Origin of the sequence: Dactylosporangium salmoneum (genome assembly GCF_039532525.1) — a bacterium.
Taxonomy (GTDB): domain Bacteria; phylum Actinomycetota; class Actinomycetes; order Mycobacteriales; family Micromonosporaceae; genus Dactylosporangium; species Dactylosporangium salmoneum.
Genome location: NZ_BAAARV010000023.1, coordinates 153,150 through 210,313, shown reverse-complemented (window position 1 = coordinate 210,313; position 57,164 = coordinate 153,150). Strand labels below are relative to the sequence as shown.

Below are 57,164 nucleotides of genomic sequence, written 5' to 3'. Positions count from 1 at the left end.
CGGCCGCCGCGGTGCTGCTGCTGGCCGGGTGCACCAGCACCGAGCCGATGGCGGCGCGGCCGGTCCGGCCGGTGCCGAGCTTCGAGGACCGCAGCAACCACGACGGCACGTCGACGCCGGTCGCCGACCCGATCTATCCGGGCTACGGCAACCCCGCCCTCGACGTGCTGCACTACGGCCTGACGCTGAGCTGGGACCCGCAGTCGCGGGCGCTCACCGGCAAGGCGGCCATCCGGCTGCGGGCCGTGGTCGCGGTGCCGTCGATCCGGCTCGACTTCTCCCCGGCGTACACCTTGGGCGGCGCGACCGTCGATGACACGCCGGCGGCCGCGCGGCTGGACGGCGGAGACCTTGTCGTCGACCGGGCGCTGCCGGCTGGGGCGGTGGCCACGCTCGTCGTCGGGTACGCGGGGACGCCCGCCCCGGTGCCGATGCCGTCGCACCGCGGGGACATCGAGCCGCTCGGGCTTACCGTCACGGACGGCGGGGAGCTGTGGACGATGCAGGAGCCCTACGGGGCGTCGACCTGGTATCCGGCCAACGACCAGCCGTCGGACAAGGCGCTGTACGACATCGCGGTGACGGTGCCGGAGGGCTGGGCGGGCATCGCGAGCGGCACGCCGGCCGGGGTGCAGGGGAACACCTTCCGGTACACGGCGACCACGCCGGTGGCCAGCTACCTGACCACCCTCGCGGCCGGGCGGTACACGAAGACCGAGCTCACCGGGCCGCACGGGCTGCCGGTGCAGCTGTGGACCCGCACCGGCGTCGACGACAGCGGGCGGCTCGCGGCGCTGCGGCGCGTCCCGGAGTACCTCCAATGGCTCGAGGATCGCTTCGGGCGCTATCCGTTCCCGAGCGCCGGGGTGGTGGTCGTGCCGTCGCGGTCGGCGATGGAGACCCAGCAGATGGTGACGGTGGGCGGGGACGTGCTGCGCGACGCCGTGGTCGCGTCGAGCGTGCTGGTGCACGAGCTGGCCCACCAGTGGTTCGGCGACGCGGTCGGGCCCGCGACCTGGCAGGACGTGTGGCTCAACGAGGGCTGGGCCAGTTACATCGAGCAGCTGTACAACGGCAAGGGCGACCCCGGCGCCATGGAGCGCTGGGAGCGCGGGGCCCGGGCCCAGGACGCGGACCTGCGGGCCAAGCTCGGGCCGCCGGGGCACCCGCGGGCCGACAGCTTCGCGGAGAACAACGTCTACGTCTGCCCGGCGCTGCTGCTGCACGAGCTGCACAAGGCGCTCGGCGACGCCGGCTTCTTCGCGCTCGGGCGGGCCTGGGCGGCGGCGAACGCCGGCACGGCCCGGGACCGGGCGGCGTTCACCGCGTTCGTGAACCGGCAGACCGGGCGGGACTTCACCGCCCTGATCGACGCCTGGCTGGACTCGCCGACGACCCCGTCCTGAGGCCCGGTTCGCGCAGGGAACCGGCCTATTCGTGCAGGCCGCCGGCCACGACGTGGATGAACGCGGCCTGGACGTCGTCGGCGCTCATGGCGTTGTCGACGTACGCCCCCACGGGCTTGGCCAGCGCGTCCTTGAGCCTGTCGGCGGCGTCCTGCCTGTTCAGCACCACGATGCTGATGGTGACCGGCCGCTCCGGGTCCTTGAGCCCGCTGAGCTTCTGCACCATGTCGGCGACCGCGGCGGCGTTGGCGCTGTCCCTGCCGGCGTCGTCGGTGAGGATGAGGACCTGGTTGAACATGTCGTCGTGCCAGTCGTCGCGGACCGACTGGTAGCCGGCGACGATCGTGTCGAGCAGGCCCTGGCCGGCCCGGTGCGTTGTGAGCGCGTTGACCGAGCGGGTGAAGGCGGCCCGGGAGGTCTCGTCGAGCCGGTCGGTGGGCAGCAGCTTGCGGTACCCGCCGGTCTGGCCGGGACTGATCTCCCACAGGCCGAGCCGGGAGCCGACCGGCATGAGGTCCCCGACGACCCGGCAGCCGGCCTTGAGCACGTCGATCGGCTGCTGCTTGTTGCCCGGGGGAGGGCTGGAGGTCGACCCGGTGTTCGACCCGGAGACGTCGACGATGATGAGCAGGTTGCTGCGCCGGTCCTCGGGGTCCCAGGTGGCGAAGACGTGCTGCAGGTGGTGCGGTGCGAGGACCGGGAACGGCTCGGCGGTGGGCTCGGGCAGCACGGAGGCCCCGTCGAAGGGCGGCCGGGTCTGGCCGGGGCCGCGCAGGCCGGCGGCGTTGATCGCCTGACGGCCGTCGGTGGTGGTGAAGGCGGCGAAGAGCCGCCCGAGCGCCGCGCTCCGCTTCGGGTCGCGGGCGGCGGCGGCCGAGGGGAACCAGCTGTACCGCAGCAGCGCCGTGTGGTCGGCCCCGGCGAGGTAGACGCGGCCGGCCGGGGCGAGGTCCATGGTCGGCAGCAGCGCGTACTCGGGCACCAACCCGACCTCGCCGGCGGTCTCCGGGGTGGCGGCCAGGTTGTGGTTGACGGTGCGGGTCACCGCGAGGGTGGTGTTGAGCGCGAGCGAGGAGGCGTCCATACCGCGCTTGAGCCAGACGGCCTCGCCGACGGCGCCGGCCGCGACCAGTCCGTCGCCGGAAAGCGAGGGGTCGCGGACCACGAGGCGCACCCCGGTGTTCTTGTTGTCGAGCAGGTCGGACAGGGCGAGCCAGCCGTTGCCCTGCACCTTGATCTTCTCGGCGGTGGGCTGGTCGGTGACCATGAGGATCGGGCTGGTGGCCAGGGTGGCGCCGGCGGAGGTGTCGCGCTTCTCCAGGCTGTCCTTGTCGGTCGGCACCAGGGAGCCGGGCGCGGCGAGTGCGGCCCACGAGGCGTCGTCGGGGATCCACACGTCGGCGTTGAGCTGGCTGAGCTGGCCGGCCGCCGGGCGCCCGTCGGCGGTGGTGGTGTCGACCAGGATGCAGTCGGGGCCGGAGCGCAGGGTGCGGGCGGCGGCGGAGACGACGGTGGAGAACGAGGACGCGGTGATGACGCGCAGGGTGGTGGGGCAGTCGGTGCCGGCCTCGGCGCTGCCGCCGCGGTCGCGCCACACGTACCAGCCGGCGCCGGCCACGAGGGCGATGGCGAGCAGGAGTACGAGCCCGCGCAAGGCCGCCCCGGCGGTTCCCGCCTGCTGATGCTTGCCCATGTGCTGCACCATCCGCGCGCTGAGGTGGGGTGATGTGCGATGACCGCGGGCAAGTATGCCATCGATTGCGACGGATTCTGGCGATCGTCCACCTGTCGGCGGCGCTCATCGGCCGTTCAGATGGTGCATTCCACCCAGTTCAGGCGATCTTGGGAGCAGACGGTGACGCCGCCGACACGCATGGGTCGGCGGCGTCGGAAATCCGGCAGGCTAGCTGCGGGCCACGACCGTGTTGAGCACGCCGGTCGCGGGGGACCAGTCGGCGGAGACGACGGTGGCGCTGTGCGCGGCCAGGAGCTGGATGCGGGCCTGGGCCTGGGCGGTGGTCGGGTTGGTGGCGTCGATGGCCGGCGAGACGGACGACGCGTCGGTCATCACGAGCAGATAGTGGTTCGCGTTGTACCACTGCGTGTCGATCGAGCCGTTCATGTACGTCGACGCCGAGCCGTCGAAGACGACGAACCACGGCCGGATGTCGGTCTCGCTGTAGCGGGTCCGGGGGTCGCCCGCGGCCGCGTCGAGGACCGCCGGGAACGCCTGCGCGCTGCCGATGCGCCCGGCGGCCTTGAGGTCGCGCAGGTAGCGGCCGTACTCGACGTCGGTGGCGAGGTTGTCGAACGGGTTGCCGCGCTCGAACGTGCCCGGGATGATCTCGATCATGACCTTGCCGGCCAGGGCGGCCCGGGCCGGCCAGTTGTCGGCGCGGGCCGCGGCGTCGAGGGTGGCGGCGGAGCCGAGCAGGTCGGCCGGCTTGAACACCTTCGCGCCGAGCTTGCTCGCGACGAGGACGTCGAAGTCGGCCGGGCCGAGGCCGTAGCGGCTGTCGAAGCCGGCCTTCATCTCGATCTTGAGGTGCAGCGGGGCGTGGCCCGGGTGGGCGTCGCTCCAGATGCGGATGTCGTCGAGGCAGGCGCCGAACTGCTGGTCGCGGGCGCCGGTGCGCAGCTGGGCGGCGGTGGTCGCGGCGGTGCAGTTGTTGCTGGTGCCGAAGAGCTCGTGGTTCACCCGCCAGCGCTTGGTGAGGGTGTCCACCCAGATGTCGAACTCCAGCAGTGACACCCCGGTGTCGAGGGCGTCCGCCAGGTAGGCGAACTTCGCCTTGTCGTACGTGTTGTGCACGCCGACGGCGGTGGTGTGCGAGAGCTTGAGGTCGGTGGGGGCGGCGGCATGGGCCGGGGTCGCCGCGGCGATGGTGACGGCGGTGACGAGCGTCGCTACAGCGACGTCGATCGATGACTGCGGGCGCATGGCCAGGACCGTATCGACATTCTTCGACATGATGGAAGCCCATGGGTGAACGCCGATGAAACGATCATCCACTGTGGACGAAGTAAACACCCGGTGAACTGCGGGTTGAATGCCGATGGTTGCGGGCGAGGGGCAGAATCGGGGCGTGAAGCGGACCGGTCCTCTGATCGTCTTGGTGCTCGTCCTGGTGGTCATCGGCGCCGTCGCCGGCCATCTGCTGGGCCGCCGCTCGGAGGGCGGCGGGGGCGGCGGCACCGAGGTCAGCGCGCTCATCGGCTCCGAGAAGGAGCGGTACTTCGCCGACCCCGAGGTCAAGAAGGCCCTGGCCAAGCACGGCTGGAAGGTGCGGGCCGACCCGGCCGGCTCCCGGCAGATGCCGACCCGGCTGCCCGGCTACGACTTCGCCTTCCCGGCCAGCGCCTCGGCCGCCGAGGAGATCCGCCGGCACGGCACGCCGGCCGGCGACAACGTGGCGGTCTTCTCCTCGCCGCTGGCCGTGGCCACCTTCACCCCGATCGTCGACCTGCTGCAGAGCGCCAAGCTGGCCTCGCGCGACGCCGCCGGGGTGTGGCGGCTGGACCTCAAGGCCCTCGCCGACGCCAACCGGCGCAACCTCAAGTGGACCGACATCCCGGGCAACACGACCCGGCCCGTGGCGCAGAACGTCCTCGTCGCCACCACCCGCCCGGCCGACTCGAACTCGGCCGCGATGTTCGCCGTGCTGCTCAACCAGGCCACCGGCGGCGACCTCGGCGCCGTCGCCAAGCTCTTCACCGACCAGGGCGCGGTGGACACCACCAGCGAGGAGCCGTTCGAGGCCTACCTGCGCAGCGGGGGCAACTCGGCGCCGATGGTGCTCGTCTACGAGGCCCAGTTCGTCGACCACGCGGTCAACGACGGGCTCGGCAAAGGGGAGTCGCTGGTGTACCCCGCGCCGACCCTCGTGTGCCAGCACACCATCGTGCCGCTGACCCAGCACGGGGTGGAGGTCGCCAAGCTGCTGGCCACGGACCCCGAGCTGCAGAAGCTCGCCGCCAAGCACGGCTTCCGCACCGCCGACACCGGCCTGACCGCCCCGATCTTCCAGGGCGTCCGCCCTGGCGACGCGCCGCTGCCGACCACGTTCGCCGGCGCGGTCGCCGACCCCGGCTACGACACCGAGCACGCGCTGCTCGCCAGGCTGCACGAGAGGATGTCATGAAGAGGTTTGGCGCCGCGCTGGTCGTGGCCGCTTTGCTGCTCGGTGCGTGCACCAGCGGTAAAGGGGGCGGGAAGGACGCCAAGCCCGCGGAGAGCGAGGGGCCGTTCCTCAAGGGCTCCGGCACCCTGCGGGTCCTCGCCAGCAGCGAGCTGGCCGACCTGCAGCCGGTGCTGGGCGACCTGCGCCAGGCCACCGGCGTCGAGGTGAAGCTGCAGGCCACGGGCACCCTCGACGGCGTCGAGAACGTGGTGTCGGGCAACGCCGCCAAGTCCTACGACGCGATCTGGTTCGCCTCCAACCGGTATCTCCAGCTGCACCCGGACGCCGGGGACAAGATCGGCACCGCGACCAAGGTGGCCACCTCCCCGGTCGTGCTCGGCATCCGCCAGTCGGTCGCGGCCAAGCTGGGCTGGACCGATCACCGCCCGACCTGGAGCGAGATCGCCGTCGCGGCCGGCGACCACAAGTTCACCTACGGCATGACCAACCCGGCCAGCTCCAACTCCGGCTTCTCCGCGCTCGTCGGCGTCGCCGCGGCCCTGGCCGGCACCGGCGCGGCGCTCACCGCCGAGCAGATCGCCCCGCTGACCCCGCGGCTGCGGGCCTTCTTCGCCGGGCAGAACCTCACGTCCGGCTCGTCGGGCTGGCTCGCCGACTCCTTCACCAAGAACGCCGTCGAGAAGAACGACCACGCCGTGGACGGCCTGGTCAACTACGAGTCGGTGATCCTGTCGCTCAACGCCTCCGGCAAGCTGCCCGAGCCGCTGACCGTGATCTACCCGTCCGACGGCGTGATCACCGCCGACTACCCGCTCACCCTGCTCGCCGGCGTCTCCGAGCAGACCAAGAACAACTACGCCGCGGTGGTGGACTACCTGCGCCGCCCCAGCGTCCAGCGCAAGATCATGTCGACGACCTGGCGCCGCCCCGCGGTCCCGGAGGTGCAGCTGGCCGCCCAGTTCGGCCCGAAGGACGGCAACCTGCCCGAGCTGCCGTTCCCCGGCAAGCTCGACGCCGCCAACGCGCTCATCGGTGCGTTCGGCGACGACCTGCGCAAGCCCGCCCGCACCATCTACGTGCTCGACCTGTCCGGCTCGATGAAGGGCGAGCGCCTGCAGGGCCTGAAGAACGCCCTGGTCGGCCTGACCGGCGCCGACACCACCCTGTCCGGCCAGTTCACCCGCTTCAACGGCCGTGAGCAGGTGGTCATGGTGCCGTTCAGCACCAAGCCCGGCCAGGTCCGCCGCTTCGATCTGCCCGACGGCAACATCCAGCCCACGCTCGACCAGATCCGGGGGTACGCCAACGGCCTCGCGGCCGCCGGCGACACCGCCATCTACGACGCCCTGTTCGTCGCCTACGACCAGGCGGCCGCCCTGGCCAAGGAGGACCCGGACCGGTTCACGTCGATCGTCCTGCTGACCGACGGCGAGCTGACCGCCGGCGCCAACCTGGCCGCGTTCCAGGCCCGGCTGCCGCAGCTGCCCAAGGTGCCGGTCTTCACCATCCTGTTCGGCGAGGGCAACGTCCAGGAGATGCAGCAGGTCGCCGACCTGACCGGCGGCAAGTCCTTCGACGCCCGTACCGGCGCCCTGCCCGCGGCGTTCAAGGAGATCCGCGGCTATCAGTAGGCCCGTGATCGTTTTATCCGAACTGTTCAGGCGTCGGCGGTAGAGAAGTGCGGGTCGTTGGGGTACACCAGCGGTATGACCGAACTCTCGCTCGACGACTACCTGGTCGAGGACGACGATGACGACGACCCGGTGCTGCTGCGCAAGGACGGGCAGCCGGTCGACACGTGGCGGGAGGACTATCCGTACGACGAGAGGATGACCCGGGCCGAGTACGACCGCGTCAAGCGGCTGCTGCAGATCGAGCTGCTCAAGCTGCAGAACACGATCAAGGCCCGGGGCGAGCGGCTCGTCGTGCTGTTCGAGGGGCGCGACGCGGCCGGCAAGGGCGGGACCATCAAGCGGTTCATGGAGCACCTGAACCCGCGCGGCGCCCGGGTTGTCGCCCTGGAGAAGCCCAGCGAGCGGGAGTCGACGCAGTGGTACTTCCAGCGCTACGTCCAGTACTTCCCGGCCGCCGGCGAGATCGTCCTGTTCGACCGGTCCTGGTATAACCGGGCCGGCGTCGAGCGGGTCATGGGCTTCTGCAGCCGCGCCGAGTACCTCGAGTTCATGCGCCAGGCCCCGGAGCTCGAGCGGATGCTCGTGCGCTCCGGCATCCGGCTGGTCAAGTTCTGGTTCTCGGTGTCGCGCAACGAGCAGCACACCCGCTTCCTGATCCGGCAGGTCGACCCGGTACGGCAGTGGAAGCTCTCCCCGATGGACCTCGCCTCGCTGGACAAATGGGACGACTACACCGAGGCCAAGGAGGCGATGTTCTTCTACACGGACACCGCCGACGCCCCGTGGACCGTGGTCAAGAGCAACGACAAGAAGCGCGCCCGGCTGGAGGCCATGCGGCACGTGCTGAGCCGGTTCGACTACGAGGGCAAGGACTTCGGCGTGGTCGGCATCCCGGACCCGCTGATCATCGGCCCCGCCGCGCTGGCCGACGACTCCGTCGACGACGCCCCGAGGCTCTAACCGATATCCGGGCATTCTCCCGCGAAACTGAACATTCCGCCTGTAAGGGTATAAGTCCGACCCGGGTCGAGGTTAGGTAACGACACGCCGAAGGGTTGAGTAATGCGGGCGTGTATCCAGTCGTGAGCGGTACGTATGCACGCCGTAGGGTGGACCCCGTGCCGGAGGCTGGTGCGGAGTGCGATGTCGGGTCGGCGTTGTTCGGCAAGCACGTCAGCCTCGTCTACGACGCCGACGAGGAGTTCCGCGACCTGCTGACCGGCCTCGCCGCGCGGGCCGTTGCCGCAGGTCACCGCGTTGTCATCCTCCTCGACGAGGACTCCGCCGACCTCGGCCGGACGCTCGCCGCATCCCTGCCGGACGCCGCGCCCGGGCAGTTCACCGCCCTTCGCTACAGCCCGCGCACCGGTCAAACCGGTGCGGCAACCTTCGGGGAGGGGCTCTTCGGCGTACAGGAGCTGCTGGCCGCGTTCACGCGGCTGCGGGACGAGGCGTTCGCCGCCGGGTACTCGGGGTTCTCCCTCGCCGTGCAGATGCGCTGGACGCAGCGGGCCGGGTTCACGACGACAGACCTGCTCGCGTACGAGACCCGGGCGAACCGCTTCTTCGGCGACCCGCGGGTCACCGGCCTGTGCCTGTACGACCGCCGCCACTTCGCCAAGGAGCTGCTCGCCCGCATCGGCGCCGTGCACCCGGGCCCGCTGCTGCGCTTCACGCTCGGCGGCTGGGGCGCCCACCTGCGCCTCACCGGCCAGCTCGACGCCTCCAACGTCGGCTCGCTGCCCTCGATCCTCGACCTGGTCGCCGAGTCCGACTCGGTCGTCCTGCTCGACGCCAGCGAGCTGGAGTTCGTCGACGCCGCCGGGGCCGGCACCATCGTGCGGTTCGCCGCCTCCCGCCCCCACCGCCACACGGTCGTGCGCTGCGCCCGCGGGGTCCGCCAGGCGCTGCAGCTGGTCGGCGCCGAGGCCGTGCCCAGCCTGGTGCTTCGCGACCGCGTCGCCGGGGTATGACGGCCCCGTGCAGCCAGCCGACCCCAGCCTTGTGCAGGCCGCCGCCATCCGCGGCGTCGCGACGTCCTACGAAACCGCCGGTCACCGCCGCGTCGACATCGACCCGGACGTGGTCCGCGACGTGATGGCCCTGCTCGAGCCGGACGCCCTGCCGCCGGTGCCGCGCACGTGGGGGTGGATGCTGCAGCTGTACGGCGTCCGCTCCGCCGCCTCCTGGGGCGTCGGGGACTTCGCCGACCTCGCCGCGTTCACGAGGTGGGCGGCCTCCACCGGCGCCGGGGCCGTCCTGGTCAACCCGCTGCACGCGGTGGCGCCGGTCGACCCGATGCCGGCCTCGCCGTACTCCCCGTCGTCGCGCCGCTTCGTCAACCCGCTCTACCTGCGCGTGGAGGACCTGCCCGAGTACGCCGCGGCCCCGGCCGAGCTCAAGGCCCGGGTCGACGCGCTGCGCCCAGGCCCGGGCGCCCCGGCGGACCTCGTCGACTACAACTCGGTCTGGCGGGCCAAGCGCGCCGCGCTGGAGCTGCTGTTCATCCCGGACCTGGCCGACGTCGAGCCGGCGCTGCGGGACTTCGCCACCTACACCGCGCTCGCCGAGGCGCACGGCGTCGACTGGCGGCAGTGGCCGGAGGAGCTCAGGCGGCCGGGGGCCGCCGCGTACGAGGCGGCCGACGCGACCCGGGTCGCCTTCCACGTGTGGCTGCAGCGGCACTGCGCCCAGCAGCTCGCCGCGGCCAACGCCGCCGCGGCCGGGATGAGCGTCGGGATCGTGCACGACCTGGCCGTGGGCATCGACCCCGGCGGGGCCGACGCCTGGACGCTGCAGGACGTCATCGCGCAGGGGGCCCGGGTCGGCGCCCCGCCCGACGCGTTCAACCAGCAGGGGCAGGACTGGGGCCTGGCCACCTGGCGGCCCGACCGGCTCGCCGCCACCGGGTACACCGCCTACCGCGACCTGCTGCGCGGCATCCTCGCCCACGCGGGCGGGCTGCGGGTCGACCACGTCGCCGGGCTCTGGCGGCTGTGGTGGATCCCGCCCGGCCGGGGCGCCGCCGGGGGCGCGTACGTGCACTACGACGCGGCCGCCATGCTCGGCGTGCTGGTCGAGGAGGCCCGGCGGGCCGGCGCCGTGGTCGTCGGCGAGGACCTCGGCACCGTCGAGCCGGTCGTCACCCGCACCCTGCAGGAGCGCAACATCCTCGGCTCGGCCGTGCTGTGGTTCACCCGCGACGACGACGGCGCCTTCGTCCCGCCCGAGCAGTGGCCGGCAAACGCCATGGCCTCCGTCTCCACCCACGACCTGCCCACCGCCGCCGGCTTCCTCACCGGCGAGCACGTCCGGGCCCGGGACGCCGCCGGCCTGCTGACCCGGCCGGTCGCCGAGGAGCAGGAGGCCGCCGACGCCGACCGGGCCGCCCTCCTGAAGCTCCTGCCGCAGGACGAGGACCCGATCGTCGCCATGCACCGGCTGCTGGCCCGCAGTCCCTGCCGGATCCTGCTCGCCTCGCCCTACGACGTGCTCGGCGAGGTCCGCCAGCCCAACCTGCCCGGGACGTCCGAGCAGTACCCGAACTGGCGGATCCCGCTGCCGCTGCCCCTCGAGAAGCTCACCGAGGACCCGCGGATGCTCGCGATCGCGGAGATCTTCAACTCGGCGGGCTGACGTCCCCGCCCGCCGCCCTCACGAGGCGACCCCGACGATCTGGTGGACCGTCTCCGGGCGGCCCACCAGGCCGAGCATGTGGTGGGCCACGTCGGCGCGTGGGATGGAGAAGCCGCCGCGGATGTTGCGCCCGAACGCCTCCTGGTAGCGGCCCGTGCCCGGCTTGTCGGTGAACATCGGCGGCCGGGAGATCGACCAGTCCAGGTCGCTGCCGCGCACCACGTCCTCCATGCGGGCCAGGTCGGCGTAGTGGGCGCGGAACCTCGTGCGGGCGAAGGGCGCCCCGAGGTGGCGCATGAAGAACCCGTCGCCGGGGTCGTGCCGGGGCGGGGCGGGGCGCTGCGGCGAGGGCACGGTGCCGATCGGGGCGGCGCTGAGCACCACCAGGCGGCGCGCCCCGGCGGTCCGCATCGCGGCCACGACCGCGCGGGTGCCGCGCTCGGCCACGCCCTCCTCGCCGGCGCTGGTGGCGCCGAGCGCGGACAGCACGGCGCCGGCGCCGGCTACGGCCTCGCGCAGCGCACCGGCGTCCGGTCGGGCCAGGTCCACGGCGACGATCCGCACCCGGTCCCCGAGCCCGTCGAGCTTGCGCGGGTTGCGCACGACCGCGGTGACGTCGTGCCCGGCCGCGAGGGCCTGGTCGAGGATGTGCCGCCCGGTTCCCCCGGAGGCGGCGACGACGGTGAGCTCCACGGCTGACTCCTCTGCTACCGATAACCTATGTTCCTCCGATAATACGAATCTCATATTAGATTGCCAAACGAAAGCGCCGCCCCCGGCCGGGGACGGCGCCTTCGGTGCGGTCAGACCGCCTGGTACTGCAGGGCGCGCAGCAGGTTGTCCGCGCCCTCCTTGTCCAGCGCCGGGAAGGACAGCCGCAGGCCCTCCCCGCTCGTGCCGAGGGCGAGGATCACCGTGGCGGTGACGCCCCGCTTGGCCTCGGCGACCCGGATCACGTGCCGCGGGATGTCGGCCACGGCGCTGGCCGTCGGGCGGCCGGTGAACCAGTGGGCCTCGAGGATCAGCAGCCGCTCGTTGGTGAGCAGCATGTAGAACGCCTTCTTCTGCTGGTACATCATCATGCTGCCGCCGGACAGGATCGCCGTCGCGGCCACCATGGCCACGTTGCGTCCCACATTGGCCTTGCCGACCCGGCACCGCCCGGTCGCCAGGGCCCGCTCACCCGGACCCATCAGCGGCGCTGCGTTGGCGATGGTCAAATCGTGAAGCTTCTGCCGCACGTGCTCTCCCCGTGAGGGACCCGCGCGCATCGCGGGTGATGAATGATGGCACGCGCACGCTACGGTCGAGAATCGGCGCGGGAAATGGCCGATCAGCCGAGTGGGTCATCGTCCGGGCGGCCGGAGTTCGGCGGGATCTCCTGCAGCAGCCAGGTGTTGCCGTCCGGGTCGGCGAAGGGCACGTAGAGGATGCCGCCCATGTCCTGCACCTCGCCCGCGTCGACGCCGCTGTCCAGCAGCGCCTCCCGGGCCCGGCGCACGTCGCCGACGACCAGGTGCAGGCCGCGCAGTGTGCCCGGCGGCAGGTCCAGCCCCGGCAGGTCCTTGTAGAGCAGGATCGAGCAGGCCGAGCCCGGCGGGGTCAGCTGCGTGACCCGCGGGCCGCCGCCGGGCTGCACGTCGTGGTCGACGTGGAAGCCGAGCTTGCCGGCGTAGAAGGCGAGGGCGGCGTCGACGTCCTTGACCGGCACCGGGACCAGCTCCAGCCGCATGGTGAAGTACTGCCCGGCCAGGTAGGCGTCCAGCTGGGCGTAGCCGGCGTCCATGCCCTCCCGCATCCCGCTGGCCAGGGCGGCCTCGCGGGCGGCCGGCGAGGCGTAGGCGATGTGCGTGGTGATCCGGGTCCGGCCGCCGAGGTCGTCGAAGGTCACCGTGTTGCGGGTGGCCGGCCAGTCGCCGCTCCACGCCTCGGTGCTGACCACCCGCTCGGGCCGGACGACCTCCTCGAACGTCCCGCCGATGCTCAGCTCGCCGCCGTCGGCGTCGCGCCACACGTAGCGGAACGCGCCGCCGGGCCGCAGGTCGATCTCGCAGACCGGCATGGCCCACCCGGGCGGCCCGACCATCCAGTTGGGCAGGTGCTTCGGGCTGGTGTGCACGTCGAACACCAGCCCCCGGGGCGCGGCCACGACCCGGGTGATGCGCACCCCGGCCTCACCGTCCAGCTCGAACCCGGTCACGCCCAGCTCGTCACTCATCACGCGGCTCCTCGATGTCGTCCTGTACGAACTGCAGGTAGGCGTCGAGGCGGGCGTAGCTCTCGTCCCAGAAGCGGCGGTACCGCTCGGCGAACGCGGCGACGTCCCGCAGCGGCCCGGGCTCCAGCCGGCAGGGCCGCCACTGCGCCTCCCGCCCACGCGAGATGAGCCCGGCCTGTTCCAGCACGCGCAGGTGCTTGGAGATCGCCGGCCCGCTCATCGCGAAGGGCGCCGACAGCTCCTTGACCGTCGCCTCCCCCTCGCTGAGCCGGGCGAGTATCGCCCGCCGCGTGGGGTCCGCCAGCGCCGCGAAGGTGACGCTGAGCCTGTCCTCGTCCATGGCCTACCTAACCAAGTGGTTATCTAACCTCCTGGTTACTTAAGCAGCACCGGCCCGGCGCGTCAAGCGGCGGCTACAGGATCGCGGCGGACTCCGCGGGCAGCGTGACCAGGCCGGACTGCAGCAGGACGGCGTCGTCGGTGGCGAAGATGACGCGCTCGGCCCGCAGGGGAACCGTGCGCGGCTCCTTCGCCAGGTTGGCCACCACCGTCCGCTCGCCGCGCCGGATGACCAGGACGCCGTCGTCGTCGTCCACGTGCACCCGGTCCAGCCGCGGGTCGGACAGGCCCGGCACGGTCTTGCGCAGCGCGATCAGCCGCCGGTAGAAGGCCAGCATGTCCTGGTCCATCGCCGCCCAGTCCAGGTGCGAGCGGGCGAAGGTCTCCGGGTCCTGCGGGTCCGGCACGTCGCCCGGCGGCCAGCCGTGGGCGGCGAACTCCTCGCGGCGGCCCTTGCCCACCGCGGCGGCCAGGGCCGGCTCCGGGTGGCTGGTGAAGAACTGCCACGGGGTGCGGGCCGCGAACTCCTCGCCCATGAAGAGCATCGGCGTGAACGGGGAGGTCAGCAGCAGCGTGGCGCCGACCCGCAGCAGGCCGGGGGAGAGGGTCGCGGTCAGCCGGTCGCCGGTGGCGCGGTTGCCGACCTGGTCGTGGTTCTGCAGGCAGACCACGAAGCGGTGCCCCGGGATGCGGGCCCGGTCGATCGGGCGGCCGTGCACCCGCCGGCGGAACGAGGACCAGGTGCCGGCGTGGAAGAACGCCTCCTGCCACACCTTGCGGAAGCACTCCGGGGAGCCGAAGTCGCCGTAGTACCCCTGCCGCTCCCCGGTCAGCATGGTGTGCAGCGCGTGGTGGACGTCGTCGTCCCACTGGGCCTGCAGGCCGTAGCCGCCGGCCTCGCGGGCGGTGATCAGCTTGGCGTCGTTGAGGTCGGACTCGGCGATGAGCGACAGCGGGCGGCCGAGCGTCGTGGACAGCGCGTCGACCTCGGCGGCGAGCTCCTCCAGCAGGTGGGTCGCGCCGCGGTCGACCAGGGCGTGCACGGCGTCCAGCCGCAGCCCGTCGGCGTGGTAGTCGCGCAGCCACTGCAGGGCGCTGTCGATGATGAACCGGCGCACCTCGCCGCTGTCGGCCTCGTCCAGGTTGAGCGAGCGGCCCCACGTGTTCGCGCCGGTCGAGAGGTACGGGCCGAACTGCGGTGCGTAGGCGCCCGAAGGGCCGAAGTGGTTGTAGACGGCGTCGATGACGACCCCGAGGCCCTCGCGGTGGGCGGCGTCGACGAAGCGCTTCAGCCCGTCGGGGCCGCCGTAGCTCTCCTGCACGGCGTGCCAGCCGACGCCGTCGTAGCCCCAGTTGTACTCGCCGTTGAAGGTGTTCACCGGCAGCAGCTCGACGAGGTCGACGCCCAGCTCGCGCAGGTACGGCAGCCGCTCGACCGCCCCGTCGAACGTCCCCGACGGCGTGAACGTGCCGACGTGCAGCTCGTAGAGCACGCTGCCGGCCAGCTGCCGCCCGGTCCAGCCGGCGTCGCCCCACGCGAACCGGTCGTGCTCGTAGACCTGGCTGCGCCCGTGCACCCCGCCCGGCTGCCGGCGTGAGCGCGGGTCGGGCAGCACCCGCTCGTCGTCGTCCAGCGCGAACCCGTAGTCGGTGCCGTGGCCGGCGCCGGGATCCTCGGCCGTCCACCACTGCCCGTCGGCGGTCATGGGGATGGCTTCGGTACCGCTGTGCAGCACCACCCGCCGCGCCGCCGGCGCCCACACCCGGAACTCCATGTCAGCCCTTCACCAATAGCGCGACGGGATACGTGGCGAGCAGGTCGCCGACCGCGGGGGAGGAGGCCGGCCGCCCGGTCAGCGCGTCGACCCAGTCCCCGCCCGGCAGCTTCAGCTCGGTGTCGCCCCACCCCCCGCGCTCGGCCAGGCCGACCGGCAGGCGGGTGGCGATGGTCAGCGCGCCGCCGCGGTCGAAGGCGACCACGTGCCGCTCGGCAGACCCGGCCGCCTGCACCGGGCGGTAGCCGGTGAACAGCTCCGGGCGGTCCCGCCGCAGCCGCAGCGCCCGGCTCACCACCAGCAGCTTGGCCGCGGCGGAGGAGTCGACCGGGGGCAGCGTGAGCCGGGCCGCGACGGCGGCGTCGAGCGCCGCGAGCAGGTCGCGGCGCTCCGCGAAGTCGACCGGGCGGCGGTTGTCCGGGTCGACGAGGGAGTTCTCCCACAGCTCGGTGCCCTGGTACACGTCCGGCACGCCCGGCATGGTCAGCTGGACCAGCTTCTGGCCCAGCGCGTTGCTCCAGCCGAACGGGGTGATCCGGGTCGCGAGGTCCCGCACCTCGGCCCGCAGGCCGTCGTCGGCGAAGACCCGGGCCAGCGCGGCCCGCACGGCGGACTCGAAGGCCTCGTCGGGCGCGTCCCACGACGTCGAGCGGTTCGCCTCGCGGGCGGCCTTCTCGAAGTACCGCCGCAGCCGCTCTTCCTCGATGGGCCAGGCGCCCACGATCGTCTGCCAGAAGAGGTCCTCGAAGGAGGGGTCGGGCAGCGGGGCGATCTCCCGCCAGCCCTGCTGGATGGCGGCCCACTCGGCGGGGACCTCGCTCAGCACGGCCAGGCGCGCCCGCACGTCCTCGCCGCGCTTGGTGTCGTGGGTGGACAGCGTCGTCATGCCGGCCGGCCAGTCGCGCTGGCGGGCCGCGGCGGCCGCGTGGAACTCCTCGATGTCGACGCCGTGGCGGGACGGGTCGCCGCCGACCTCGTTGAGGGCGATGAAGTGGTTCCAGCGGTACATCGCCGTGTCCTCGACGCCCTTGGCCATCACGGCGCCGGTGAGCTGCTGGAACCTCGCGCAGACCTCGTCGCCGGGGTCGGTGAGCCGCGGCAGCAGCCGCTCCAGGTCCTCGGCGAGATCGGGCCGCTGCTCGCGGGTCTTGGCGACCGCTTCGTCGAGGTCCTCGCCGCCGTAGGGAAGATACGTCCGATACACGCGGAAGTTCGCCGCGAGCACCGACAGGACGGGCAGATCGGACGCTCGCCCCGTGATGCGGGTCAGGCGGTGGAGCTCGGCGCGGAAGAGGCGGTTGGTGACGTCCAGCTTCTGGGCGTGGGCTTCCTCCTGCCACGAGGAGTCGGACGGCTCGGGTTGGATGAACAGCCCGCACACCTCGGCCAGCGCGTCGTAGCCCGTGGTCCCGTCGACCGGCCACTGCGGGGGCAGCGGTTCGCCGCACTCCAGGATCTTCTCGACCACCAGCCAGGCATCGGGGGCGTGCGAGCGCAGCCGGGCCAGGTACTCGCCGGGGTCGCGCAGGCCGTCGGGGTGGTCGACCCGGATGCCGTCGGCGAGGCCCTCGCGCACCCAGCGCAGGATCTCGGCGTGCGTGTCCTCGAAGACGGCCGGGTCCTCGACGCGCACCCCGGCCAGCTCGGTGACGGCGAAGAAGCGCCGGTAGTTGAGCCGCTCGTTGCCCTCCCGCCAGTACACCAGGCGGTAGTGCTGCCGCTCGTGCACCTCCTGCGGGCTGCCCGCCCCGGTGCCCTCGGCGATGGGGAAGCGGTGCTCGTAGTACCGCAGCTCGCCGTCCTCGATCCGCAGCTCGTCCAGCGACGCGGAGCCGAGGACGGGCACCACGAGCGGCCCGGCCTCCCAGTCGATGTCGAACCAGTCGGCGTACCGGCTGGAGCGGCCCTTGGCCAGGACGTCCCACCACATCGGGTTCGCGGCCGGCTGGAACAGCCCCATGTGGTTGGGCACGATGTCGACGACCAGCCCCAGGCCGTGCGCGCGCAGCGCCGCCACCAGCCGGTCCAGCCCCGCCGCCCCGCCCAGCTGGGGGTTCACCGCGCGCGGGTCGACCACGTCGTAGCCGTGCGGCGAGCCGGGCGTCGCGGTCAGCAGCGGCGCCGAGTAGAGGTGGCTCGCGCCGAGGTCGTGCACGTACTCCGCCAGCCCGGCCGTCGCGTCGAGGTCGAAGTCCGGGCGCACCTGCACCCGGTAGGTGCCGCTCGGGATCGTCATGCCGTGCGGTCCAGCACGACGAGGGAGCGGTCCGGGACCGTGATCGTGCCGCCGGCGGCGTAGCCGACGCCGTCGCGGGCCGGGCCCGTCGCGGTGGCGATCACCAGCTCCCACTCCTTGCCGTACTCCTGCGGCGGCACCACGAACTCCAGCGGTTCGTGGTGGGCGTTGAAGCACAGCAGGAACGAGTCGTCGACGTGGCGCTCGCCGTGCGAGCCCCGCTCGGTGATGGACTCGCCGTTGACGAAGAGCATCAGCGCGCGGCCGAAGTGGTTGTCCCAGTCCTCCTCGGTCATCAGCCGCCCGTCGGTGGCGAACCACGCCACGTCCGTCAGCGACGTGCTCTCGGCCCGGGCCACCGGCCGGCCGGTGAAGAACCGCCGGCGGCGGAAGACCCGGTGCCGCTCGCGGAAGAGGGCCAGCCCGCGGGCGAAGGCGAGCAGCTGGTCGTCGACGTTCTCCCAGTCGATCCAGCTGATCTCGTTGTCCTGGCAGTAGGCGTTGTTGTTGCCCCGCTGCGTGCGGCCCAGCTCGTCGCCGGCGCAGATCATCGGCGTGCCCTGCGACAGCATCAGCGTGGTGAGGAAGTTGCGCCGCTGCTTGGCCCGCAGCGAGTTGATCGCCGGGTCGTCGGTCGGCCCCTCCGTCCCGCAGTTCCAGGACCGGTTGTAGCTCTCCCCGTCCCGGTTGTCCTCGGTGTTGGCCTCGTTGTGCTTGTCGTTATAGGAGACCAGGTCGTTGAGCGTGAAGCCGTCGTGGCAGGTGACGAAGTTGATGCTGGCGAAGGGGCGGCGCCCGTCGTCCTGGTAGAGGTCGGCCGAGCCGCAGATGCGCGAGGCGAACTCGCCCAGGGTGGCCGGCTCGCCGCGCCAGAAGTCGCGGACCGTGTCGCGGAAGCGGCCGTTCCACTCCGTCCATAGCGGCGGGAAGTTGCCCACCTGGTAGCCGCCGGGGCCGACGTCCCACGGCTCGGCGATGAGCTTCACCTGGTTGACGACCGGGTCCTGCTGGACGACCTCGAAGAACGTGGACAGGCGGTCCACCTCGTAGAACTCGCGGGCGAGCGTGGAGGCGAGGTCGAAGCGGAAGCCGTCGACGCGCATCTGCGTGACCCAGTAGCGCAGGGAGTCCATCACCAGCTGCAGCGAGTGCGGGTTGCGCACGTTGAGGCTGTTGCCCGTGCCGGTGTAGTCCGTGTAGTACCGGTTGTCGTCGTCGTCGAGCTTGTAGTAGTGGCCGTTGTCGATGCCACGGAAGCTCAGCGTCGGGCCCAGGTGGTTGCCCTCGGCGGTGTGGTTGTAGACCACGTCGAGGATGACCTCGATGCCGGCCGCGTGCAGCGCCTTGACCATCCCGCGGAACTCCTGCACCTGCTGGCCGCGGTGCCGGCGGGCGTAACCGTGGTAGGGGGCGAAGAACCCGATGGTGTTGTAGCCCCAGTAGTTCGACAGGCCCAGCTCCACCAGGCGCTGGTCGTGCACGAAGTGGTGCACCGGCAGCAGTTCCAGCGCCGTGATGCCGAGGCGCTTGAGGTGCTCGATGATGGCGGGGTGGGCGATGCCGGCGTACGTGCCGCGCAGCTCGTCCGGGATGTCGGGGTGGCGCATGGTCAGGCCGCGCACGTGGGCCTCGTAGACGACCGTGTGGTGGTAGGGCACCCGCGGGGCGGCGTCGTTGCCCCAGTCGAAATACGGGTTCACCACCACGGCCTTGGGCATGAACTGCGCCGAGTCGGCCGTCGACATCTGTTCCGGGTCGTTGAAGTCGTAGCCGTACACGGCCGGATCCCAGCTGATGTCGCCGTCAATGGCCTTGGCGTAGGGATCCAGCAGCAGCTTGTGCGGGTTGCACCGCAGCCCCCGGCCGGGGTCGTAGGGGCCGTGTACCCGGAAGCCGTAGCGCTGCCCGGGCTCGATCCCGGGAAGATACGCGTGCCACACGAACGCGTCGACCTCGACGAGCTTGATGCGCTCCTCGTGGTCCTCGTCGTCGAACAGGCACAGCTCCACCGAATCGGCCACCTCGCTGAAGATGGCGAAGTTGGTCCCCTGCCCGTCGTAGGTCGCCCCCAGCGGGTACCGGTTGCCCGGCCAGACCTGCATGCTCGCTCCTGCCCTTGGCGTCCATTGCTCGCTCGGCACCGGTTTCCAACGGCGCACCCGTTGCCACAGTGTTACGTGCGTCGAAAGTTCACACGCGGGTACGCGTGAAGCTGGCTGCCTTTTGCCCTTCGGGACCAATAATGAATCGTGCCGCCCAGCCGGTCGGGATTCCGACAGGTTCCCAGGATGAATCTCACGCGAATTCAGCCGTGGCGCACGTTTGAAACGAGGGGGTACGGATCATAGTTGGGCACATGCCCCCGGGATCGGTGATGACCTTCGGCCCGCATGCCTGCGCGACGCCGACCGGATTCGAGTCCGAGTGGTTGGTCACCGACGGCCTCGGGGGGTACGCGACCGGCACGATCGCGGGCCTGCGAACGCGCCGCTACCACGCTCTTCTCGTAACGCCGGACCGGCAGGTCGCACTGGCCGCCCTCGACCCGGTGCTGAGCATCCCCGGCCGGCCCGACGCCCGCCTCGCCATCCACGAGTGGGGCTCGGGCGCGCTCGACCCGGCCGGGCATCAGTTGCTCGAATCCTTCGAGATCGTGGATTCGGTACCGCGGTGGCGCTGGCGCGTCGGCGAGTACGTGCTCGAGCGCGAGGTCGCCATGACCCGCGGGCGCAACGCCGTGGCCGTCGTGCACCGGCTCGTGGCCGCCCCGCCCGGCGCCGAGGTGACCCTGACCCTGACCGCGCTGTGCACCTGGCGGGACGCGGACTCGGAGCGGTACCGCACCGGCGAGCCCCTGGCGGTCGAGGAGCACTACCGGCTCGACGGGCCGGGCTGGAAGCCGGTCGGGGAGTGGTACCTCGACGCGTACCACCGCGAGGAGGCCGCCCGCGGCCTCAACCCGATCGAGGACCTCTACGCCGCCGGCACCTTCGCCGCGACCCTGCGCGTGGGCGAGACCCTGACCGTCACCGCCTGCTCGGGCGAGGACCGCGACGAGCCGCTGCCGGCCGGCCCGGCCGTCGTCGAGGAGGCCCGGCGCCGGGCCCGCAAGCTCGTCCGGCAGGCCGGCGCCCGCGCCGCCGCCGACAAGCTGCTGGTGCTCGCGGCCGACCAGTTCATCGTCGAGGACGGCGGCGTCCCCGCCGTCGTGGCCGGCTACCCCTGGTTCGGCCGCTACCTGCGCGACACCATGACCGCCTACGAGGGCCTGTTCCTGCACACCGGCCGGCACGCCGAGGGGCGCCGGCTGCTGCAGGCTCACGCCGGGCTGGGCGAGCGGATGCGCCGGGAGCCGCTGCGCGACGCCGACGGGCCGCTGTGGTACGTCCACGCCGTCGAGCGGCACATCGCCCGCACCGGCGACCAGGAGCTGTGCGCCGAGCTGCTGCCGGCGGTGGAGGCCGTCGTCGCCGCCTACACCAAGGGCACCCGCGACGGCGTGACGGTCGACCCGCTCGACGGCCTGCTGGCCCTCGACGCCGAGCACGCGGGCCTCACCTGGATGAACGCGAGCCTGCCGCGCGGCCCGGTGACCCCGCGGGACGGCAAGCCGGTCGAGATGAACGCCCTGTGGGCCAACGCGCTCGGCGTGATCAGCGTCATGCGCGAGCGCTGCGGGCGGGACGCCTCGGTCGTGCACGGCCGCCGGGACGCGGTGCGGGCCCAGTTCGTCAAGCGGTTCCGGGCCCCCGGCGGATGGCTCTACGACCTCGTCGACGCCGGCCCGGCGCCCTACCCCAAGGGCGGCAGCGGCGTGCACGACGACTCGGTGCTGCGCCCCAACCAGCTGCTCGCCTTCAGCCTGCCGTACGGCTTCGGCACGGACGAGCCGCACCTGCGCGACGCCGTGCTGCGGGCCATCGGGGGCGAACTGGTGACGCCGCTCGGGCTGCGGACGCATGCCCCCAGCGAGTACGGGTACGAGGGTGCCCACCGGGGCGGCGTGGTCGCCCGGGACACCGCGTACCACCAGGGAGCGGTGTGGCCGTGGTGGCTCGGGCCGTACACCGACGCGCTGTGTGCGGCCGGCCGACCGGTCGACGCGGTGCTGGGCGCCGTCGAGGGACATTTGGGCGAGTGCGGTCTCGGGTCGGTGAGCGAGATAGCGGAGGGTGACGCCCCATACCGCGCGACCGGAGCCCCGTTCTCCGCCCGCTCGGTCGCGGCGGTCCTCCACGCACGCGCGGTCATCAGGCAAAACTGCAACTTGCAGGGATCGGAAAAAACGAAATTGTCCCGCGAAGCCCGCCCCCGAACCCGGCGGAACGCGCTACGGTGACAGTCGGCGACGAGAGGTATCCGCTATGCGCGTATTGATGATCGCCTGGGAATTTCCGTCGAGTGAAGCAATAGCCGCGCGCCAGGGCCGCATCTCTGCCCTGTCCGCGGCGCTGGTCGCGGCGGGCCACGACGTCACCGTGGTCAGCCGGCACCGGCCCGGTTCTCCCGCCAACGAGACGTTCGGCGGGGTGCGGGTCGTGCGCGCCTCCGCCCTGCCTCCCTCCGACGACTCCGACCTCAGTCACACAATGGCGGTGAACCGCCTGCTGGCCGAGGCCGCGATCCGCACCGCGCCGGCCACCGGCTACGAGGTGATCCACGCCCACGACTGGCTGGTCACCCACGCCGCGGTGACCCTCAAGGAGCACTTCGGCATCCCGTTCGTGGCCACCCTCCAGACCACCGAGGCGGGGCGCCACCAGGGGTACCTCCCGGGCGAGACCAGCCGCTCGGTGCACTCCGTCGAGTGGTGGCTGGGCTCCGAGGCCTGCCGGGTGATCGTGCCGACCGAGTACCTGCGCTGGGAGGTCCAGCACCTCTTCGACGTCCCGGCCGAGCGGGTCGACGTCGTGCCCAACGGCATCGACCCGGACATCTGGACCGCCGAGCCCCGCGCCGTGCTCTCGGCCCGCCTGCGCTTCGCCGGCGAGGGCCCCCTGATCGTCTACGCCGGCCGGCTCATCGCCGAGAAGGGCGTCCAGGACCTGCTGGCCGCCATGCCCGCCATCCGCGAGCGCCACCCCGGCACCCGCGCGGTCGTGGTCGGCGACGGCGACTACCGCGGCACCCTCATCGAGGAGTCCCGGCGGCTCAAGCTGCACCGCGCGGTCTCCTTCCCGGGCACGCTCGACCAGCCCACGCTGGCCGCGGTGCTGGCCGCCGCCGACGCCTTCGTGATGCCCAGTCGCTACGAGCCCACCGGCACCGTGGCCCTGGAGGCCGCCGCCTCGGGCGCCGCGCTCGTCGTGGCCTCCACCGGCGGCCTGGCCTCGATCGTGGAGCACGGCGTGACCGGCATCCGGTTCCCGGTCGGCGAGCCCGACGGCCTCGTGGACGCGGTCGACGCGCTCCTGCAGGACCCGATGCTCGCGCAGACGCTGGCCAGGCGGGCCCGCGAGATGGTCCGCGAACGGCACTCGTGGCACGCCATCGCCGCCCGCACCGCCGCGATCTACGGCGCCGCGGTCGACGAGGCCCCGGCCTTCGAGGCCCGGCGCGAGGCCGCGGTGGTCGACAGCGGCCTGCCGGTCGTCGACGTCCCGCCGGGCAACCTGCTGTCCGACCCGCCGCAGGTCCCGGTCGGCGAGCGCCCGTCCAGCATGGTCAGGGCCGCGTCCTCGGCGGAGGCGGCGTGGCAGGCGGGCGTCGACGCGGCCCGCGCGGCGATGGCCGCCGAGGCGCCGCAGTGGAACACCCCGGTGACCGACCGCTTCGACGTGGTGATGGCCGCGGTCGAGCGCCGCTGAAGTCTTTGGATGAGCGACTACTGGCTCGGCGCGTGGGCGTCGAGCCAGTCCTGTGTGATGGGCGGCTACCGGTTCGGTTTGATGGGCGGCTACTGGCTCGGGGCGTGGGCGTCGAGCCAGTCCTGTAGCGGGCGGCAGCCGCGCAGGAACTGCTCGACGTGGGTGCGCGCCTTCGCGGTGCCCAGCCAGGGCTTCAGCGGGAACTGGTGCCACGCGATCAGGCCCTTGTGGCGCAGCAGGCGGGCGCGCGGGTGCTCCTTGTCGAAGCCGCGCGGGACCGACTTGAGCTGCTCGCGGGACGTCACCGACCAGCCGCGGGCCTCCAGGTCGGCGACGATGCCGGCCAGCTGCCCGCCGGAGACGTCGTCGGCCACGGCCTGGCGGTAGCGGGCCAGGCGGGGCGGGTCCATCATGTACGCCCCGGCGCCCGCGGCCAGGCCGCCGGCGGTCAGCTGGACGTAGCCACCCTGCTCGAAGGAGGCAGCGCAGGACGTCTTGTAGGGGGACTTGTCGGTGCTGAAGCGGACGTCGCGGTACGGCCGGAAGATCTTGGCCGGGCCGAACTCGGGCTCGAGCTCGGCCAGCAGCTCCGTCATCGGGCCGCGCACCTGCTCCTCATAGGTCGCCTTGTGCGCGGTCCAGAACGTCTTCGAGTTGTCCGCCTCCAGGCCGTCGTAGAACTCGAGGGCCTCGACCGGCCAGCCGCTGAACGCCACGAATAGGAAGCTTACGACTCCACCACGAGGCTTCGGTTGCTGCGCAGGAAGTCAGTCACCTCTTCCGGTGCCGTGTCGGGGCTGCCGGCGTCGAAGGGGGGCCGGGGGTCGTACTCGATGGCGAGCTGGATCGTCTGCGCGATCCGCTCTCCGGCTATCCGCGCGGCCAGGGTGAGGGCCAGGTCGATGCCCGCGGAGACGCCGGCGGCCGTGCCGTACTTGCCGTCGATGACCACCCGGCCGGGGGCCGGCTCGGCGCCGAAGTCCCCGAGGCGGTCCTTGACCAGCCAGTGGGTGGTGGCCCTCCGGCGCTCGAGCAGTCCGGCGGCGGCCAGGATCAGGGAGCCGGTGCAGACCGAGGTCGTCCACGTCGTGGTCCTGTCGATCTCGCGCAGCCACTCGTGGAGCCTGGTGTCCTGCGTCTGGGCCCGCACGTCGGGGCCGCCGGGGACGACGACGAGGTCGGTGCGCGAGATCTCGGCGAAGTCCGCCGTGGCCGGAAGGTTCAGCAGGCCGGTGTCCGTCGGGATCGGGCCGGGCGCGGCGGCGGCGAAGGTGATCTCGGCACCGGGCAGCCGGGACAGCACCTCGTAGGGGCCCACGATGTCGAGGGCGGTCATCCTGCGGTACAGGACCATGGTGATCTGCATTCAGAAACGCTCCCGATAGTCGGCCGGGGCGATACCCAGCTCGCGGACGAACGCGCGGCGCATGGCCTCCGGGGTTCCGTAGCCACATTCGCGGGCGACCTCTTCGATGTTGGTGGGGCCTTCTTCGAGCAGCCGCCTGGCGGCCTCGAGCCGGACCTGGTCGACGTAGCGGCCCGGTGGGGTGCCGACCTCGGCGGCGAAGGCGCGGCTGAACTGGCGGGCCGACAGGTTGGCCCGCCTGGCCAGCGCCTCGACGGACAGGTCGGCGGCGGGGTGCTCGGCGGCGTACCGCTGGATCTCCCGCAGCGGGTCCCGCGCCGCCACCTGGGCCTGGAGCTGGGCGCTGAACTGACGCTGGCCGCCCGGGCGGCGCAGGAACATGACCAGGTGGCGGGCGATGGTGAGGGCCACGTCGCGGCCGCAGTCCTCTTCGACCAGGGCGAGGGCCAGGTCGATGCCGGCCGTGACGCCGGCCGAGGTGGCGACGTTGCCGTCGCGGACGTAGATGGGGTCGGGCTCGACGGTGACGGCGGGGTAGCGGTGGGCTAGGTTCCGGCAGTGGTTCCAGTGGGTGGTGGCGCGGCGGCCGTCCAGGAGGCCGGCCTCGGCGAGCAGGAACGCGCCCGTGCACACCGACATGAGCCGCTCGGCCTTGGGGCCGTGCGTTCGCAGCCAGCCGACCAGGCGGTGGTCGGTGGTCTTGGTGCCGGCTCCGCCGGGGACGATGACGAGGTCTTCAGTATCCGATTTTTCGGATAATTCGACGTCTGGGGCGATTCGCAGGCCGCTGGATGTGCGGATCGGGCGGCCTTCGATGCTGCCGGTCCGGACGTCGTATCGGCCGGCGCCGGTGAAGACCTCGAGGGGGCCCGTGATGTCGAGGCTCTGCGCCCCGTCGAAGACCACGATCAGCACCCGTTTCATGGGTTTGATCGTGGCGGGCCCGGTGGGGTGTCAGCAACGACGTGCTTCCCACCTTTTCGGCCATGCCGCTGTTTTTGTCGTACCCCTGTTCTAAGTTAACGGCATGGGTCTCTTCGCTCGGTGGTGGCGGCGCCGGTGTTCAGCCGGTCCGGCTTCAGCTGGCCCGGCTTCAGCTGGCCCGGCTTCAGCTGGCCCGGCTTCAGCTGGCCCGGCTTCAGCTGGCCCGGCTTCAGCTGGCCCGGCTTCAGCTGGCCCGGCTTCAGCTGGCCCGGCTTCAGCCGGCCCGGCGGCGCGCGCGGCGCATGGCCAGCTCGTCGCCGCCGGCGAAGGCGTCGTCCGAGCCGCTGGTGCCGGTGGCCGGCGGTGCGGGCACTTCCTCGCCCGTGGTCGCCGCCTCGGCGGGCAGGTGCGACAGCGTGCCCTCGATCTCCTTGAAGGCCCCGGAGATCGCAATGCCGAAGACGCCCTGGCCGCCCTGCAGCAGGTCGACGACCTCCTCGGGGGACCGGCACTCGTAGACGGTGGTCCCGTCGGAGATGAGCGTGATCCCGGCCAGGTCCCCGACCCCGCGCGACCGCAGGGTGTCGATCGCCTTGCGGATGTTCTGCAACGAGACCCCGGCGTCGAGCAGCCGCTTGACGACCTTGAGCACGACGATGTCGCGGAAGGAGTAGAGCCGCTGGCTACCCGACCCGGTGGCGTCCCGGACGGACGGCACGACGAGCCCGGTGCGGGCCCAGTAGTCGAGCTGCCGGTAGCTGATCCCGGCGGCGTGGCAGGCGGTAGGCCCGCGGTATCCGACGTCGTCCGCCCCGGCGAGCGCGGCGCTGAGGAACGTCCCCGCGCTCGGCGCACCGGCGTGCGGGTCGGTCGCGTGCTTCGCATCGGCGGAGTCGCCCGCGCCCCACCCCGCGCCGCCATCGGCGACCGCGGCGTCCGGGTACGCGCCACGGTTCGAGGACATCACCTGGGCGTGCTCAGGGGTATGACCGGGCTTCCCGGGATCGGGCGGCTGTTGCATTGCGACCCACCTCCAGCGTCAACACCAGCAACCCTATAGCGCACCTTGAGGGTCGGCGTGGAGGTAACGCCGCGACACGCCGCGCGTCAGTGCGCGAATGCTGCGCGCGCCGATCCGCGGCGGAAGTTCACCGTCGCCGGCGACGCCTGACGGTGCGGATGACCTACACCCTGACGCTACCCGGACCTGCGCCCGGACGTGCGCATTCGTGCCACGGCCACCGTGTGAACCCGCCCCGCCCAAGCGGGTGATCCCTCCGCAACCCCGCCGTCACCCACCCTGTGCGCCCCCGCGCCCCGGCGGTGCGTCCCGGCGCCGCTGCGTCCCTGCGTTCCCGAGGGTCCTGCGTTCCCGAGGGTCCTGCGTCCCTGCGGCCTGGGGAGTGCGCGTTGCTACGTCCCGGGGGCGGTGCTGCGTCCCGGGGGCGCTGCGTGCTCCTGCTAGTCGGTGAGCTCGCGGCGGCTGTGGCCCCTGGGGTCCCTGTGTCTCGCGGAGCGCGTTGCGTCCGAGCGCCGTCCATCCACACCTGCAGCTCGCGCTGTGCCCGCCGCCCACTTCCGGCGCGCGTCGTGCCTGCGGGCCGATCGTGTCGCGCCCGAATCCTCCAGATGGCCATTCGGCGCACCCTGGGATCGCGTTGCGCCCCGAATCCCTCGAAAGGGTGACCACGCGGCACACGGCCATACGGCCATCTGGGGTTGGGGAGTTCCCTCAGCGTCGGCGAGTCGTGGCCGTCAGGGCCGACCGCCGGGCCCGTGGTGTGGGTCCGGCGGGGGAGCCGGGGTTGGTCAGCCGGCGAAGTCCTCCGGGCGAACCTGCTCCAGGAACTCGCGGAACTTCTCGACCTCGTCCTCCTGCTCGTCCGGGATGACGATGGCAGCCTCGGTCAGGACCTGGTCGGCGCAGCGGATGGGGGCGCCCACGCGCAGAGCCAGGGCGATCGAGTCGCTCGGGCGGGCCGAGACTCGGACGTTGTCGCCGATGACCAGTTCGGCGTAGAAGATGTTGTCGCGCATCTCCACGATCTCCACGGCGTGCAGGGGGGCCTTGAGGGCCGCCAGCATGTCGCGCATCAGGTCGTGGGTCAGGGGTCGGGCCGGCTTGACGCCCTGCTGCTCGTAGGCGATCGCGGTGGCCTCTACCGCGCCGATCCAGATCGGCAGGTAGCGGTCGCCGTCGACCTCCTTGAGCAACACGATGGGCTGATTGGTTGGCAGCTCCACGCGAACACCGACCACATTCAGCTCTCGCACTGCCGCCTCCGTGTCGACTTGCCTCTCCCTGCACGTTACACGGACTCCCATGGAGTCGTGCCACTCGCGACGCCGCTGTCGTGTGGGCAGTGGCGAAGATCGCCCGGAAAAAGGGCGGCGAAAAGCCCGAGCGGGCGGCTATTTACCCAGGATCTCCCGCAGGCCGGCGCGGACGAGGGCGGCGTGGACGCGCTGGGTCAGGGCGGCCAGCTCGTGGACCGTGTCGGCGGCCCGGGCGCGTCCGGCGGGGCCGGGCTGCCTGGTCAGCGGGGTGACGAGCTGGCTGAAGAGGCCGATGTCCCGGTCGGCGGAGGCCCGGTACGCGCGCAGGTGCCTCGGCTCGACGCCGAACTCGGCCAGGCGGGCGGCGGCGGTGGCGACCTCCAGCGCGTCGGCGTCGTAGCCGGCCCCGGGGCGGGGCTTGAGCAGGCCGTGGTCCTCCAGCGCCGCCAGGGCCTTCTCCGTGAGCCCCGTCTTGTTCAACAACTCGTCGCGGGTGAGGCGGACCTCGGACGGGGCTTCCTGCGGTACGACGTCGGAAACCTCGGTCAGCGGCTCACGCATGGTGGCCAGGTGCTCGCGGATGACGCGCAGCGGCAGGTACTGGTCGCGCTGTGCGGTCAGGACGTACCGCAGGCGGGCGACGTCGGTCCAGGTGTACTTCCGGTAGCCGGCCGGGGTGCGGCGCGGCTCGACCAGCCCTTCGGTCTCCAGGAAGCGCAGCTTGGAGATGGTGACATCGGGGAACTCGCCGCGCAGGTGCGCGAGCACCTCGCCAATGCTCATGAGACGCTCGCCCCGGGTGAGCTCGTCACCCGGGGTGGCAGAATTCCAGGCGGCCGCCGACGCCGTCATGGCCTCAGCTCTCGTCGGGGCGCGGTCCTGCCACGAAGACGAGGCGGAACTTGCCGATCTGGACCTCGTCGCCGTTGCTCAGGGTAGCCGCCTCGACACGCTCGCGGTTGACGTACGTGCCGTTGAGGCTGCCGACATCGCGGACGGTGAACGTGCCGCCCTCCCGGTGGAACTCGGCATGGCGGCGGGAGACCGTCACGTCGTCCAGGAAGATGTCGCTGTCGGGGTGCCGTCCGCTCGTGGTCACGTCGTGGTCGAGCAGGAACCTGGCGCCGGCGTTCGGGCCGCGGCGCACCGCGAGCAGGGCCGTGCCCGGCGGCAGGGAACCCGACATGCGCGTGGGCACCATGTCGGTGTTGTCCGGCCCCTCGATGGCATCCTCAATGGCGCCGAGGTTCAGCGTGGACGTGACGTCGAGTGGGGGAAACTCGTCGTCTGGGCGCGTCATCGAACCACCTCACGGTCGTGTGTCGGTGTCGCCCGGATGCGTCGGAGTGCCCGGCGCGCATACGGTTGACTGAGGGAGCCTAGTCACGCGCGAAATATCGGGTCAACCGGACGCGCGGCAAGGGAACGGGCAGATATGCGAATCGCTCAGCCGGCGGTCAGTTCGCCGTAGGCTTTCGCGTCGAGCAGGGCATCGACCGCGGCCGGATCGGCGGCCTTGAGTTCGACCAGCCAGCCCTCGCCGTACGGGTCCGAGTTGATCAGCTCGGGCGCGCCCTCGAGGGCCGGGTTGACCGCGACCACCTCGCCGGCGACCGGCGCGTAGATCTCCGAGACGCTCTTGGTCGACTCGACCTCGCCGAGCGCGTCGCCGGCCTGGAAGGTGGCGCCCGCCTCCGGCAGCTGCACGAAGACGATGTCGCCCAGGGAGTCCTGCGCGAAGTGCGTGATGCCGACCCGGAAGCTGTCCGCCCCGGATGGGGCCAGCCACTCGTGTTCGGCGGTGTACCGCAGATCCTCGGGAATCACGTCGCGTCCTTCTGGGTCTCAGCTGGGCTTGGCGTACTGCAACGCACTGGCAGTGTGCAACGCGGTGACGTGCACGGGATCCGCTTCGCGCACGGAAACCGTACCGCCGTGCTGGCGAACGCTGTCCACGACCCCTCCCGGGATGTTCAGCGCCGTTCGCATGGTGTCCGGTCCTCCGATGACCGTGATCGTATACGGCGCGGCGAGCGTCGTCCCGTCGACCACGAGCCGGCCCCCTTCGGGGGCGTCCACGAAGTACGTCGAGGCGACGATCCGCACCGCCGGGCCGCCGGCCCCCGAGATCTGCATCGCCTCGGCCCCGGCCCCACGCAGCTCCTCGATGGCGTCGAGGACCGTTTCGGACTTTATCGGGTCGCCGCCCGGCATGAGGTCGATCCGCAGGCCCGGCCCCTCGGCCTGGAGCGTGCCGGCGAGAATGCCCAGCTCGTCGGCGCGCTTGCGGGCGTCGGCGAGCGCCGCGTCGCGACCCTGCGCGCCCGAGTCGAGCTGCCGCTGGGTGTCCTCCAGGTCGCTGATCTCGCCGCGCAGCCGCTCCTGCTGGGCGTCGAGGTCCGAGAGGATCCGCACGAGGTCCTCGGGGCGGGCCGAGGACAGCTCGGCGTCGGACCCACCCGCCTTGAACTGCACCGCCACCGCGAAGCCCAGCAGCCCGACGAGCAGCGCGATGACCAGGTTGGCCGGCTTCCTCATCGCGGTCACGCCCGGAACAGGTGCCGTCGGATCGCCGCCACGTTGCCGAAGATCCGCACGCCGAGCACGACGACGACGCCTGTGGACAGCTGGCCGCCGACGCCGAGCTTGTCGCCGAGGTACACGATCAGGGCCGCCACCAGGACGTTGGACACGAACGACACGACGAACTGCTTGTCGTCGAAGATGCCGTCGAGCTTGGCCCGGACCCCGCCGAAGACCGCGTCCAGCGCCGCGACGACGGCGATCGGCAGGTACGGCTGCAGCCCGAGCGGCACCGTCGGCTCGAGGAAGATGCCGGCTGCAGCCCCGATGACCAGGGCGATCACGGCAATCATCGCGTGGGACCTCCAGAGGGAGTCGGCGAGGGAGTTCTCGCATACTTCAGCGGCGGCTCGGCGGCGGCGGCGAGGGTCAGGTTCGTGCGCTTCCTCACGCTGAACTGCATGCGGTACTCCTCGACGTACCTCTTGAAGCGCTTGGCGGTCGAGGAGCCGTTGAACCTGTCATTGATGTCGGGCGGCCCGATCGCGGTGACCTCGTAGGGGCTGGTCACCGGCTTGAAGTCGACGAGGATCACGCCACCCGCGGCCCGGATCGTGCTGGTCGCGGTGAGCCGCTGGCCGTTGACCGCGACCGCCTCGGCGCCCTCCTGCCACAGCCCGTTGGCGACGTCCTGCAGGTCGCGGTCCAGCACCAGGCCCAGGTTCTCGTCCTGGGTCTTGCCGGTCACCGGGTCGACCTGCGGCGGGGCGTCGACCAGCCGGACCGAGACCCCGTCGCCGGTGACCTTGGCGGTGCCGGTGCCGGCCGCCAGGTTGCGCAGCCGGGTCGCGCTGTCGCCGTCGGCGAGCGCCTCGTCGCGGGCCTGGTCGACCTGGGCCCGCAGATCGGCCGCGCGCCGCTGCAGGTCGTCGGAGGTGCGCTGGCGGGAGCGCACGTCGGCCACGAGGTCGTCGCGGGCCTTCGTGGTGCTCGGGGCGGCCGCCACCACCTGGTGGTAGGCGACGGCGAGCAGGAAGCCGATGGCGAGCATCGCGACGGCGGTGAGCCATCTGCCGTACTTCGGCGGCGGCGAGTCCCCGCGGCGCGCCGCGGCGGCCGCGTAGCCGGGATCGAGCGGATTGCGGAACAGCTCGCCCAGCAGGTCGTCGCGGCGCGGGGCGCTCACGGCGCGCCGGCCGCCGCGGCCCGTCCTGCGCGCACGTGCACGGCCGCCTGGATGAAGTAGAAGACCGCGGCGACCCAGTACAGCACGATGCCCCACCAGAGCAGCGCCCAGCCGCTCGGGTGCGCCCACGGCCGGGCCGAGTCGCTCAGGTGCGCGAGCAGCATCATCGGGAAGCCCATGAGCAGGATCGCGGTGGCGGTCTTGCCGACGTAGTGCACCGGCGGCGGGCCGTGGCCGAGGATCCGCAGCACGACCAGGCACAGCACCATGACGGCCTCGCGGGCCAGCAACGCGATCGTGAACCACCAGGGCACGACGTCCTTGAACGTCAGCGCGAAGAGGGTGGCCAGGATGTACAGCCGGTCGGCGAGCGGGTCGAGCAGCTCGCCCAGCCGGCTGACCTGCTTGAGCCGCCGCGCGGCGAACCCGTCCACCCAGTCGCTGAGCCCGCCGATCGCGAGCACGGCGACCGCCCAGCCGGTGGCGTCGGTGGCGAGGAAGAGGTACAGGAACAATGGCACGCCGAGCAGGCGCATGAAGCTGATGAGATTCGGGACGGTGAGCACCGGCCCGAGACCCTGCCGGTCTGCCACGCGGGGAATGCTAACAGCCCGCACGGGTGACGAGGTGGAGGCGCAGCGGCCCGAGACGGTAGCGTCCGGCGCCATGAGGCGGACGCTTGCGGTTTTGGCCGTTTTGGTACTGCAAGGGTGCTCCCATTCCGCCGCGAAGCCCCCGGCCACGCCGCCTTCGGCGGAGTCGTCGGCGCTCCCGGCGGCCGACGGCGGGCTGGCCGCGGCCCCGGCGGGCTCGGCCTCGCCCACCGCCGCCGACCCGTGCACGATCTTCCCGGCCGACAACGTCTGGCACGCGGACATCTCCAAGCTGCCCGTGCACCGCGACTCGGCGGCCTGGGTGGCCGGCATCGGCGCCGCCGCCCACGCCCACCCGGACTTCGGCGCCGGCCTCATCGACGGGGCGCCCTTCGGCATCCCGGTCACCGCCGTCCCGGCCGGCCAGGCCAAGGTGAAGGTCACGTTCGGCTACGCGGGGGAGAGTGACCCCGGGCCGTACCCGATCCCGAAGAACGCCCGCATCGAGGGCGGCCCCAACGCCGGCGGCGACCGCCACGTGATCATCCAGGACTCCGCGGCCTGCAAGGCGTACGAGCTGTTCGACGCCCACCCCAACGCGGACGGCTCCTGGAAGGCCGGCTCGGGCGCGGTGTACGACCTGCGCGGCAACGCGCTGCGCAAGGCCGGCTGGACCTCCGCCGACGCCGCCGGCCTGCCCATCCTGCCCGGTCTGGCCCGCGCCGACGAGGCCGCGGCGGGCAGGATTGACCACGCGATCCGCTTCACCGCCCCGAAGACCCGCAAGTCGTACGTCTGGCCGGCCCGCCACGCCGCGTCCGACTCGACGGATGCCTCCTTGCCGCCGATGGGCGCGCGGTTCCGGCTGAAGTCCTCGGTGGACATCTCGAAGTTCCCGCCGCAGGCCCGGGCGGTCGCACAGGCCCTGAAGACCTACGGCGCCATCCTGGCGGACAACGGCTCGCCCTGGTACTTCTCCGGGACCCAGGACGACAAGTGGAGCAACGACCAGCTGAACTCGCTGAAGTCGTTGAAGGGTTCCGACTTCGAGGCGGTCGACTCCTCCCTGCTCATGATCGACCCGAACTCGGCCCGCTGCCGCCCGTGACCCGTTCATGAAGCAGGGCGATCGTGAAGTCGGCGCCCTGCGGGTGGTACCCGTGGTCCAGGACCCACCTCGGCGTGACCGCGGCGGCGAAGCGGGCCAGCGTCGACGGGTCGGCGTAGAGCTCGTCGGCGGCCTTGGCGTGTTCGGAGCGCTCGGCGCTGAGGAAGTTGGCGGCGACGGCCCGGGAAGAAATGTCGTACGCCTGTTCTAAAATCTGGAGGTAGTAGAGGGGGTCGGACGGGTCCTCGAACTGGAAGATGCCGCTGGCGAAGACGTAGTCGTAGGTGCCCTCGGGGGCTCGGCCCTCCGGGAGCAGCGAGACGTCGGGGGCGCCGCGGGAGCTGGCCAGCTCGACCATTCGGGGGTCCAGGTCGACGCCGGTGTACTGCAGGGGGAGGTTCGTATCGCGCAGGAAGAAGTAGAGGTCGGCGGGGCCGCAGCCCCAGTCCAGGACGGAGCCGCCCCGGTAGCCGGAGGTGCGCAGCAGGGCCTCGAAGCGGACGCGCTGGAGGTCGGCGCTGCCCCAGCCGGCGATCCGCCAGGCGCGGCCGGCTCCGCCTGAGTCGGCGGTCGGCGGGACCGTCGCTTCGGGCGGGGCGGCGGCCTCGTCCGGTGGGGCGGTGGCTTCGTCCGGCGGGGCAGTGGCTTCGTCCGGTGGGGCGGTGGCTTCGTCCAGTGGGGCGGCGGCGAACAGGGCGGTGTGGAAGGCGGCGATGGCCTCGTAGCGGGAGGGGTGGTCGGCGGTCATACGGCGGCCTCCGTCCAGGCTCGGGCGAGGATCTCGTCGACGGTCTCGCGGGGGGACTGGGTCGACGTGTCCAACCAGAGGCCGATCCGCGGGGTTTCGGTGCGCAGGGAAGTGTCCAAGGCGTTCACGGTCCAGGTCGAGTAGGCGGTCTTCCCGCGCGCCGCCTCCCGGGCTGCGACCGCGGACGGGGAGGGGGCGAGGACCACGGTCAGAAGGGGGCGGTTGCGGATCGAGGCGATGGTTTCGGGCAGATACGGGCCGAGGATGACGTCCTGGGCGACCACCGTGAAGCCGGACTCGAAGTAGGCGTCGGCCGTCTGGGCGGTCAGGCGGTGCCGGAGCCGGAGCTGGGCGACGGCCTCGTCCGACGGCGGCGGGGTCATGTCGGCGCGGCCGTTCACCACCATGCGTCGGAACGCGTCGCCGCGGAGGTGGACGGACCTGGGCAGGCGCTCCGCCAGGGCCTGGGCGACCGTCGACTTGCCGGCCGCCTGGATGCCAGTGATGAGGACGATCGCGGGGACTTCGCCGAGCATGGTCAGCCTCCGTGACGGGTGCGGGCCCGGGTGGCGGGCATGGTCACCCTGGTGCCGGGTCTGGCTACCCGGTCGCAGGGCGTTACCCGGCTGCCGGGCGCGGCTATCCGGCGGCTGGGCACAGCTGGCCGGGTGCCGGGTGTGGCTAGGCGGGTGCTGGGCACGGTTATCGGCCCAGCCGGGTGCGGATCAGCAGGGCGTTCAGGGCTTCCGTTGCCGAGGGGGCCGGGGGGAGCTTCGAGGCGTCCCGGGCGGCCTCCAGGGTGGCGGTCAGCCGCTCCACGTCGGCGGACAAGGTGCCGGCGGGCACCAGGTCCGGGGTCAGGCGGTCGTGCTCGCCGGACTTCTTGGCCTCGATCAGGGCGGGGACGTACGGGAGGGTGTTGAGCACGCGCAGGTCGGCCTCCACCTCGCCGGTGCGCATCAGGTGGATGCCGGTGTGCAGGACCCGGAGCGTGTAGAGGGCTGGCTTCAGCTCACCCGTCTGCTGGTACAGCTGCCACTGGCCGGCGGCGAAGCCCAGGTAGTGGCGGGCGTGCTCCGGGGTCAGGCAGGCGGGGGCTAGGGACTTCAGCTCCTCGTGCAGGGCAGAGGTGCGCACCACCAGGGGAGACAGGAGCTGCTCCAGGACGTAGCCGTTGGGCTTGAGCAGCAGGCGCACGAACTTGGCCAGCTCCTGGCTGACGACGTCGAGTTCCATGCCCTCGCGCACGCCGCCGGACTGGACCGTCTCCGGGCCCACGGTCAGGCCCACGACCTCGTCCAGCGGGAGGATGTGGCACGCGCGCAGGTCCAGGTCGGAGTCGACGGAGGCGAAGCCGTACAGGTGGGCGCCGCTCACCGTGGCGAACACCAGCGGGTAGGGGTGGGGGTCGGCGACCTCGCCCGCCCAGGCCGGGATGTCCGCCCGGAGCGGGGGCGGTGCCGGCGTGGGGGCCGGCGCGTGCGTTGCGGGCGTGGGGGCCGGCGCGTGCGTTGCGGGCGTGGGGGCCGGCGCGTGCGTTGCGGGCGACGACGAGCGGAGGTCCATCAGGAAGCGCTCGACGGCGCCGCGGTCGGGCTCGTCCGGGAGCCGGGTCTCGGACTCGGCGCGCTCCAGGTCGGCCGACAGCGACGCGGCCAGGGACTGGAACTCGTCCCACGACAGGTCGCCCCGGCGGATGGCGAGGAGCTCGTCGCGGTGGGTGGAGACGTCGACCAGGACCTCGCCGGTGCGCAGGACGTGGGCGCCGGCGCGCAGCAGGCGGGCCATGTGCATCGCCTGCTTCCAGCGGATCTCGCCGGTCTTGGCGCGGGTCGAGGTGAGCTTGGCCAGCTGGTCGCGGGCGTAGTCGCCGTAGGTGCGGGCGGCGCGGCGGGACAGGAACGCGGGACGCAGGTCCAGCAGGGCCCGGCCGGCGTCGGTCAGGCGCTCGACCAGCGGCGAGGAGAGGCACTCCCAGACGGTGGGGTTGGCGGCCAGGGCGAGCGTGCAGGCCCGCTCGACCTCCCACGAGAACTCCTCCGGCCGCGGGCCCTCGACGTGCGTCGGGGGCTTGTCCAGGCGCCAGAACTCCGGCGTGGGCGCCTGGAAGACGCCGCGGCGGTCCGTGTCGGACGCCGGGCCGGCCAGGCCGTAGGCGCGAGAGCCGACGATCGCTGTGTAAATGGTGTGTGACGCCACGATGGTCAAGTCCTGCACAGGAGGTAGGGTAGGCAAGCCGGCAATACCCGCGCGGGAGAGATCGCCATCGGCAATACGGCGACGCCGAAGGGGCAAATCCTCCCCGGAACCTCTCAGGCAGAAGGACCGCGACGGGTTGGCACCTCTGGAGTCTGCGACAGAGGGGGAGGAGCGCACATACGCCCCTGTCCCCGGACATCCAGAGAGTGTGGCTATGACCAGTTTCGCCGCGCGGCACATCGGCCCTTCCGCCGACGAGCAGGCCCGCATGCTCAAGACCGTCGGGTACGAGTCGGTCGAGGACCTGATGACCGCCGCCATCCCCGGCTCGATCCGCTGGCACGAGGCGCTCGAGCTGCCGCCCGCCGCTTCGGAGGCCGAGGTGCTGGCCGAGCTGCGCGGGCTGGCCGCGGCGAACCGGACGCTGGTGTCGATGATCGGCCTCGGGTACTACGGCACGCACACGCCGCCGGTGATCCTGCGCAACGTGCTCGAGGACCCGTCGTGGTACACCGCGTACACGCCGTACCAGCCGGAGATCTCCCAGGGCCGGCTCGAGGCGCTGCTGAACTTCCAGACCGTCGTGGCCGACCTGACCGGGCTGCCGGTCGCCGGGGCGTCGCTGCTGGACGAGGCCACCGCGGCGGCCGAGGCGATGACGCTCGCCCGGCGCTCCTCGAAGGTCAAGTCCGAGGTGTACGTCGTGGACGCCGACGTGCTGCCGCAGACCCTCGCCGTGATCCAGACCCGGGCAGAGCCGCTCGGCATCGAGGTGCGCGTGCTCGACCTGGCCGTGGAGGAGCTGCCGGAGGCGTTCTTCGGGCTGCACCTGCAGTACCCGGGGGCCTCGGGCGCGGTCCGCGACCACGAGGCGCTGGTCGCGCAGGCCCACGAGCGGGGCGCGATCGTCACCGTGGCGGCCGACCTGCTGGCGCTGTGCGTGCTGCGCGAGCCCGGCGCGATCGGGGCCGACGTCGCCGTCGGCAGCGCCCAGCGCTTCGGCGTGCCGATGGGCTTCGGCGGGCCGCACGCCGGGTACATCTCGGTCCGCCAGGGCCTCGAGCGCACCCTGCCCGGGCGGCTCGTCGGCGTGTCCAAGGACGCCGGCGGCGCGCCCGCCTACCGGCTCGCGCTGCAGACCCGCGAGCAGCACATCCGGCGGGAGAAGGCGACCAGCAACATCTGCACCGCGCAGGTGCTGCTCGCCGTGACCGCGAGCATGTACGCGGTCTACCACGGGCCGGACGGGCTGCGCGCGATCGCCGCCCGCACCCACGACATGGCCGTCCGGCTCGCCGCCGGCCTGCGCGCGGGCGGGGTCGGCACCGAGCACCAGGCGTTCTTCGACACCGTGACCGCGGTCGTGCCGGGGCAGGCCGGGCAGGTCGTCGAGGCGGCGGCCGAGCGCGGGGTGAACCTGCGCCGCATCGACGCCGACCGGGTCGGCATCGCCTGCGACGAGACCACCACCTACAGCCACCTGCGCGACGTGCTGGCCGCGTTCGGGCTGGCCCACGTCGACGTGACCGCGCTGGACACGACCGGCGGGGTGCCGGCCGAGCTGCGGCGGGCGTCGGAGTACCTGACCCACCCGGTGTTCTCGAGCCACCGGTCGGAGACGGCGATGCTGCGGTACCTCCGCAAGCTCTCCGACAAGGACTACGCGCTCGACCGGGGCATGATCCCGCTCGGCTCCTGCACGATGAAGCTCAACGCCACCACCGAGATGGAGCCGATCACCTGGCCCGAGTTCGCGAACATGCACCCGTTCGCGCCGGCGTCGCAGACCTCGGGGTACCTCCGCCTGATCGGCGACCTCGAGCGCTGGCTGGCCGAGGTGACCGGCTACGACGCCGTCAGCCTGCAGCCCAACGCGGGATCGCAGGGCGAGCTGGCCGGGCTGCTGGCCATCCGGGCGTACCACCTGGCCCGCGGCGACGCGGTCCGGGACATGTGCCTCATCCCGTCGAGCGCGCACGGCACCAACGCGGCCAGCGCCGTCATGGCCGGCATGCGGGTCGCGGTGGTGGCCTGCGACGAGCTCGGCAACGTCGACCTGGCCGACCTGGACAAGAAGATCGAGCAGCACCGCGAGCGGCTGGCGGCGATCATGGTGACGTACCCGTCGACGCACGGCGTCTACGAGACCGCCATCGCCGACCTGTGCGCGAAGGTGCACGAGGCCGGCGGGCAGGTGTACGTCGACGGCGCCAACCTCAACGCGCTGCTCGGCTACGCCAAGCCCGGCAAGTTCGGCGCCGACGTGTCACACCTGAACCTGCACAAGACCTTCTGCATCCCGCACGGCGGCGGCGGGCCCGGCGTGGGGCCGGTGGCGGTGCGCGCGCACCTGGCGAAGTACCTGCCCTCGCACCCGTTCCTGGACGCCGAGGCGCCCGTCGGCCCGGTGTCGGCGGCCCCGTTCGGCTCGGCCGGCATCCTGCCGATCCCGTGGGCGTACCTGCGGCTCATGGGCCCCGACGGGCTGAGCAAGGCGACGGCGACGGCGGTGCTGGCGGCCAACTACGTCGCGGCCCGGCTGCGCGAGCACTACCCGGTGCTCTACAGCGGCGCCGAGCACCTGGTCGCGCACGAGTGCATCCTCGACCTGCGCGGGATCACCAAGGCCAGCGGCGTGACGGTGGCGGATGTGGCCAAGCGGCTGATCGACTACGGCTTCCACGCCCCGACGATGTCGTTCCCGGTGGCCGGCACGCTCATGGTGGAGCCGACCGAGAGCGAGGACCTGGGCGAGCTGGACCGCTTCTGCGACGCGATGATCGCGATCAAGGGGGAGATCGACCGGGTGGCGGCGGGCGAGTGGCCCGCCGGCGACAACCCGCTCGCGAACGCGCCGCACACCGCGGCCGTCGTGTCGGCCGACGAGTGGGAGCACGCCTACCCACGGTCGGTGGCGGCGTACCCGAGCGCGGCCGCCCGCGAGGCGAAGTACTGGCCGCCGGTGCGCAGGATCGACGACAGCTACGGCGACCGGAACCTCGTCTGCGCGTGCCCGCCGGCCTCTGCGTACGAAGAGTGACGGCGGGGTAGCTACAGAACGTTACGGCTAGGCCGCGCCAACCAGGCTGTGCGGGGCCGGACCGCGATGCGGCGCAATCACGCTGCAATCGGGCAGAAGCTCACCGGTGTCCTCAAAGACGATCACACCGTTGCACAGCAGGCTCCACCCTTGCTCGGGGTGGCTCGCCGAGATCCGCGCGGCCTCGTGGTCGACGTCGTCGGCGCTGGGACAGGGGGGCTGGTGCTGGCAGAGCATCGGGGGTCTCCGATTTGAGAGGTTCAGTTGAGGCCTGTGTGGTTCTTCACATGACCAGTGATGCACGCTACTACGGCCAACGACACTATTCCGAACATGTGACGACACAACTTGGGGATAATCCACCCTTCGTATGAGCACACTAGGGCCGGTTGTCGGGTACGAGCCCGGGACTGTGGATCTTCACTCTCCCGGGTTACCCGCCGCGTGCCGGGGGCGAATTTGGGAGCGCTCCCGGCTCGAATGGTACGCCCGCGGCGGTGGAGACCCACTTCAATTACTTTCCGATTTCGCGGCGTCGCACGGCGTACCCCTGGAGGACATTTCGGGGTCACCCAGTGTTATTGGTTCGTCGACGTGTGGCATCGCAGTTCTGCTTTCCCCACCCTCCGTGATCCCCTCGCCGGCCCCTGCCGTCCCCGACCTCGTGGCCATCGCGTTCGAACATGCCCCGGGACACCGCCCCTCGCGCATCCCCGGCCCCGGGTTCACTGTCGGAAACTGGACACCGAGCTGGAGGCCGTCCGAGCACGCCGCGGCGGTCGAGGAGGTGCGCTCGGCGATCTCCCGCGGCGACGTGTACGTCGTGAACCTCGTCGGTCACACCAGCGCACCGTTCGCCGGCGACCCGGCGCCCGCCCTCGCCCGCGTGGCCGCCCTGCCCGGCGCCCGCTACGGCGGCGTCCTGCGCGGCGAGGCCTGGTGGCTGGCCACCGCCTCCCCGGAGACCCTCGTGGAAGTTTCCGGCGGCCGGGCCGTCACCCGCCCGATCAAGGGCACCCGCCCCGCCACCGCGGCCGGCCGCGCCGACCTGCTCGGCTCGGCCAAGGAGCGGGCCGAGCACGTGATGATCGTCGACCTGGAGCGCAACGACCTCGCCCGGGTCGCCGCCGTCGGCTCGGTGCAGGTCGAGGAGCTCTTCGCCATCCGCCGCTGGTCCGGCCTGTGGCAGGCCGAGTCCACGGTGAGCGCCCGCCTCGCGCCCGGCGTCGGCCTGGCCGACCTGCTCCGCGCCGTCTGGCCGGGCGGCTCGGTCACCGGCGCCCCGAAGCTCGCCGCCATCGACATCGTCGCCCGGCTGGAGCCGGTGGGCCGCGGGCCGAGCATGGGCGCCTGCGGCTGGATCGGCCACGACCGCGACGGCCGCCTGACGATCGACCTGGGCCTGACGATCCGTACGGCGGCCATTGCCGACGGCCGCGTCCACCTCTGGGCCGGGGGCGGCATCGTGTGGGACAGCGACCCTGTGGCGGAGGTCGCCGAGGCCGCCGCCAAGACCGCCCCGATCAAGGCCGCCCTGCGCGGCTAGCTTCCTTCGCGGTGCTGCCTTGCGGTTGGTGCCCGGCCGTCGGCCTTGCGGTCCGCGACGGGGGCCAAGGCGCCGCCGGTCCTCGGCGCGTCGGTGCCCGCCCCGCACCCAGAATTGCGCGGGGCGGCGTGACGAACTCCTCCTGTGTCCGCGCGGCCGATGCGATGCGCCCGATTCGGGCAGGTTCGGCGAAATGCATCAGCTCGTGCGCGCCGCGGCGGAGAACCTGTGTCCGCGCGGCCGATGCGATGCGCCCGATTCGGGCAGGTTCGGTGAAATGCATCAGCTCGTGCGCGCCGCGGCGGAGAACCTGTGTCCGCGCGGCCGATGCGATGCGCCCGATTCGGGCAGGTTCGGTGAAATGCATCGGCTCGTACGCGCCGCGGCGGAGAATAGGCACACGTAGGGGGATTTGCGCGAAAAATCCCGATGCCTGGCGGCATCAGGATTTTTCGGATATTTACCCGGCCGGGGTATAAGTCCGATAAGTCGTGGCGCGCCAGCGCCCGACTTATCGTTTTTGAGCCCATTCAGTGGTAATCGCGGCGCAGCATGATCTGAAAGGCGTGCTTCGAGGGCTCCGGCTCCTCGTCGAACGAGGCGAAGAGCGTGCACGACAGCGGCGCGTCCGGCGTCGTGATGCGGTGCGCGGTCACGTGCGGCGAGTCCCAGTGCACGCGGGGCAGGTTCTGGCTCGGCCCGAAGCAGGCGTCCAGGTCCGCCCGGGTCAGGGCCGGCTCGGCGAAGCGGATCTCGACCGAGGCCAGGCCGGCGCGATCGTTCATGTTGAGCCGCAGCCAGGCGGTGCCGGGCGGGCTGGGCTGGACGAACAGCCGGCCGAAGTCGTCCTGGGTCGGGGCCGGCAGGCCGAGCAGGGCGGCGACCTCGGCCGCGTGCTCGGTGGTGACCCCGCAGACGCGGCGGGCCCAGGTGAACAGCAGGTCCGTGGTCACCGGGCGGGCGATCAGGTCGAGCAGGTGCTGCGGGACGGGCGGGCGGAGCCAGGCGCCCGGCCAGTCGTCGAGGTCGGCGAGCTCGGCGCCGTCGGCGATCAAGGTGTACAGCGGCTCGGCCGGGAAGTCGTTGACCCGCACGGTGAGCTTCCGGCCGTCGACCTCGGCCTGGTACGGGAACTCGCCGTCGCCCGAGTGCTCCCACGCGATCGGCAAGTCGGTCAGGGCGGTCAGATCGGTCATGACGGTCCTCAAAACGGCAAAGCAGACCCCGACAGCGTAGGCGGTGTCTGCAAACCCACAGTTGAGAGCCGTCACACTCACCCCGCGCGATCACCCCTTACCGATAGCGTGGATTTCGCTATGCGCCGCTATCTCATGTGGGGCGTCGGGCTCCTCGCGTACGTCGTTGCCGTCTTCCACCGATCCTCCCTCGGCGTCGCCGGGGTCGCCGCCGGCGAGCGTCTGGGCGTCGGCGCCGCGCTGCTGTCGATGCTCTCCGTGGCCCAGCTGGCGGTGTACGCGGGCATGCAGATCCCGGTCGGCGTCCTGCTCGACCGGTTCGGCTCCCGGCGCCTGCTCGCGGCGGGCGGCCTGCTGATGCTCGCCGGCCAACTGGTCTTCGCCTTCGCCGGGGACGTCGGGACGGCCATCGCCGCGCGGGTGCTCATCGGCGTCGGCGACGCGATGACGTTCATCAGCGTGCTGCGCATCGTCGCGCTGTGGTTCCCGGCCCGGCAGAATCCGCTGCTCGTCCAGGTGACGGGCATGGTCGGGCAGCTGGGTGCGCTCTCCTCCGCGGTACCGCTGGTGCTCCTGCTGCGCCACGAGGGCTGGACGGCGACCTTCCTGGGCTCGGCCGGCCTGGGCGCCGCGGCGGTCCTCCTGGTGGTGACGACCCTGCGTGACGAACCCGCGAAGGTGAGCTCCGCCGCGTCGGAGATCCCGGCCGCACTGGAAGGCGAAGCGCTCGAAGGCGTTGTGCCGGAAGGCGTTGCGTCGGCAAGCGTTGTGTCGCAGGACGCCGTGCCCGCCAAGCGGGAGCTCGGGCTCAGGCACTCCTGGGCGCATCCCGGGACGCGGCTCGGCCTGTGGACGCACTTCGTCACGCAGTTCTCGGGCTCGGTGTTCGCGCTGCTGTGGGGCTATCCGTTCCTCACGCAGGGCGAGGGCCTCGCGCCCGGCACCGCGGCGCTCCTGCTCTCCCTGCTCACCGTCGGCGGCCTGGTCATGGGTCCGCTGATCGGGCACTTCTGCGGGCGGCTGCCGTACCACCGCTCGACCCTCGTCCTGGGCATCGTCGGGACGTCGGCGGCGGCCTGGGCCGTGGTGCTGCTGTGGCCGGGCCGGGCGCCGCTGTGGCTGCTGACCGGGCTCGTGCTGGTGCTCACGGTCAACGGCCCGGGGTCGATGATCGGGTTCGACTACGCCCGCTCGTTCAACCCCGCGGACCGCATCGGCGGGGCGACCGGCATCGTCAACGTCGGCGGGTTCGTGGCCTCGGTCGTGCTCATCGTCGCCGTCGGGGTGCTGCTGCAACTGCAGACCGCACCGGGCGCCGAGCATCCCTCGCTCGGCGCGTTCCGGTGGGCCTTCTCCGTGCAGTACCTCCTCTGGGGCCTCGGCGTGGTGCAGGTGTACCGCTACCGCCGTAACACCCGCCGCCGTGTGGCCGCGGAGGACCTAAGCCTCGCGGTCGCCTAGGGTCCGCCACAGGAACTCGAACGCGAGCGCCCACTTGTAGGCCAGCTGGGCGTTGTCGGCCGCGCCGCCGTGGCCGCCCTCGATGTTCTCGTAGTACGCGACGTCCTTGCCGTGCTCGCGCAGCCGCGCCACCATCTTGCGGGCGTGGCCGGGGTGCACCCGGTCGTCCCGGGTCGACGTGGTGATGAGCGTCGGCGGGTACGGCACGGCCGGGCGCACGTTCTGGTACGGCGAGAACAGCGACAGGTACGCCCAGTCGTCCGGGTCGTCCGGGTCGCCGTACTCGGCCATCCAGGAGGCGCCCGCCAGCAGCAGGTGGTAGCGGCGCATGTCCAGCAGCGGCACCGCGCACACGATCGCGCCGAAGAGCTCCGGGTAGCGGGTCAGCATCACGCCCATGAGCAGGCCGCCGTTGGAGCCGCCCTCGATGCCGAGCTGGTCCCGCGTGGTGATGCCCCGCTCGACCAGGTCGGCGGCGACCGCGGCGAAGTCCTCGTAGGCGCGGGGGCGCTTCTCGCGCAGGGCCGAGCGGTGCCACGCCGGGCCGTACTCGCCGCCGCCGCGGATGTTGGCGACCACGTACGTGCCGCCGCGGGCCAGCCAGCCGCGGCCGATGATGGAGTTGTACGACGGGACGCGCGACACCTCGAATCCGCCGTAGCCGGACAGCAGCGTGGGCCCGGGGCCGGCGTCGGGGCGGCCGACCACGAAGTAGGGCACCTGGGTGCCGTCGGCCGAGGTGGCGAAGAACTGGCGGGTGGTGATCCCGTCGGCCGGGAAGTACGCCGGCCCCTGCTTGAGGATCGTCGGGGCGTCGCCGCCGAGGACGCCGTGGCGCAGCGTCGGCGGAAGGGTGAACCCGCTGGACAGCAGCAGGTACTGCTCGTCGGCGTCGGGGTTGGTGTCCCACACGTCGGTCTGGCCGAGCTCGGCGCCGAGGACCGTCTTGTGCCACTCGCCGTCGCGGAAGGACAGCAGCTCGAGGCGGCTCTGCACGTCGGCCAGCAGGACCAGGACCAGGCCGGTGCGGGTCCAGTCGGCGGAGCTGAGCGAGGTGCGCGGGTCGGGGGTGAACAGCACGGTGAGGTCCCGGTCGCCGGCCAGGTAGTCCTCGAGCCGGGTGATGAGCAGGCTGCCGGCCGGGTGGGTGACCTCGCCGACCTCCCAGTCGGTGCGGACCCGCACGAGCAGCCACTCGCGGTGCAGGTCGACGCCGGCGTCGTCCGGGACGTCGAGCTTGGTCAGGGTGGTGCCGTCGTAGAGGTACCGCTCGGCATGGAAGAAGTCGACCGAGCGCCGGATGACGGCGCGCAGCCCGTCGGCGCTGGGGTCGATGCCGGCCCGCGCGGCGACGTCGTCGGGGGATGCCTCGAAGATGACCGGCGCGTCGGCGAGCGCCTGGCCGCGGGTCCACACGCGGATCTGGCGAGGGTAGCCGGAGGACGTCATCGACCCCGGGCCCGTGTCGGTACCGACGAAGACGCGATCGGCGTCGATCCAGCCGACGTCGCTCTTGGCCTCGGGCAGGGTGAAGCCGTCCTTGACGAACTCCAGCGCGTCGAGGTCGAACTCGCGCACCACGGCCGCGTCGGCGCCCCCGCGCGACAGCGAGACCAGCGCGCGGTGCTCGCCGGCCAGCGGCCCGGTGCGCAGGAAGGTGACGCCCTGCCAGACCCAGTTCTCGTCCTCGGCCGCGGCCAGCGCGTCGAGGTCCAGGACGGTCTGCCAGGCCGGCTCGTCGCGGCGGTAGTCCTCGAGGGTGGTGCGCCGCCACAGGCCGCGCGGGTGCTCGCCGTCCTTCCACAGGTTGTACACCCGCTCGCCGTGCCAGGCGATCATCGGGATGCGGTCGTCGGCGTCGAGGACGGCCCGGATGCCCTCGAACGTGTCGGTGAAGCGATCACCGCCGGTCAGCGCCGACGAGGTCTCGGCGTTGCGCTCCCGGACCCAGGTCAGCGCCCGCTCGCCCGCCACGTCTTCGAGCCAGAGGTGCGCATCGTCGCCAGTGATCGTTTCCGTCATCCGATCAGTCTGACCGAACGGCGGCGGGTTCGCCCAGCCGTTGCCGGCCGGTGGCCACGAAGTCGCCAGGTGGCACCGCCTTGCCCCAGAGCCATCCCTGGGCCAGCGGCACCCCGAGGGCGGCCAGCACGTCGCGCTGGGCCGGGGTCTCCACGCCCTCGGCCACGACCGCCAGGGCCAGCGCGCCGCTCATCGCGACGACCGCCCGCACGATCTCCTCGTCCTCGGTACTGCTGCCCAGCCCGGCCACGAACGAGCGGTCGATCTTCACCCCGGTGACCGGGTGGCGGCGCAGGTAGCCCAGGGCCGAGAAGCCGGTGCCGAAGTCGTCGACCGAGATGCGCACGCCGAGCTCGCGCAGGCGCAGCAGCAGCCGCTCGGTCAGCTCGCTGCCCTCGACCATCACCGACTCGGTGATCTCCAGTACCAGGTTGGCGGCGGGCACCCCCGCCTGGGCGAGAGTGGCGGCCAGCCGGTCGGCGAAGGCGGCGTCGCCCAGCTGCCGCGGGGAGACGTTGACCGACATCCAGAAGTCCTCGTCCACCGTGCCGTCGGCCCGCCAGCGGGCCAGCTGCTGCACCGACTCGCGCAGCACCCAGGCGCCCAGCGCGGAGATGAGGTTGGCGTCCTCGGCCACGGCGATGAACATGTTGGGCCCGATCCAGCCGCGCACCGGGTGCTCCCAGCGCACCAGCGCCTCGGCCCCGGCCGTGCGCGCACCGAGCCCGTCGGTCAGGTCGACGATCGGCTGGTAGGCCAGCTTCAGCTGCTCCTGCGCGACCGCCGCGCGCAGCGCCACCTCGATCTCCACCCGCTCCCGGACCGCGTCGCGCATCGAGGCGTCGAAGACCGTCCAGCGGTTCCTGCCTTGTTCCTTCGCGCGGTACATCGCCGTGTCCGCGTCGCGCATGAGCGCGTCGGCGGTCTCGTGCCGGTCGGCCCGCACGATGCCCATGGACGCCGCGACGACCACCTCGGCCGAGGTGCCCTCGGGCCCGGCGAGCAGCAGCGGCCGCTCGACGCACTCCATGATCCGGCGGGCGGCGGCCATGGCCTCGGGCTCCCCGCAGCGCTGGACGACCACGAACTCGTCCCCGCCGACCCGCGCCACCGTCGCCGCGCCTGGCAGCGCGTGGCGCAGCCGGGCGCCCACCTCGGTGATGAGCCGGTCGCCGGCGGCGTGCCCCCACGAGTCGTTGACCAGCTTGAACCCGTCGAGGTCGAGGTAGAACATCCACACGTCGCCGGGGCCGGTCTCGGCCAGCCGCCGCTCCACCATGAGCCCGAGCATGCGCCGGTTGGGCAGCCCGGTGAGCGGGTCGTGGGTCGCCTGGTGCTCGAAGCGCCGCTGCGCCGCGACGTGGCTCTGCACCGCGTTGGAGGCCCGCGCCAGCAGCAGCGCCACGATGGCCGCGCCGCCGATGCCGAGGATCCAGCGGGCCGGCGCGCTGTCGTTGTCCAGCAGCACGGTGAGCAGGAACGGTACCGCCACCGCGGGGCCGATCACCGCCATCCGGGCGGGCGACCAGGCCTGGATCGGCAGCGGCGTGGCCCGCGCGAGGGCCCGCGCGGTCGGGTGCAGCGGGACGGCCCCGCCGATGGTGAAGCCGAGCAGGAAGGGCAGCGTCATCAGCCGCGGGCCGTTCACGTCGCCGGTGCGGCCGATGATGGCGTACCCGAGGTCGCCCGCGAACACCAGCAGCGTCATGGCCCCGAGCATCGCGAAGGCGGGCTCGCGCACGGCGGTGGTGAACGCCAGGTTCACCCCGAGCAGCACGATGACCACGTCGAGCAGCGGGTACAGCCCGGCGAGCACGCTCACCAGCAGCGACCGCCCGGGGATGGCCGTGGCCGGCAGGACGAACAGCAGCGCCGAGGCGATCCCCGCCCCGATGCAGACGATGAGCCCGTCGAGCAGCGCCTGACGGTTGATCCCCCACCGGTTGAGGAACGTGGCCATGGCGGCGATGAAGAACCCGAAGCCGCAGATCGAGAACGCGTCGCCGAGCTGGGCGAGCGGGTACGGCTCCCGCTCCAGCAGCGCCCGCACGATCACGCCGGTGAGGAAGAACCCGCCGGCGGCGCACAACAGCCGGAACGGCCGGCGCGGGGACACCCGGTGCAGCCGCGGCCCGAGCCCCCAGGCGGCCACGGCGATCCCGCCGATGAGCGGGAAGGTGAGCGCGGTGAGCACGGGGACCACGTCGAGCGCCCACAGCACGGTGGCCGCCCCGCCGATGGCGAGCGGACCGATCCACAGCATGTCCCGCGCCGGGCGGGGGAGCGCTGCCACGGAAGTTCTATCGGCGGTACCGCTGCCGATCCTAGGTTTTTGCGGACCGCGAAAGCTTGCGGAGTACGCAAGATTTGCTACGCTTGTGGCATGGAACAGGGCCTGCGCGAACGCAAGAAGCAGGCGACCCGGCAGGCGCTCGCGCTCGCGGCGCTGCGGCTGACCGTGGAGCGCGGCTACGACGGCGTGCTCGTCGAGGACATCGCGGCCGAGGTGGGAGTCTCGCCCCGGACGTTCAACAACTACTTCTCGAGCAAGGCCGAGGCGATCTGCGCCCTGGCCGTGGACCGCGCCCGGCGGGCCGGCGCGGCGCTGCGGGCCCGCCCGCCGTCCGAGCCGCTGCGCGAGGCGATCTCGGCCACGGTGCTGGCGGAGTTCGCGGGCGGTGCGGTGCCGGAGCACGTGCCGGACCGGGTGTGGTTCGACGGCCTGCGGATGGTGCTCGCGACGCCGGCGATGCGGGGGGAGTACCTGCGGGTGCGGGCGGCGATGCAGGACGCCCTGTCCTCGGCGATCGCCTCGCGCCTGTCGACGCCGCCGGGCTCGCTGCTGCCGCAGGTGGTGGGCGGGGCGGTGGCGGTGGCCTGCGATGCGGCGACGCACCGGTGGCTGCACGCGGACCCGCCGGTGCCGCTTCGGTCGCTGCTGGAGGAGGCCCTCGGGCACCTGGCCGAGTACTGAGCCGGGCGTTTTACGACACTACTGAGCTGGGCCTTTACGGCACTGCTGGTCCGGGCGTTTACGACATGTCGGGCGCTGGCGCGCCACGACATGTCCGCATTTATGCCCTGGCGGGGCGTAAATGCGGACATCAACGAACCGGGGACGGGCCGTAACGGATATAAGCCCCGGCAGGCGAAAAATCCGATAAGTCGTGGCGCGCCAGCGCCCGACTTATCGCAGCAGAACGGGAGGAATCGTGTCGCTGCACGTCGAGGTCAGCGGCGCCGGGCCGGCGCTGCTGCTCATCCCGGGCGGGGCCGGGGACGCCGCCACGTACGGGCGGATCGTCGGGCCGCTCGCCCGGGCGCGCACCGTCATCGCGTACGACCGGCGCGGGTTCAGCCGCAGCCCGATCGCCGCGCAGGAGCGGGCCGCCAAGTACGACCACGACGTCGAGGACGCCGCGCGGCTCATCGACGAGCACGCGGGCGGCCGCGCCGACGTGTTCGGCAGCAGCTCCGGGGCGATCGTCGCGCTCGGCCTCGCCGCCCGGCACCCCGGCAAGGTGGGCCGGGTGATCGCGCACGAGCCCCCGCTGACCGCGTTCGTGCCGGACGCCGTCGCGTTCGACGACGTGGTCGAGGCGTTCGAGCGGGAGGGGACCGAGGCCGCCATGCGGCGGTTCGCCGGGATCACCGGGCTGGCCCACCGGGAGCCGCCGATCGATCAGCTGCCGCCGGCCGTGGTCGAGGTCATCCGGCGCATCGGCGCGAATCTGCCCTTCTGGATCGAGTGGGAGCTTCGGCAGTACACCCGGATCCGGCCCGATCTCGGGGCGCTGCCGGACGGGGTCGTGGTCGCGGTGGGGGCCGGGTCCGGGGAACAGTTCCCGGCGCGCGCGGCCCGCGGGCTGGCTCGGCGGCTGGGGCGGGAGGCGGTCGAGATGCCGGGGGACCACGAGGGGTACGTCGCCGTGCCCGACGAGTTCGCCGCCCGGACCGAGCCGCTGCTCAGGCCCGCGACGTGAGGCGCTCGCCGAGCCGCTGCTCAGGCCCGCGACGTGAGGCGCTCGCCGAGCCGCTGCTCAGGCCCGGCGATGTGAGGCGCTCGCCGAGGCCCGGCGATGTGAGGCGCTCGCCGAGCCGCTGGTCAGCCCAGTGACGTGAGGCGCTCGCCGAGGTCGGTGCGGCGGTAGTTGAGCCGGCGGCCGGCGCGGGCGGCGACGATCAGGCCGGCGTCGCGCAGGGCGGTCAGGTGGTGCGACGCGGTGGCCGGGGCCAGGCCCAGGCGCTCGGCCACGTCGCCGGTGCTCGCCGGGGCGGCGAGCAGCGTCAGCACCGCGGCCCGGGTCGAGCCGAGCAGGGCGGCCAGCGGCTCGGGCGGGGCCGGCGCGGCGAACAGGGCGCCGAGGGCGCGCGGCGGGTACCACAGCGCGCGCCCCGCCCCGGACTCCATGATCCAGGCGTGCCGGCCGGCGAACGCGGTCGGCAGCAGGGCGAGGGGGTGGCCGTCGAGGGACCACGGCGGCAGCTCGACGTGCTTGAGGTAGTCCAGGTGCAGCGCGTCGGGGTCCCAGCGGATGTTCGGGTGCAGGTCGGCCAGCAGGGCGCTCGGGCCGGGGAAGGCCGCCGTCGCGGTGCGGCGGGCAATGTCGGCGTCGGCGGCGGCGCGCAGGCGGGGCCACAGCTCGGCCAGCGCGACGGCGAAGTACCGCCGGATCTCCTCGACGAGCGAGGGCAGCAGCGCCGCCGGGTCGTCGCACGGCACCCCGGCGGCGTCGAGCTCGGCGGCGACCCGGTCGGGCGGCGTGGCGGCGATCGCGGCCAGCTCGGCCTGCAGGGTCGGGCGGGCGGTCTGCGGTACCGGCGTCAGGAAGTCGGCGACGATGCCGCTCGGCGGGGCGAACACCCGCCAGAACAGCTCCAGGCCCTCGACCCGCGGTGCCGTGCGGGCCCGCCAGTGGGCGTGCTCCCGGCCGGTGCGCAGCGCGATCGTGCTGGCCACCAGCTCGGCCATGGGGGAGTGGGCGAAGCGCAGGCGCAGCAGGTCGTCGCGGGTCAGTTCCAGGCGCTTCACCGTTCCATTCGAGCACGGTCGAACGGCTTCGGCGAGGCCGGGCGATGGGCCTAGCGTGCGGCGCATGCAGTACACGAAACTGGGGCGCACCGGGCTGAGCGTGAGCCGGCTGTGCCTGGGCACGATGAACTTCGGCTGGCAGCTGGGCGAGGCGGACAGCCACGCGATCCTCGACCGGGCGCTCGCCGAGGGCATCAACTTCGTCGACACCGCGGACATGTACGGCGCCCGCGACTACGAGGGCACCAGCGAGACGTACATCGGCACCTGGCTGGCCAAGACCGGCCGGCGCGACGATGTGGTGCTGGCCACCAAGGTCTACCAGCCGATGGGCGACGGGCCCAACGACCGCGGCCTGTCCGCCCGGCGCATCGTCGCGGCCTGCGAGGCCTCGCTGCGCCGGCTCGGCACGGACCGCATCGACCTCTACCAGATGCACCACATCGACCGGTCGACCCCGTGGGACGAGATCTGGCAGGCGATGGATCTCCTGGTCGCGCAGGGCAAGGTGGTGTACGTCGGGAGCTCCAACTTCGCCGGATGGCACCTCGTCGCCGCGCAGTCCGCCGCGCGCCGCCGCCGGTCGCTGGGGCTGGTGTCGGAGCAGCTCAAGTACAGCCTGCTGACCCGGCACGTGGAGCTGGAGGTGGTGCCGGCCGCGCGGGCGCTGGGCATCGGGCTGCTGCCCTGGTCGCCGCTGGCCCAGGGGTTGCTCTCGGGCGCGCTGCGCAAGCACCGCGAGGGGACGGCCGGGCGGACCACCTCGCACGCCGCCGCGAGGGTGCTCGAGCACCGATCGCTGCTGGAGTCGTACGAGGGGTTCTGCGCCGAGCTGGGACTGCACCCCGCCGCCGTCGCGCTGGCCTGGCTGCTCGCCCGGCCGGGGGTGACCGCGCCGATCGTCGGGCCGCGCACCCCGGACCAGCTGGACCTGGCGCTGGAGGCCCTCGACACCACGCTCGGGCCCGACGCTGAGGCGCGGCTCGACGAGATCTTCCCGCCGGTCGGCAACGGGGGGCCAGGACCCGAGGCGTGGGCCTGGTAGGCGGCGGATCGCCCCGATCGCCCGACACGCTTGTCGGGTCTTCGGTGCGAAGTAGTCACGGGCCCGTGACTTTCGGTGAACGGCACCCCATCGTGGTGATCTCGGATGATCGCAGCTCCATGGATGGGGGGATGCATGAGGAAACCGATGGTCGCGGCCGCCGTGGCGGTGGCGCTCGGCATATTCGGGGCCGGCGGTGCTGCCGCGGCCGCCGGCACCGATGCCGCCGGGCCGGCCGGATCCCGCTTCGCCGGCGGTGGCGGCTTCTCGGCCGACGAGTGGCCGGCCGGCACGGGCACGACGCTGAAGAGTGTCCGGTCGATCGTGCGGGCCGACACCGGCTCGGCGGCGTCGCTGACCGGGCAGGGCGTGGGCATCGCGCTCGTCGACACCGGCATCGCGCCGGTCACCGGCCTGCCGGCCGGGCAGGTGGTGAACGGGCCGGACCTGTCGTTCGAGTCGCAGTCGGGCCAGCTGCGCTACCTGGACACGTTCGGTCACGGCACGCACATGGCCGGCATCATGGTCGGCACCGACGCGGGCACCGGCACCGTGGGCCTCGCCCCGAAGGCGAAGGTCACCTCGGTCAAGGTCGGCACCGCCATCGGCGCCGTGGACGTGTCGCAGATGATCGCCGCGATCGACTGGGTCGTGGCCAACCGCAACTACGACCCGGCCAACCCGATCCGGGTGCTCAACCTGTCGTACGGCACCGCGGGCATGTCCGCCTCGACGGTCGACCCGCTGATGTACGCCGTCGAGCAGGCCTGGCAGGCCGGCATCGTGGTGATCATCGCGGCCGGCAACGACGGCGGCACCACCAGCGCGCTGACCAACCCGGCGATGGACCCGTTCGTGGTGGCGGTCGGCGCGTCGACCACCAACCAGACCATCTCCACCGCGGACGACGACGTCGCCACGTTCACCAACGGCTCGACCGGCACCCGCAAGGTCGACCTGCTGGCCCCGGGCGCCTCGATCGTGTCGCTGCGCGACGTCGGCTCGTACGTCGACCAGACGTACCCGAACGCCCGCGTCGGCGACACCGGCTTCAAGGGCTCGGGCACCTCGCAGGCGGCCGCCGTGGTGTCCTCGGCCGCGGCTCTGCTGCTGCAGCAGCGGCCTGGCCTCACCCCGGATCAGGTCAAGGCGCTGCTGGTCAACGGCGCCACCACGCTGACCGCGGGCGCGGCCGGCTCGGCGAAGATGAAGGAGCTCAACGTCGCCGCCTCGGTCGCGCTGGCCACGCCGGGGTCGACCCAGACCTTCGCCAAGGGCAACGGCTCCGGCTCCCTGGAGACCGCCCGCGGCGGCAACCACCTCTCCGTCGACAACGTCGCGCTGTCCGGCGAGCGGTCCATCTTCGGCCCGTTCACCAGCAGCACGTGGGCCTCGAACGCGGCCGCGAAGACGTCGTGGAGCGGCGGCGTGTGGATGGGCTACCGGATGGCCGGCGACACGTGGACGGGCGCCGGCGGCGACGGCGGCACCGGCCAGGTCTCGGGCTACTCCGGCAAGTGCGTCGACGTCATGAACCGGCTCAACAACAACGGCACGCCGATCCAGCTCTACGACTGCAACAACACGCCGGCGCAGTACTGGGCGCTGCAGTCCGACGGCACGGTCCGCGCGCTGGGCAAGTGCATGGACGTGACCTCGGCCGGCAACACCAACGGCACGAAGATCCAGCTGTTCGACTGCAACGGCACCCCCGCCCAGCAGTGGAAGGTGACCGCGGCCCGGCAGCTGATCAACGTGGGCTCGAACAAGTGCCTCGACGTGACGGGCTGGAACTCGGCCAACGGCACGCAGCTGCAGATCTGGGACTGCCTGGACCAGGACAACCAGCGGTGGGTGCCCCCGTACACGTCGCGGACGTGGTCGGCGGCGACCTGGACCGGCAAGCCGTGGACCGGCACCGGCACCTGGACCGACCCGGAGTGGTCCGAGCAGTACTGGACCGGCCACTACTGGTCGGGTCACTACTGGTCCGGTCACTACTGGTCGGCCGACAACTGGTCGACGGCGGGCTGGTACTAGCCATTGGAATCGGACATATCCGGCCACTGTGTGGTCGGATATGTCCGCATTTCTGACGTCAGGCGGTGTGCTCGGCCAGCACGGCGTCGGACAGCGCGGGCCAGACCTCCGCCGACCACTCGCCGAAGTCGCGGTCGGTCAGGCAGGCCAGGGCCAGGCCGGCGTCCGGGTCGACCCACAGGAACGTGCCGGACTTGCCGAAGTGGCCGAAGGTGCGGGGGCTGTTGCGGGCGCCGGTCCAGTGCGGGGACTTGCCGTCGCGCAGCTCGAAGCCGAGGCCCCAGTCGTTCGGGTCCTGCCGGCCGAAGCCGGGCAGCACGCCGGAGACGCCGGGGTACTGCACCGTCGTGGCCTCCGCCATGAGGTCGGGCGCCAGGGACGGGTCGAGCAGCTCCTGGCCGAGCAGGGCCAGGTCGGAGACGGGGCCGACGGCGCCGGCGGCGGGGGAGCCCTCGAGGCGCGTGCCGCCCATGCCGAGCGGGCGCAGCACCGACTCGGTCATCAGCTCGGCGAACGTGCCGCCGGTGCGGGTCAGCACGAAGTCCGCGAGCAGCTCGAACCCGCGGTTGGAGTAGATGCGCTTGCGGCCCGGGGCGGCGAGGATCGAGCCCTCGTCGAAGGCGACGCCGGAGGTGTGCGCCAGCAGGTGGCGGACCGTCGCGCCTTCGGGGCCCGCCGCCTCATCCAGCAGTACGTCCCCCCGATCCACGGCAACGAGGACCGTCAGGGCCGTGAGCAGCTTCGTCACCGACGCCCACGGGAGGGCGACGTCCGGGCCGTGGCGGTCTGCACGGGCCAGCTGCTCACGAGTTCGAGTGCGCTCACCCGTTGAAAACTACGGCAAGGAGTTCAGGAAGGGACGCTGGGCGTTCATGAACTCCCAGTTGTAGTACCTGTCCCAGTTGATCGACCAGGTCATGAGCCCGCGGAACGCCGGTGAGGTACCGCCGCGGAGGGTGTATCCGCCGCAGCCGGAGCCCGACACCAGGCAGGTGACCGCGCTCTGGACCACGGCCGGTGCCACGTAGCCGTTGCCGGCGCTCACCGCGGCCGGCACGCCGATGCCGATCTGGTCCGGGCGCAGGCCGGGGAAGGTCTGGCCGGTGTTGGCGACCGTAAAGCCGGCCTTGAGCATGTCGGTCATGGCGATGTGGAAGTCCGCGCCGCCCATCGTGTGGTACTGGTTGTCCAGCCCCCAGATCGGGCCCGAGTTGTAGTCCTGGACGTGCAGGATCGTCAGGAAGTCGCGCACCGCGTGGATGACCGGCAGGAACGAGCCGGCCCGGTTGTCCCCGGCGCTGGTGCCGCCGTAGAACTGGTAGCCGAGCTGGACGAAGAACGTCTCGGGCGCCATCGTGAGCACGAACTTGGTGCCGTACTTCGCCTTGAGCGACTTCAGCGCGGAGATCAGGTTCACGATGACCGGCGTGGTCGGGTTGCGGAAGTCGCTGTCGCCGGCGTTGAGGTACAGCGAGTGGCCCTCGAAGTCGACGTCGAGCCCGTCGAGGCCCCACTTGTCGATGATCGCGCCGACCGAGCTGACGAAGGTGTCCCGGGCGGCGGTCGTGGTCAGCTGCACCTCGCCGTTCTGCCCGCCGATCGACAGCAGCACCTTCTTGCCCTGGGCCTGCTTGGCCTTGATGGCGGCGAGGAAATCCGCGTCGGACTCCACGTTCGGGCACTCGGAGACCGAGCAGCGGTTGAACCGGATGTCGCCGGAGGTCACGCTGGTCGGCTCGCCGAACGCGAGGTCGATGACGTCCCAGGACGACGGGACGTCGGCCATGCGGATGTAGCCGGACCCGTTGGCGAAGCTGGCGTGCATGTAGCCGATGAGCGCGTGCTTCGGCAGCCCGGTCACCGGCGGGGAGGTCGTCGGGCTGGTGCTCGGGCTGGCGCTGGGCGACTTGGACGGCGACGGCGAGGCCGACGTGGTCGGGGAGGGCGAGGTGTTCGGCGTGGTGGACGGCGACGTCGGCGGCGTCGTGGTCGGGGGCGTGCCCGGCCCGTCCAACGAGATGTCGTCGGCGTTGTAGGCGCCCTGGCCGTACCAGCCGTGCAGGAACACCTGGACGGAGGTCTGGCTCGCGCCGGTGGTGAACGCCACCGACAGCTTGGTGTAGGCGGAGGCGGCGGGCGTCCAGGTGGAGGCGCCGCCCGTGATCCCGATGTAGACGTAGTTGCCCCGGACCCAGCCCGAGAGGGTGTACGCGGTGTTCGGCTGGACGGTGACCGTCTGCGTGCACTGCGCGTTGTCCGAGGCGGTGGCGTTGCCATTGAGGGCGTACGACCCGGAGTGCACGGGCGAGGTGACCGCGCCCGATCCGGAGCCGGTGCAGGACCAACCCGACAGCGAGCCGCTCTCGAAGCCAGGATTGGTCAGAAGGTTGGCCGCATACGCGTTGGTGGCCACGAATATGCCCGTGACCAGCAAGGTAGCGGCGCCGAGTACGAGCGCGACGCGCTTCATGGGCGACCTCCATCGACGGTGGTCGCCATTATTAGGTTTGTTAACTGTTCCTGTCCAGAGGGCGGAGCCCGGTCGACATGATCTCGACCATCCGGCGTCGGGCGATCAGGTCGAGCTCGAGCCGTCGTAGACAGCGACGGCGCGCACGGGGAACGACGCCATTTCCCGTACCGGCGGGGGGAGGGCGGTCAACCGGGCCCCTGTGCCCGGAACTGACTCGAGGTTGGTCAGGTGTTCGATGATCGGGATGTCGGCACCGAGCAGCCGCCGCCGGGCGAGCCGGTTCGGGTCGGCCGGATCGTCGATGTGGGGCGAGTCGATGCCGACAAGCGCAGCGTTGGCGTCAACGAGCTTGTCGACGGCGTCAGGCGTCAGGTGTGGGCAGTCCGGGTCGAGGTAGCGGGGTGTCGCCCAGTGGTGGGCCCAGCCGGTGTGCACCAGGACGGCGCGTCCCCACAGCCGGTCGGGGTCGCCGAGGTCGGCCGCGGTCACTGAGGTCCGGCCGATCGCGGGCACGATGGTGATCGGTACGCCAACCAGCCGTTCGAGCGGAAGGTGCGCGAGGTCGGCCCGGTCGGCGTCGTAGCGGTACGGCGCGTCGAGGTAGGTGCCGATATTGCCGAACACGCTCAGCGGCCCGATCTCGAACAAGCCGGCAAACATCCCAGCGGCGATCTCGTGCGAAAGGTCCACGATCACGATTCGAGTTTACGCAGGGTAGCCACGTCAGGCCGCCGGCACGACAGCGGAACGTCGCGGGGCGTACGACAGGACCTGAGCCACCACCGCCCGCCGGGCCTCAGCATTACCGGCGAGCTTGACCTCGATGACGACAAGACGGCCCGACGCTTCCACCGCTATGACGTCGGCACGTCCGGAACCGAGTTGGACCTCGGTGCCGAGCACGGTCAACCGCGGGGCTCCGGACAGCGGCAGCATTTGCGGTCCGTCGACCACGAGATCGTGTAGTGCCTGCTCCGCGGGGTAGCCGCTGGCGGGCAGTGGTTGCCACCGGCCGGCTTCGTTCGTGCCCCAGATCGCCGTCACCGGCGCAAGCTAACAGAGCCGCCTGACGGCCGAGCGCCGTGCAGCCGCGAGGTCTCGCTTCCGGTGACCTTGTCCGATAAGTCGGGCGCTGGCGCGCCACGACTTATCGGATTTATACCCTGTCAGGCGGCATATCCGAAAAGCCGAA

49 protein-coding genes, 1 pseudogene and 1 riboswitch (1 of these 51 only partly in view) are annotated in these 57,164 nt (G+C 72.2%); of the genes and pseudogenes, 16 read left to right on the top strand and 34 right to left on the bottom strand.

All coding sequences use genetic code 11. The features are described 5' to 3' along the window. Nucleotides 1-1,406 carry the 3' portion of a M1 family metallopeptidase gene (locus tag ABD352_RS14775; RefSeq protein WP_344612906.1) on the top strand. 25 nt of this gene lie to the left of the window's left edge, so 1,406 of the gene's 1,431 nt are visible here — the last part of the coding sequence; the start codon falls outside the window, past its left edge; the stop codon is at nucleotides 1,404-1,406. Nucleotides 1,407-1,431: 25 nt separating this feature from the next. Here the strand turns inward: ABD352_RS14775 and ABD352_RS14770 are convergent, their stop codons facing one another. Next, nucleotides 1,432-3,099, bottom strand: coding sequence for a substrate-binding domain-containing protein (locus ABD352_RS14770; protein ID WP_344612905.1), 1,668 nt, complete (start codon nucleotides 3,097-3,099; stop codon nucleotides 1,432-1,434). 210 nt (nucleotides 3,100-3,309) lie between these two features. Then, on the bottom strand, nucleotides 3,310-4,347 hold the full coding sequence (locus ABD352_RS14765; protein WP_344612904.1) for a phosphatidylinositol-specific phospholipase C domain-containing protein: 1,038 nt from the start codon (nucleotides 4,345-4,347) through the stop codon (nucleotides 3,310-3,312). Nucleotides 4,348-4,492: 145 nt separating this feature from the next. On the opposite strand from ABD352_RS14765, the gene ABD352_RS14760 reads away from it, so the two are divergent. From ABD352_RS14760 to malQ, 5 genes are all read left to right on the top strand, one after another. Continuing rightward, complete coding sequence (locus ABD352_RS14760) at nucleotides 4,493-5,548, top strand: hypothetical protein (RefSeq protein WP_344612903.1); 1,056 nt, start codon at nucleotides 4,493-4,495, stop codon at nucleotides 5,546-5,548. Beyond that, complete coding sequence (locus ABD352_RS14755; protein ID WP_344612902.1) at nucleotides 5,545-7,179, top strand: VWA domain-containing protein; 1,635 nt, start codon at nucleotides 5,545-5,547, stop codon at nucleotides 7,177-7,179. The genes ABD352_RS14760 and ABD352_RS14755 overlap by 4 nt, the downstream gene beginning before the upstream one ends. Before the next feature lie 75 nt (nucleotides 7,180-7,254). Further along, the gene (gene ppk2 / locus ABD352_RS14750) at nucleotides 7,255-8,142 is read left to right on the top strand and encodes a polyphosphate kinase 2 (protein WP_344612901.1); all 888 of its coding nucleotides are present in this window, start codon (nucleotides 7,255-7,257) and stop codon (nucleotides 8,140-8,142) included. Nucleotides 8,143-8,300: 158 nt separating this feature from the next. Beyond that, nucleotides 8,301-9,155, top strand: coding sequence for an MEDS domain-containing protein (locus tag ABD352_RS14745; protein WP_344612900.1), 855 nt, complete (start codon nucleotides 8,301-8,303; stop codon nucleotides 9,153-9,155). Nucleotides 9,156-9,162: 7 nt separating this feature from the next. Further along, a complete protein-coding gene (gene malQ / locus ABD352_RS14740) occupies nucleotides 9,163-10,818 on the top strand; it encodes a 4-alpha-glucanotransferase (protein ID WP_344612899.1) in 1,656 nt (551 codons plus the stop codon). Between the two features lie 18 nt (nucleotides 10,819-10,836). Here malQ and ABD352_RS14735 read toward each other — a convergent pair whose 3' ends face one another. From ABD352_RS14735 to glgX, 7 genes are all read right to left on the bottom strand, one after another. Continuing rightward, complete coding sequence (locus tag ABD352_RS14735) at nucleotides 10,837-11,511, bottom strand: NAD(P)-dependent oxidoreductase (protein WP_344612898.1); 675 nt, start codon at nucleotides 11,509-11,511, stop codon at nucleotides 10,837-10,839. 110 nt (nucleotides 11,512-11,621) lie between these two features. Further along, nucleotides 11,622-12,059, bottom strand: coding sequence for a hypothetical protein (locus tag ABD352_RS14730; RefSeq protein ID WP_344612897.1), 438 nt, complete (start codon nucleotides 12,057-12,059; stop codon nucleotides 11,622-11,624). 92 nt (nucleotides 12,060-12,151) lie between these two features. Continuing rightward, a complete protein-coding gene (locus ABD352_RS14725) occupies nucleotides 12,152-13,036 on the bottom strand; it encodes an SRPBCC domain-containing protein (RefSeq protein WP_344612896.1) in 885 nt (294 codons plus the stop codon). Next, nucleotides 13,029-13,376: an ArsR/SmtB family transcription factor gene (locus tag ABD352_RS14720; RefSeq protein ID WP_344612895.1), complete on the bottom strand. Its 348-nt coding sequence runs from the start codon at nucleotides 13,374-13,376 to the stop codon at nucleotides 13,029-13,031. Before ABD352_RS14720 ends, ABD352_RS14725 begins: the two co-directional genes overlap by 8 nt. 73 nt (nucleotides 13,377-13,449) lie before the next feature. Next, nucleotides 13,450-15,150, bottom strand: a complete 1,701-nt coding sequence (gene treZ / locus ABD352_RS14715; RefSeq protein ID WP_344612894.1) for a malto-oligosyltrehalose trehalohydrolase — start codon at nucleotides 15,148-15,150, stop codon at nucleotides 13,450-13,452. Nucleotide 15,151: 1 nt separating this feature from the next. Continuing rightward, complete coding sequence (treY, locus tag ABD352_RS14710; protein WP_344612893.1) at nucleotides 15,152-17,386, bottom strand: malto-oligosyltrehalose synthase; 2,235 nt, start codon at nucleotides 17,384-17,386, stop codon at nucleotides 15,152-15,154. Next, nucleotides 17,383-19,488 (bottom strand): glycogen debranching protein GlgX, encoded by a 2,106-nt coding sequence (gene glgX / locus ABD352_RS14705; protein WP_344612892.1) that lies wholly within the window; start codon nucleotides 19,486-19,488, stop codon nucleotides 17,383-17,385. The genes treY and glgX overlap by 4 nt, the downstream gene beginning before the upstream one ends. A 254-nt stretch (nucleotides 19,489-19,742) precedes the next feature. Here glgX and ABD352_RS14700 point away from each other — a divergent pair, with 254 nt between their 5' ends. Continuing rightward, nucleotides 19,743-21,725, top strand: coding sequence for an amylo-alpha-1,6-glucosidase (locus ABD352_RS14700; RefSeq protein WP_344612891.1), 1,983 nt, complete (start codon nucleotides 19,743-19,745; stop codon nucleotides 21,723-21,725). A 25-nt stretch (nucleotides 21,726-21,750) separates the two neighbouring features. After that, nucleotides 21,751-23,193, top strand: a complete 1,443-nt coding sequence (locus ABD352_RS14695; RefSeq protein ID WP_344612890.1) for a glycosyltransferase family 4 protein — start codon at nucleotides 21,751-21,753, stop codon at nucleotides 23,191-23,193. An 89-nt stretch (nucleotides 23,194-23,282) separates the two neighbouring features. Here the strand turns inward: ABD352_RS14695 and ABD352_RS14690 are convergent, their stop codons facing one another. The 12 genes from ABD352_RS14690 to clsA form a co-directional block, all read right to left on the bottom strand. Continuing rightward, nucleotides 23,283-23,909: a DUF2461 domain-containing protein gene (locus tag ABD352_RS14690; RefSeq protein ID WP_344612889.1), complete on the bottom strand. Its 627-nt coding sequence runs from the start codon at nucleotides 23,907-23,909 to the stop codon at nucleotides 23,283-23,285. Nucleotides 23,910-23,920: 11 nt separating this feature from the next. Next, nucleotides 23,921-24,559, bottom strand: coding sequence for a DJ-1/PfpI family protein (locus ABD352_RS14685; protein ID WP_344612888.1), 639 nt, complete (start codon nucleotides 24,557-24,559; stop codon nucleotides 23,921-23,923). Beyond that, nucleotides 24,560-25,483 carry a GlxA family transcriptional regulator gene (locus ABD352_RS14680; RefSeq protein WP_344612887.1) on the bottom strand — a complete coding sequence of 308 codons (924 nt, stop codon included), beginning with the start codon at nucleotides 25,481-25,483 and terminating at the stop codon, nucleotides 24,560-24,562. It abuts the gene before it with no gap. Nucleotides 25,484-25,757: 274 nt separating this feature from the next. Continuing rightward, the gene (locus ABD352_RS14675; RefSeq protein WP_344612886.1) at nucleotides 25,758-26,447 is read right to left on the bottom strand and encodes a MerR family transcriptional regulator; all 690 of its coding nucleotides are present in this window, start codon (nucleotides 26,445-26,447) and stop codon (nucleotides 25,758-25,760) included. Between the two features lie 845 nt (nucleotides 26,448-27,292). Then, entirely contained in the window at nucleotides 27,293-27,757 is a 465-nt protein-coding gene (locus ABD352_RS14670) for a bifunctional nuclease family protein (protein ID WP_223093836.1), read from the bottom strand. A gap of 138 nt (nucleotides 27,758-27,895) precedes the next feature. Further along, a complete protein-coding gene (ftsR, locus tag ABD352_RS14665; RefSeq protein ID WP_425553544.1) occupies nucleotides 27,896-28,543 on the bottom strand; it encodes a transcriptional regulator FtsR in 648 nt (215 codons plus the stop codon). A 73-nt stretch (nucleotides 28,544-28,616) separates the two neighbouring features. Next, nucleotides 28,617-29,060, bottom strand: a complete 444-nt coding sequence (gene odhI / locus ABD352_RS14660; protein WP_344612884.1) for an oxoglutarate dehydrogenase inhibitor Odhl — start codon at nucleotides 29,058-29,060, stop codon at nucleotides 28,617-28,619. A 146-nt stretch (nucleotides 29,061-29,206) separates the two neighbouring features. Continuing rightward, nucleotides 29,207-29,587, bottom strand: a complete 381-nt coding sequence (gcvH, locus tag ABD352_RS14655; RefSeq protein WP_344612883.1) for a glycine cleavage system protein GcvH — start codon at nucleotides 29,585-29,587, stop codon at nucleotides 29,207-29,209. A gap of 18 nt (nucleotides 29,588-29,605) precedes the next feature. Beyond that, nucleotides 29,606-30,298: a DUF881 domain-containing protein gene (locus tag ABD352_RS14650; RefSeq protein ID WP_344612922.1), complete on the bottom strand. Its 693-nt coding sequence runs from the start codon at nucleotides 30,296-30,298 to the stop codon at nucleotides 29,606-29,608. 5 nt (nucleotides 30,299-30,303) lie between these two features. After that, nucleotides 30,304-30,636, bottom strand: coding sequence for a small basic family protein (locus tag ABD352_RS14645; protein ID WP_344612882.1), 333 nt, complete (start codon nucleotides 30,634-30,636; stop codon nucleotides 30,304-30,306). After that, the gene (locus ABD352_RS14640; protein ID WP_344612881.1) at nucleotides 30,633-31,469 is read right to left on the bottom strand and encodes a DUF881 domain-containing protein; all 837 of its coding nucleotides are present in this window, start codon (nucleotides 31,467-31,469) and stop codon (nucleotides 30,633-30,635) included. Before ABD352_RS14640 ends, ABD352_RS14645 begins: the two co-directional genes overlap by 4 nt. Beyond that, the gene (gene clsA / locus ABD352_RS14635) at nucleotides 31,466-32,071 is read right to left on the bottom strand and encodes a cardiolipin synthase ClsA (RefSeq protein WP_425553547.1); all 606 of its coding nucleotides are present in this window, start codon (nucleotides 32,069-32,071) and stop codon (nucleotides 31,466-31,468) included. Before clsA ends, ABD352_RS14640 begins: the two co-directional genes overlap by 4 nt. Nucleotides 32,072-32,135: 64 nt before the next feature. On the opposite strand from clsA, the gene ABD352_RS14630 reads away from it, so the two are divergent. Further along, entirely contained in the window at nucleotides 32,136-33,170 is a 1,035-nt protein-coding gene (locus ABD352_RS14630; RefSeq protein WP_344612879.1) for a YdgH/BhsA/McbA family protein, read from the top strand. On the opposite strand, the gene ABD352_RS14625 is transcribed toward ABD352_RS14630, so the two are convergent. From ABD352_RS14625 to ABD352_RS14610, 4 genes and pseudogenes are all read right to left on the bottom strand, one after another. Then, on the bottom strand, nucleotides 33,133-33,918 hold the full coding sequence (locus ABD352_RS14625) for a class I SAM-dependent methyltransferase (RefSeq protein WP_344612878.1): 786 nt from the start codon (nucleotides 33,916-33,918) through the stop codon (nucleotides 33,133-33,135). The genes ABD352_RS14630 and ABD352_RS14625 overlap by 38 nt on opposite strands. Continuing rightward, complete coding sequence (locus ABD352_RS14620; RefSeq protein ID WP_344612877.1) at nucleotides 33,915-34,454, bottom strand: AAA family ATPase; 540 nt, start codon at nucleotides 34,452-34,454, stop codon at nucleotides 33,915-33,917. Before ABD352_RS14620 ends, ABD352_RS14625 begins: the two co-directional genes overlap by 4 nt. 166 nt (nucleotides 34,455-34,620) lie before the next feature. After that, a complete protein-coding gene (locus tag ABD352_RS14615) occupies nucleotides 34,621-35,355 on the bottom strand; it encodes a nucleotidyltransferase domain-containing protein (RefSeq protein WP_344612921.1) in 735 nt (244 codons plus the stop codon). 108 nt (nucleotides 35,356-35,463) lie between these two features. Further along, nucleotides 35,464-36,126: pseudogene (locus ABD352_RS14610) on the bottom strand (nucleotidyltransferase domain-containing protein); the annotation flags it as partial. A gap of 33 nt (nucleotides 36,127-36,159) precedes the next feature. Continuing rightward, a riboswitch (glycine riboswitch) is annotated at nucleotides 36,160-36,256 on the top strand. Between the two features lie 75 nt (nucleotides 36,257-36,331). Between ABD352_RS14610 and gcvP the strand changes: the two are divergent. After that, nucleotides 36,332-39,157, top strand: coding sequence for an aminomethyl-transferring glycine dehydrogenase (gcvP, locus tag ABD352_RS14605; RefSeq protein WP_425553542.1), 2,826 nt, complete (start codon nucleotides 36,332-36,334; stop codon nucleotides 39,155-39,157). Nucleotides 39,158-39,184: 27 nt separating this feature from the next. On the opposite strand, the gene ABD352_RS14600 is transcribed toward gcvP, so the two are convergent. Further along, nucleotides 39,185-39,394 (bottom strand): DUF5999 family protein, encoded by a 210-nt coding sequence (locus ABD352_RS14600; RefSeq protein ID WP_344612875.1) that lies wholly within the window; start codon nucleotides 39,392-39,394, stop codon nucleotides 39,185-39,187. 133 nt (nucleotides 39,395-39,527) lie between these two features. On the opposite strand from ABD352_RS14600, the gene ABD352_RS14595 reads away from it, so the two are divergent. Next, nucleotides 39,528-40,703: a chorismate-binding protein gene (locus ABD352_RS14595; protein WP_344612874.1), complete on the top strand. Its 1,176-nt coding sequence runs from the start codon at nucleotides 39,528-39,530 to the stop codon at nucleotides 40,701-40,703. A 530-nt stretch (nucleotides 40,704-41,233) separates the two neighbouring features. Here the strand turns inward: ABD352_RS14595 and ABD352_RS14590 are convergent. Beyond that, nucleotides 41,234-41,899, bottom strand: coding sequence for a hypothetical protein (locus ABD352_RS14590; RefSeq protein WP_344612873.1), 666 nt, complete (start codon nucleotides 41,897-41,899; stop codon nucleotides 41,234-41,236). 120 nt (nucleotides 41,900-42,019) lie between these two features. Between ABD352_RS14590 and ABD352_RS14585 the strand changes: the two genes are divergently transcribed. Beyond that, the gene (locus ABD352_RS14585; RefSeq protein WP_344612872.1) at nucleotides 42,020-43,360 is read left to right on the top strand and encodes an MFS transporter; all 1,341 of its coding nucleotides are present in this window, start codon (nucleotides 42,020-42,022) and stop codon (nucleotides 43,358-43,360) included. Here ABD352_RS14585 and ABD352_RS14580 read toward each other — a convergent pair. Both ABD352_RS14580 and ABD352_RS14575 read right to left on the bottom strand, forming a co-directional pair. Further along, the gene (locus ABD352_RS14580) at nucleotides 43,340-45,382 is read right to left on the bottom strand and encodes a prolyl oligopeptidase family serine peptidase (protein WP_344612871.1); all 2,043 of its coding nucleotides are present in this window, start codon (nucleotides 45,380-45,382) and stop codon (nucleotides 43,340-43,342) included. The two genes, ABD352_RS14585 and ABD352_RS14580, sit on opposite strands and share 21 nt — an antisense overlap. A 4-nt stretch (nucleotides 45,383-45,386) precedes the next feature. Further along, nucleotides 45,387-47,675, bottom strand: a complete 2,289-nt coding sequence (locus ABD352_RS14575; protein ID WP_344612870.1) for a putative bifunctional diguanylate cyclase/phosphodiesterase — start codon at nucleotides 47,673-47,675, stop codon at nucleotides 45,387-45,389. A gap of 90 nt (nucleotides 47,676-47,765) precedes the next feature. On the opposite strand from ABD352_RS14575, the gene ABD352_RS14570 reads away from it, so the two are divergent. Then, a complete protein-coding gene (locus ABD352_RS14570; RefSeq protein WP_344612869.1) occupies nucleotides 47,766-48,356 on the top strand; it encodes a TetR/AcrR family transcriptional regulator in 591 nt (196 codons plus the stop codon). 238 nt (nucleotides 48,357-48,594) lie between these two features. Continuing rightward, complete coding sequence (locus ABD352_RS14565; RefSeq protein ID WP_344612868.1) at nucleotides 48,595-49,365, top strand: alpha/beta fold hydrolase; 771 nt, start codon at nucleotides 48,595-48,597, stop codon at nucleotides 49,363-49,365. A 122-nt stretch (nucleotides 49,366-49,487) separates the two neighbouring features. Here the strand turns inward: ABD352_RS14565 and ABD352_RS14560 are convergent, their stop codons facing one another. Then, the gene (locus ABD352_RS14560) at nucleotides 49,488-50,414 is read right to left on the bottom strand and encodes an ArsR/SmtB family transcription factor (RefSeq protein WP_344612867.1); all 927 of its coding nucleotides are present in this window, start codon (nucleotides 50,412-50,414) and stop codon (nucleotides 49,488-49,490) included. A 64-nt stretch (nucleotides 50,415-50,478) separates the two neighbouring features. Here ABD352_RS14560 and ABD352_RS14555 point away from each other — a divergent pair, with 64 nt between their 5' ends. Both ABD352_RS14555 and ABD352_RS14550 read left to right on the top strand, forming a co-directional pair. After that, a complete protein-coding gene (locus tag ABD352_RS14555) occupies nucleotides 50,479-51,459 on the top strand; it encodes an aldo/keto reductase (protein ID WP_344612866.1) in 981 nt (326 codons plus the stop codon). A gap of 135 nt (nucleotides 51,460-51,594) precedes the next feature. Beyond that, nucleotides 51,595-53,499, top strand: a complete 1,905-nt coding sequence (locus ABD352_RS14550; protein WP_344612865.1) for a S8 family serine peptidase — start codon at nucleotides 51,595-51,597, stop codon at nucleotides 53,497-53,499. Between the two features lie 58 nt (nucleotides 53,500-53,557). Here ABD352_RS14550 and ABD352_RS14545 read toward each other — a convergent pair whose 3' ends face one another. The 4 genes from ABD352_RS14545 to ABD352_RS14530 all read right to left on the bottom strand — a co-directional run bounded on the left by ABD352_RS14545 (nucleotide 53,558) and on the right by ABD352_RS14530 (nucleotide 57,016). Next, entirely contained in the window at nucleotides 53,558-54,298 is a 741-nt protein-coding gene (locus ABD352_RS14545) for a serine hydrolase domain-containing protein (RefSeq protein ID WP_344612920.1), read from the bottom strand. 36 nt (nucleotides 54,299-54,334) lie between these two features. Continuing rightward, on the bottom strand, nucleotides 54,335-55,969 hold the full coding sequence (locus ABD352_RS14540; protein ID WP_344612864.1) for a chitinase: 1,635 nt from the start codon (nucleotides 55,967-55,969) through the stop codon (nucleotides 54,335-54,337). A gap of 105 nt (nucleotides 55,970-56,074) precedes the next feature. Next, nucleotides 56,075-56,668, bottom strand: a complete 594-nt coding sequence (locus tag ABD352_RS14535) for a cyclase family protein (protein WP_344612863.1) — start codon at nucleotides 56,666-56,668, stop codon at nucleotides 56,075-56,077. 27 nt (nucleotides 56,669-56,695) lie between these two features. Further along, nucleotides 56,696-57,016, bottom strand: a complete 321-nt coding sequence (locus tag ABD352_RS14530) for a PDDEXK family nuclease (RefSeq protein ID WP_344612862.1) — start codon at nucleotides 57,014-57,016, stop codon at nucleotides 56,696-56,698. Nucleotides 57,017-57,164 lie beyond the last annotated feature (148 nt).

Coding starts and splice junctions, on each gene's coding strand:
- treY (WP_344612893.1), bottom strand. CDS start 17,386: ATGACGATCCCGAGCGGCACCTACCGGGTGCAGGTGCGCCCGGACTTC.
- ABD352_RS14570 (WP_344612869.1), top strand. CDS start 47,766: ATGGAACAGGGCCTGCGCGAACGCAAGAAGCAGGCGACCCGGCAGGCG.
- ABD352_RS14755 (WP_344612902.1), top strand. CDS start 5,545: ATGAAGAGGTTTGGCGCCGCGCTGGTCGTGGCCGCTTTGCTGCTCGGT.
- odhI (WP_344612884.1), bottom strand. CDS start 29,060: ATGACGCGCCCAGACGACGAGTTTCCCCCACTCGACGTCACGTCCACG.
- ABD352_RS14725 (WP_344612896.1), bottom strand. CDS start 13,036: ATGAGTGACGAGCTGGGCGTGACCGGGTTCGAGCTGGACGGTGAGGCC.
- ABD352_RS14585 (WP_344612872.1), top strand. CDS start 42,020: ATGCGCCGCTATCTCATGTGGGGCGTCGGGCTCCTCGCGTACGTCGTT.
- gcvP (WP_425553542.1), top strand. CDS start 36,332: ATGACCAGTTTCGCCGCGCGGCACATCGGCCCTTCCGCCGACGAGCAG.
- ABD352_RS14630 (WP_344612879.1), top strand. CDS start 32,136: ATGAGGCGGACGCTTGCGGTTTTGGCCGTTTTGGTACTGCAAGGGTGC.
- ABD352_RS14625 (WP_344612878.1), bottom strand. CDS start 33,918: ATGACCGCCGACCACCCCTCCCGCTACGAGGCCATCGCCGCCTTCCAC.
- ABD352_RS14685 (WP_344612888.1), bottom strand. CDS start 24,559: ATGCAGATCACCATGGTCCTGTACCGCAGGATGACCGCCCTCGACATC.
- ABD352_RS14555 (WP_344612866.1), top strand. CDS start 50,479: ATGCAGTACACGAAACTGGGGCGCACCGGGCTGAGCGTGAGCCGGCTG.
- ABD352_RS14645 (WP_344612882.1), bottom strand. CDS start 30,636: ATGATTGCCGTGATCGCCCTGGTCATCGGGGCTGCAGCCGGCATCTTC.
- ABD352_RS14650 (WP_344612922.1), bottom strand. CDS start 30,298: ATGAGGAAGCCGGCCAACCTGGTCATCGCGCTGCTCGTCGGGCTGCTG.
- ABD352_RS14720 (WP_344612895.1), bottom strand. CDS start 13,376: ATGGACGAGGACAGGCTCAGCGTCACCTTCGCGGCGCTGGCGGACCCC.
- ftsR (WP_425553544.1), bottom strand. CDS start 28,543: ATGAGCATTGGCGAGGTGCTCGCGCACCTGCGCGGCGAGTTCCCCGAT.
- ABD352_RS14540 (WP_344612864.1), bottom strand. CDS start 55,969: ATGAAGCGCGTCGCGCTCGTACTCGGCGCCGCTACCTTGCTGGTCACG.
- ABD352_RS14765 (WP_344612904.1), bottom strand. CDS start 4,347: ATGCGCCCGCAGTCATCGATCGACGTCGCTGTAGCGACGCTCGTCACC.
- glgX (WP_344612892.1), bottom strand. CDS start 19,488: ATGCAGGTCTGGCCGGGCAACCGGTACCCGCTGGGGGCGACCTACGAC.
- ABD352_RS14600 (WP_344612875.1), bottom strand. CDS start 39,394: ATGCTCTGCCAGCACCAGCCCCCCTGTCCCAGCGCCGACGACGTCGAC.
- ABD352_RS14675 (WP_344612886.1), bottom strand. CDS start 26,447: ATGTCCTCGAACCGTGGCGCGTACCCGGACGCCGCGGTCGCCGATGGC.
- ABD352_RS14680 (WP_344612887.1), bottom strand. CDS start 25,483: ATGAAACGGGTGCTGATCGTGGTCTTCGACGGGGCGCAGAGCCTCGAC.
- ABD352_RS14595 (WP_344612874.1), top strand. CDS start 39,528: ATGAGCACACTAGGGCCGGTTGTCGGGTACGAGCCCGGGACTGTGGAT.
- ABD352_RS14580 (WP_344612871.1), bottom strand. CDS start 45,382: ATGACGGAAACGATCACTGGCGACGATGCGCACCTCTGGCTCGAAGAC.
- ABD352_RS14620 (WP_344612877.1), bottom strand. CDS start 34,454: ATGCTCGGCGAAGTCCCCGCGATCGTCCTCATCACTGGCATCCAGGCG.
- ABD352_RS14590 (WP_344612873.1), bottom strand. CDS start 41,899: ATGACCGATCTGACCGCCCTGACCGACTTGCCGATCGCGTGGGAGCAC.
- ABD352_RS14700 (WP_344612891.1), top strand. CDS start 19,743: ATGCCCCCGGGATCGGTGATGACCTTCGGCCCGCATGCCTGCGCGACG.
- ppk2 (WP_344612901.1), top strand. CDS start 7,255: ATGACCGAACTCTCGCTCGACGACTACCTGGTCGAGGACGACGATGAC.
- treZ (WP_344612894.1), bottom strand. CDS start 15,150: ATGGAGTTCCGGGTGTGGGCGCCGGCGGCGCGGCGGGTGGTGCTGCAC.
- ABD352_RS14695 (WP_344612890.1), top strand. CDS start 21,751: ATGCGCGTATTGATGATCGCCTGGGAATTTCCGTCGAGTGAAGCAATA.
- ABD352_RS14550 (WP_344612865.1), top strand. CDS start 51,595: ATGAGGAAACCGATGGTCGCGGCCGCCGTGGCGGTGGCGCTCGGCATA.
- ABD352_RS14770 (WP_344612905.1), bottom strand. CDS start 3,099: ATGGGCAAGCATCAGCAGGCGGGAACCGCCGGGGCGGCCTTGCGCGGG.